48 protein-coding genes (2 of these 48 cut by a window edge) are annotated in these 57671 nt (G+C 45.7%); 32 read left to right on the top strand and 16 right to left on the bottom strand.

Annotation, left to right across the window (positions count from 1 at the left end; genetic code table 11):
- Positions 1-120 carry the 3' end of a pitrilysin family protein gene (locus VNM22_03705; protein ID HWP46246.1) on the top strand. Its footprint begins 1338 nt before the window's first position, so 120 of the gene's 1458 nt are visible here — the last part of the coding sequence; the start codon falls outside the window, past its left edge; it ends in the stop codon at positions 118-120.
- 2 nt (positions 121-122) lie between these two features.
- Here the strand turns inward: VNM22_03705 and VNM22_03700 are convergent, their stop codons facing one another.
- Positions 123-1790: an N-6 DNA methylase gene (locus VNM22_03700; protein HWP46245.1), complete on the bottom strand. Its 1668-nt coding sequence runs from the start codon at positions 1788-1790 to the stop codon at positions 123-125.
- Between the two features lie 373 nt (positions 1791-2163).
- Complete coding sequence (locus VNM22_03695; GenBank protein HWP46244.1) at positions 2164-2532, bottom strand: BON domain-containing protein; 369 nt, start codon at positions 2530-2532, stop codon at positions 2164-2166.
- A 479-nt stretch (positions 2533-3011) separates the two neighbouring features.
- Here VNM22_03695 and VNM22_03690 point away from each other — a divergent pair, with 479 nt between their 5' ends.
- The 5 genes from VNM22_03690 to VNM22_03670 all read left to right on the top strand — a co-directional run bounded on the left by VNM22_03690 (position 3012) and on the right by VNM22_03670 (position 8667).
- Positions 3012-3779: an SDR family oxidoreductase gene (locus tag VNM22_03690; protein ID HWP46243.1), complete on the top strand. Its 768-nt coding sequence runs from the start codon at positions 3012-3014 to the stop codon at positions 3777-3779.
- Positions 3780-3977: 198 nt separating this feature from the next.
- Positions 3978-4511, top strand: coding sequence for a methanogen output domain 1-containing protein (locus tag VNM22_03685; protein HWP46242.1), 534 nt, complete (start codon positions 3978-3980; stop codon positions 4509-4511).
- An 8-nt stretch (positions 4512-4519) separates the two neighbouring features.
- Complete coding sequence (locus tag VNM22_03680) at positions 4520-7249, top strand: PAS domain S-box protein (GenBank protein HWP46241.1); 2730 nt, start codon at positions 4520-4522, stop codon at positions 7247-7249.
- A gap of 17 nt (positions 7250-7266) precedes the next feature.
- On the top strand, positions 7267-7518 hold the full coding sequence (locus VNM22_03675) for a hypothetical protein (GenBank protein HWP46240.1): 252 nt from the start codon (positions 7267-7269) through the stop codon (positions 7516-7518).
- Between the two features lie 48 nt (positions 7519-7566).
- Positions 7567-8667 (top strand): enolase C-terminal domain-like protein, encoded by a 1101-nt coding sequence (locus tag VNM22_03670; GenBank protein ID HWP46239.1) that lies wholly within the window; start codon positions 7567-7569, stop codon positions 8665-8667.
- A 15-nt stretch (positions 8668-8682) separates the two neighbouring features.
- On the opposite strand, the gene VNM22_03665 is transcribed toward VNM22_03670, so the two are convergent.
- The 3 genes from VNM22_03665 to VNM22_03655 form a co-directional block, all read right to left on the bottom strand.
- The gene (locus VNM22_03665; protein ID HWP46238.1) at positions 8683-12594 is read right to left on the bottom strand and encodes a tetratricopeptide repeat protein; all 3912 of its coding nucleotides are present in this window, start codon (positions 12592-12594) and stop codon (positions 8683-8685) included.
- 460 nt (positions 12595-13054) lie between these two features.
- Positions 13055-14830 carry an SLC13 family permease gene (locus tag VNM22_03660; protein ID HWP46237.1) on the bottom strand — a complete coding sequence of 592 codons (1776 nt, stop codon included), beginning with the start codon at positions 14828-14830 and terminating at the stop codon, positions 13055-13057.
- A 72-nt stretch (positions 14831-14902) separates the two neighbouring features.
- Complete coding sequence (locus VNM22_03655; GenBank protein ID HWP46236.1) at positions 14903-15964, bottom strand: AI-2E family transporter; 1062 nt, start codon at positions 15962-15964, stop codon at positions 14903-14905.
- 111 nt (positions 15965-16075) lie between these two features.
- On the opposite strand from VNM22_03655, the gene VNM22_03650 reads away from it, so the two are divergent.
- The 5 genes from VNM22_03650 (at position 16076) to VNM22_03630 (ending at position 20866) form a co-directional block, all read left to right on the top strand.
- A complete protein-coding gene (locus VNM22_03650) occupies positions 16076-16891 on the top strand; it encodes an aldo/keto reductase (GenBank protein HWP46235.1) in 816 nt (271 codons plus the stop codon).
- 135 nt (positions 16892-17026) lie between these two features.
- The gene (locus VNM22_03645; GenBank protein HWP46234.1) at positions 17027-17806 is read left to right on the top strand and encodes an enoyl-CoA hydratase-related protein; all 780 of its coding nucleotides are present in this window, start codon (positions 17027-17029) and stop codon (positions 17804-17806) included.
- A 13-nt stretch (positions 17807-17819) separates the two neighbouring features.
- On the top strand, positions 17820-18857 hold the full coding sequence (gene tdh, locus VNM22_03640) for an L-threonine 3-dehydrogenase (GenBank protein HWP46233.1): 1038 nt from the start codon (positions 17820-17822) through the stop codon (positions 18855-18857).
- 222 nt (positions 18858-19079) lie between these two features.
- Positions 19080-20264, top strand: a complete 1185-nt coding sequence (gene kbl, locus VNM22_03635; protein HWP46232.1) for a glycine C-acetyltransferase — start codon at positions 19080-19082, stop codon at positions 20262-20264.
- A 206-nt stretch (positions 20265-20470) separates the two neighbouring features.
- On the top strand, positions 20471-20866 hold the full coding sequence (locus VNM22_03630) for a DoxX family membrane protein (GenBank protein ID HWP46231.1): 396 nt from the start codon (positions 20471-20473) through the stop codon (positions 20864-20866).
- 115 nt (positions 20867-20981) lie between these two features.
- On the opposite strand, the gene VNM22_03625 is transcribed toward VNM22_03630, so the two are convergent.
- From VNM22_03625 to VNM22_03615, 3 genes are all read right to left on the bottom strand, one after another.
- Complete coding sequence (locus VNM22_03625) at positions 20982-22670, bottom strand: hypothetical protein (GenBank protein ID HWP46230.1); 1689 nt, start codon at positions 22668-22670, stop codon at positions 20982-20984.
- A 78-nt stretch (positions 22671-22748) separates the two neighbouring features.
- On the bottom strand, positions 22749-23648 hold the full coding sequence (locus VNM22_03620) for a metallophosphoesterase (GenBank protein HWP46229.1): 900 nt from the start codon (positions 23646-23648) through the stop codon (positions 22749-22751).
- Complete coding sequence (locus VNM22_03615; protein ID HWP46228.1) at positions 23645-24439, bottom strand: methyltransferase domain-containing protein; 795 nt, start codon at positions 24437-24439, stop codon at positions 23645-23647. Before VNM22_03615 ends, VNM22_03620 begins: the two co-directional genes overlap by 4 nt.
- Positions 24440-24778: 339 nt before the next feature.
- On the opposite strand from VNM22_03615, the gene VNM22_03610 reads away from it, so the two are divergent.
- The 4 genes from VNM22_03610 to VNM22_03595 all read left to right on the top strand — a co-directional run bounded on the left by VNM22_03610 (position 24779) and on the right by VNM22_03595 (position 27833).
- Entirely contained in the window at positions 24779-25537 is a 759-nt protein-coding gene (locus tag VNM22_03610) for a hypothetical protein (GenBank protein ID HWP46227.1), read from the top strand.
- Between the two features lie 223 nt (positions 25538-25760).
- The gene (locus VNM22_03605) at positions 25761-26180 is read left to right on the top strand and encodes a TIGR03668 family PPOX class F420-dependent oxidoreductase (GenBank protein HWP46226.1); all 420 of its coding nucleotides are present in this window, start codon (positions 25761-25763) and stop codon (positions 26178-26180) included.
- Positions 26181-26278: 98 nt separating this feature from the next.
- The gene (locus VNM22_03600) at positions 26279-27226 is read left to right on the top strand and encodes an LLM class F420-dependent oxidoreductase (protein HWP46225.1); all 948 of its coding nucleotides are present in this window, start codon (positions 26279-26281) and stop codon (positions 27224-27226) included.
- A 196-nt stretch (positions 27227-27422) separates the two neighbouring features.
- A complete protein-coding gene (locus VNM22_03595; GenBank protein HWP46224.1) occupies positions 27423-27833 on the top strand; it encodes a DUF983 domain-containing protein in 411 nt (136 codons plus the stop codon).
- A gap of 20 nt (positions 27834-27853) precedes the next feature.
- Here the strand turns inward: VNM22_03595 and VNM22_03590 are convergent, their stop codons facing one another.
- The 4 genes from VNM22_03590 to VNM22_03575 all read right to left on the bottom strand — a co-directional run bounded on the left by VNM22_03590 (position 27854) and on the right by VNM22_03575 (position 33334).
- The gene (locus VNM22_03590) at positions 27854-28732 is read right to left on the bottom strand and encodes a hypothetical protein (GenBank protein HWP46223.1); all 879 of its coding nucleotides are present in this window, start codon (positions 28730-28732) and stop codon (positions 27854-27856) included.
- A 120-nt stretch (positions 28733-28852) separates the two neighbouring features.
- Complete coding sequence (locus tag VNM22_03585; protein ID HWP46222.1) at positions 28853-30196, bottom strand: extracellular solute-binding protein; 1344 nt, start codon at positions 30194-30196, stop codon at positions 28853-28855.
- A 424-nt stretch (positions 30197-30620) separates the two neighbouring features.
- The gene (locus VNM22_03580; protein ID HWP46221.1) at positions 30621-32909 is read right to left on the bottom strand and encodes a TaqI-like C-terminal specificity domain-containing protein; all 2289 of its coding nucleotides are present in this window, start codon (positions 32907-32909) and stop codon (positions 30621-30623) included.
- Complete coding sequence (locus tag VNM22_03575; GenBank protein HWP46220.1) at positions 32906-33334, bottom strand: hypothetical protein; 429 nt, start codon at positions 33332-33334, stop codon at positions 32906-32908. The genes VNM22_03580 and VNM22_03575 overlap by 4 nt, the downstream gene beginning before the upstream one ends.
- A gap of 554 nt (positions 33335-33888) precedes the next feature.
- On the opposite strand from VNM22_03575, the gene VNM22_03570 reads away from it, so the two are divergent.
- The 3 genes from VNM22_03570 to VNM22_03560 all read left to right on the top strand — a co-directional run bounded on the left by VNM22_03570 (position 33889) and on the right by VNM22_03560 (position 36998).
- Complete coding sequence (locus VNM22_03570; GenBank protein HWP46219.1) at positions 33889-34863, top strand: tripartite tricarboxylate transporter substrate binding protein; 975 nt, start codon at positions 33889-33891, stop codon at positions 34861-34863.
- A gap of 43 nt (positions 34864-34906) precedes the next feature.
- On the top strand, positions 34907-35407 hold the full coding sequence (locus tag VNM22_03565; protein HWP46218.1) for a tripartite tricarboxylate transporter TctB family protein: 501 nt from the start codon (positions 34907-34909) through the stop codon (positions 35405-35407).
- Between the two features lie 97 nt (positions 35408-35504).
- Positions 35505-36998 (top strand): tripartite tricarboxylate transporter permease, encoded by a 1494-nt coding sequence (locus VNM22_03560; protein ID HWP46217.1) that lies wholly within the window; start codon positions 35505-35507, stop codon positions 36996-36998.
- 262 nt (positions 36999-37260) lie between these two features.
- Here VNM22_03560 and VNM22_03555 read toward each other — a convergent pair whose 3' ends face one another.
- The gene (locus VNM22_03555) at positions 37261-37470 is read right to left on the bottom strand and encodes a hypothetical protein (GenBank protein HWP46216.1); all 210 of its coding nucleotides are present in this window, start codon (positions 37468-37470) and stop codon (positions 37261-37263) included.
- A 317-nt stretch (positions 37471-37787) separates the two neighbouring features.
- Here VNM22_03555 and VNM22_03550 point away from each other — a divergent pair, with 317 nt between their 5' ends.
- Positions 37788-38675: an alpha/beta hydrolase gene (locus VNM22_03550; GenBank protein HWP46215.1), complete on the top strand. Its 888-nt coding sequence runs from the start codon at positions 37788-37790 to the stop codon at positions 38673-38675.
- 156 nt (positions 38676-38831) lie between these two features.
- On the opposite strand, the gene VNM22_03545 is transcribed toward VNM22_03550, so the two are convergent.
- Positions 38832-39701 (bottom strand): CoA ester lyase, encoded by an 870-nt coding sequence (locus VNM22_03545; GenBank protein ID HWP46214.1) that lies wholly within the window; start codon positions 39699-39701, stop codon positions 38832-38834.
- A gap of 384 nt (positions 39702-40085) precedes the next feature.
- Here VNM22_03545 and VNM22_03540 point away from each other — a divergent pair, with 384 nt between their 5' ends.
- From VNM22_03540 to VNM22_03525, 4 genes are all read left to right on the top strand, one after another.
- Positions 40086-41024 carry an amidohydrolase family protein gene (locus VNM22_03540; GenBank protein ID HWP46213.1) on the top strand — a complete coding sequence of 313 codons (939 nt, stop codon included), beginning with the start codon at positions 40086-40088 and terminating at the stop codon, positions 41022-41024.
- Between the two features lie 357 nt (positions 41025-41381).
- On the top strand, positions 41382-42140 hold the full coding sequence (locus VNM22_03535) for an alpha/beta fold hydrolase (GenBank protein HWP46212.1): 759 nt from the start codon (positions 41382-41384) through the stop codon (positions 42138-42140).
- Between the two features lie 70 nt (positions 42141-42210).
- Positions 42211-43041, top strand: coding sequence for an arylamine N-acetyltransferase (locus VNM22_03530; GenBank protein HWP46211.1), 831 nt, complete (start codon positions 42211-42213; stop codon positions 43039-43041).
- Between the two features lie 166 nt (positions 43042-43207).
- Positions 43208-43753, top strand: a complete 546-nt coding sequence (locus tag VNM22_03525) for a DUF4416 family protein (GenBank protein ID HWP46210.1) — start codon at positions 43208-43210, stop codon at positions 43751-43753.
- Positions 43754-43770: 17 nt separating this feature from the next.
- On the opposite strand, the gene VNM22_03520 is transcribed toward VNM22_03525, so the two are convergent.
- Positions 43771-44466, bottom strand: a complete 696-nt coding sequence (locus VNM22_03520) for a hypothetical protein (GenBank protein HWP46209.1) — start codon at positions 44464-44466, stop codon at positions 43771-43773.
- Positions 44467-44887: 421 nt separating this feature from the next.
- On the opposite strand from VNM22_03520, the gene VNM22_03515 reads away from it, so the two are divergent.
- From VNM22_03515 to metH, 9 genes are all read left to right on the top strand, one after another.
- On the top strand, positions 44888-45838 hold the full coding sequence (locus VNM22_03515) for a pyridoxal-phosphate dependent enzyme (GenBank protein ID HWP46208.1): 951 nt from the start codon (positions 44888-44890) through the stop codon (positions 45836-45838).
- Between the two features lie 217 nt (positions 45839-46055).
- Entirely contained in the window at positions 46056-46343 is a 288-nt protein-coding gene (locus tag VNM22_03510) for a DUF1330 domain-containing protein (GenBank protein ID HWP46207.1), read from the top strand.
- A gap of 363 nt (positions 46344-46706) precedes the next feature.
- Positions 46707-48170, top strand: a complete 1464-nt coding sequence (locus VNM22_03505) for an RNase adapter RapZ (protein ID HWP46206.1) — start codon at positions 46707-46709, stop codon at positions 48168-48170.
- On the top strand, positions 48167-48958 hold the full coding sequence (locus VNM22_03500) for an ABC transporter ATP-binding protein (protein ID HWP46205.1): 792 nt from the start codon (positions 48167-48169) through the stop codon (positions 48956-48958). The genes VNM22_03505 and VNM22_03500 overlap by 4 nt, the downstream gene beginning before the upstream one ends.
- Positions 48942-49706 (top strand): ABC transporter permease, encoded by a 765-nt coding sequence (locus VNM22_03495; GenBank protein HWP46204.1) that lies wholly within the window; start codon positions 48942-48944, stop codon positions 49704-49706. Before VNM22_03500 ends, VNM22_03495 begins: the two co-directional genes overlap by 17 nt.
- Positions 49707-50015: 309 nt before the next feature.
- Positions 50016-50936, top strand: a complete 921-nt coding sequence (locus VNM22_03490) for an ABC transporter substrate-binding protein (GenBank protein ID HWP46203.1) — start codon at positions 50016-50018, stop codon at positions 50934-50936.
- A gap of 75 nt (positions 50937-51011) precedes the next feature.
- The gene (locus VNM22_03485; GenBank protein ID HWP46202.1) at positions 51012-51491 is read left to right on the top strand and encodes a DUF3574 domain-containing protein; all 480 of its coding nucleotides are present in this window, start codon (positions 51012-51014) and stop codon (positions 51489-51491) included.
- Between the two features lie 96 nt (positions 51492-51587).
- Positions 51588-52700 (top strand): hypothetical protein, encoded by a 1113-nt coding sequence (locus VNM22_03480; protein HWP46201.1) that lies wholly within the window; start codon positions 51588-51590, stop codon positions 52698-52700.
- Positions 52701-52865: 165 nt separating this feature from the next.
- Positions 52866-56666, top strand: coding sequence for a methionine synthase (metH, locus tag VNM22_03475; protein ID HWP46200.1), 3801 nt, complete (start codon positions 52866-52868; stop codon positions 56664-56666).
- Between the two features lie 25 nt (positions 56667-56691).
- Here the strand turns inward: metH and VNM22_03470 are convergent, their stop codons facing one another.
- Positions 56692-57671: the 3' portion of an adenylate/guanylate cyclase domain-containing protein gene (locus VNM22_03470; protein HWP46199.1), read on the bottom strand. Its footprint extends 511 nt past the window's final position; only the last 980 of its 1491 coding nucleotides appear in the window; its start codon lies off the right edge, out of view; its stop codon occupies positions 56692-56694.

The raw sequence follows: 57671 nt of genomic DNA, 5'->3' as shown, positions 1-57671 counted from the left end.
CTTGAAGAGGTCCATCGGGTTGCAATCCAATATATCCAGGAAACCCACTATAATCTTATCGTACTGAGACCTTTCGGTTTAATAGGAAAATTGGGATTTTTGTTGAAACAGATCTTTTAAACTCAGATCTGTTGAAACATTTCCTGAAAGAATTTATCTATCCAGCCCCGAATAACCTTTTCAGGGGTATCTACGATTTGGGTAGTTAATTCGGCCAGCTTAATTCGGCAGGCTTCAACCTGTTGATCTTTCGGAACAGGTACGGGAAGTTTCTTAACATAATTGGCGGAATTATTGGCTGAGGGGTTAATGACTTCCTTCATCCATTGAGTAGCTAAGGAAGTATTGAGATAAAGTAATAAAAACGGGATAAGATGTGCCTCATAAGGAAAAACTCCTACTACACCCTGATCGAATACACTATGTTCCATTAAGGAAGCAGATAATCGGCCCGACGTGACCATAGGAACGGCCAATCCTTTTTTAAAGTACCAGGAACTATTTTGAAATCGGGCTTTCTTATCTGTTTGATAGAATCGGAGAGCTTCTCGGGACCAGTCGATGGCCCAGCGGGTTTCTCCCACCGGGGGATAATGTCCCCCCTTGATTAAAGGGACGAAATGCCGATCCCCTTCGATTCCAAAGGTCTTTTCCTCGGTAGATAAAGTCCTGGGATCTTGGACCAGCCTCCAATCCAGGGGTTGACCCGATTTTTTCCTTGGAGGATGATCCCGATTCCAGTAGTGAAATCTCGAGTTATCCCCCGTGTAAATCCCTGTCTTGCAGGTGGCCAGCTCACCCAGAGGGACCCATCTCTGTAGCCCGTCAATCCTTCTCAATTCCAAACCTGGAGACCAGTTCATAACAAATCCCTCCGGCAGGAAGGGAGAAACTTCCGGTTTTTTCTTTAAGAAAGGGAAGTCTGAAGGGGATTTACTTTCTCTTGGGTTTTCTTTATCCTTTAACAGGACACTGAAATAGGAACGCAGGGGCATAGCCGTAAGGTAGCTTCGGACATAGTTTATATTCAAATCCTCCGAAAGCCATAAGTCTTTATAAAAAATGGGAAGGTGTTTCCTAGAAGGAAGGGAATCCAGCGAAACGAGGGATTCCGGACCATCTGAGGAATGGAGCTGGATCCACTCAATAACATCTTCCGGCTTTGGTTTCACGCGGGTAGCCCCCAGAATACAAAGTCTGGCATATCCAAAATCCACTCCCGGGAAGAAATGGGAAGGAAAGGTAATCAGATGGGTTACTTTCATTTCTTTAAATAAGTACCTTCTTAAAGGGAAATGCATACGAACGCTAAGAAACGTATCTGGAATGATATAAACCAGCCTCCCTCCCTCACGAAGTAAAGGGGCAGAAAGCTTGAGGAAGAGTCCATAGGTTTCCCGGGTATAAAAAGGGCCCAAAACCTTCTTGAATTGTCTTCTTCGTACCGGTTCCAGATACATACCGTAAGGTGGATTGGCGATGATTCCATCGAAGGCTACGTTTTGAAAAATCACAGGGTGGGAAGTCGAAGGAAGGGCCATTTCCAGAAAATCGCCTTGAAGAAGCGACAAACAATCTCCCCACCGGCGATGGAGAGAAAGGTAATGATCCCGGGAGAGCTCTACGGCAAAAACCCGATAAGCTTTTTTTAGAAGGGCCCGAATAAAGTGACCGGTACCTGCACACGGCTCGAGGATTAAACTTCCAGGAGGAAGTTGAAGCAATGAAACCATACAATTCACAATCCGAGAACTGGTGGTAAAATATTCTTGTAAAGATTTTTTCGGCATCCCTTTTCTCGTTATCCTCCAATCCGTCCTTCCTTATCCAGATCTATCACTTCATCGACAAGGCTCCCACCGACCAGACAGGATCTTTATCCGGTGATAAGGGATTAGTCCTCTTCTTTTGAAGGGAAAGCGTTAAAAGTTATGAAAATAAAAAACGTCCCTTGGAATGCATGGAAACGGTTGTGGGAAGTCCCTTACCTGTTGTTTCATTCCCACAGAGGGGGTATTATTTTATTTTGAAACTCACCCGAATGGACGGGGCAGGTTTAAAACCTGCCCCTATAGGGAAGTTTCTACCTAAGGAGTTGGAATCTCCTTCTGTTCAAGCTAACTCTGGAAGCTTAAACCCAGGGTTGACCGTTTCATAAATCCCCTATCGAGTCTTGGCAGCTTGCTGGGTAGAGGCTCCACCTCCACCACCTCTTTCCGGCTCAATTCGTATATTCTCGGTCACCTCTTTGACACCTTCAACGCTCTTGGCCAGTTCAAGAATTTTGTTCCGCGTGAATTGGTCTTCAACCACTCCCCTCAGGTGTACGACACCCAGATGAGTCGTTACAATTAAATAATCTTGAGGAGGAGGTCTCAAAGGAACTTCTGCCAGTTTTGCCTGAACCCTCTTTGTAATTAACTCATCTGCAGTAACCTGCTGAGAAGTACGTTGAGGTAGCCCACAACTTACACCCATCACCCAAACTACTAAAATAACCATCCAGAGCTTAAGTTTCTTCCCTAAATACATGATTAACACTCCTCACACTTAACATTTTAACGGTTTTTTATCTTATTACTTATCAATCGGCCAGAAATACCTCTTGAATACCTATTCATAATATGAACCCCAATTATAGAAGGTGCAAGCTGATAAGATTTTAATACTTTTATATTGGCGATGGATATAAGTTTTACAGATATTAAAATCTTAGGAGAGATCAAATCTTAATCGGCTATGAAATGGGAAGGATAGAACTATGAAGAACCTGTCAAGAGGAAGCGAAGAAGCAGTGGGGGGATTCAAATTCCGATCCAGATTCCGACAGGACCCATTCTTCTGGAAGGCAATCCGGATCCCCGTGGAAACCAATTGGTTCCCACATTCCTTCAAGCCCTCAGATCTTAGAAGGTGGTTTAATCTTGACAGACACCTGATCCTTAAATAAGATAATTCCCTCGTAAAGAGATGGCATCTTAAACCAACCAGATTTTCATAAGGGAGGCAGAATGAGACTAAAAGATAAAGTTGCCTTAATTACCGGAGGTGGCACCGGAATGGGAAGAGCTACTGCCGAATTGTTTGCCAGGGAAAGGGCTAAGGTAGCGGTGAGTGGACGACGTAAAGAAAAGTTAGAAGAAACCGTTGCTGCTATCACCTCTCAAGGTGGAGAGGCTCTGGCTATTCCAGGAGATGTGAGTCGGCATGAAGATGCCCGGCAGATGGTAATGGAAACCATAGCACGCTGGGGACGATTAGATATTCTGGTCAATAATGCAGGGGCCATAGATCGAACCAAACTGGTCGATTCTACGGAAGAGGATTGGGATCGGATTATGGCTGTTAATGTCAAGGCTATCTTTTTGACCTCTAAGTATGCTATTCCTCAGATGATCAAGCAGGGAGGCGGGTGTATTATCAATGTATCTTCCATATCGGCCCTGAGAGGACAATCCGATGCCCACTCCTATTCTGCAGCCAAGGCAGCCGTCTGTAATTTAACCAGGGCAATGGCCGTAGATTATGCACCTTATAATATTCGGGTCAATGCAGTTCTACCGGGACTGGTTGAAACGGAAATTTCACGAACCCGATTGAAACCGGGTCAGACGTGGCAGGAAATGGCCGAAAAATACTGGATCCCCCTCTACCCGTTGAAACGACTTGGAACTCCAGAGGATATTGCCAAAGGTATTCTCTATCTGGCATCAGATGATGCTTCCTGGGTAACGGGCATTGACTTAATCATCGATGGAGGATACACGGCCAGGCTCTAGAAACCCCGAAATGTTTAAATTCTCATTTTCGGTGTTACAGGTTGAAGAATATTTTTTTTCGTATAGTTGATAAACTTCATGATCTGATGCTTAAGGAACCGAGTAACTATTTGTATTTTCCAACCTGATCCTTCCACGGTCTTCGCTATGTTAGGGTTGTTACCATGAGTTAAAGGGAATAATCTTGAAGGAGTAACTATGGAGAACTCTTCTACCTCTGAAGATATTAAAAACTTACTGATACCTTTAGATCGGGACCTTTTCCTGCGTTCCCTCATTCGGGAACTGGCCGGAACATTGGAAGAGGTCGTAGGAGTCAAGGAGGCTTCTGGATTTATCAGTGTAGTCGGTCAGGCTATAGGTGAGCAGATTGATAAAGATTACAAGGAAGCCCTGTCGGTTTCTCAACTGACCCGGGAGCAAGTAGCTGACGTAATGGTCGATTTGAAGCGCCGCATTCAAGGTGATTTTTACATTATTGAGCAGGATGATGAGAAGATTGTTTTGGGGAATCGGGCTTGTCCGTTTGGAGATAAAGTACTAGGTCGTACTTCCATGTGCATGATGACTTCCAATGTATTTGGAGCCATTGCTGCCGAGAATTTAGGTTATGCCAAAGTGGAGTTAAAAGAAACCATTGCCAAAGGATATCCCCATTGTCGAGTGGTCATCTATTTAAGACAAACCCCACAAACCCAGACATGTGAAGGGAGAGAATACTTCAAAAGTTAAAAATTATTATGGACTCCGAAGATTTTCTGCAGATTACCCGACCTTTACCAGAGCCTATGTTCCTTGTTTCCGGAAATGGGGTCATCCTGGTAGCCAATCCGGCAGCCGCCGATCTTCTGAAACTAAACTATCAAGATCTTCGGGGTGTACGGCTTGATGAGCTTGTCTCCGACCCCGCCGATAAAGTTGCCCGCTACCTCAAAGTCTGTTCCAGAAGCCGGGAGTTGATACCCGGTTCGCTAACCTGGCGTACCTGCGATGGTCAACTTCTCCCTTATCGCTGCGAAGGTGCCGTTCTTCAACCGAGATCCGGTGATACGGCCGCGTGTATTCTCTTACGCTGTCGTCCCAAAGAAGAGGCCATCCATCGATTTACCCTATTGGATCAGAAGATAACCGATTTGACCAGGGAAATTACCGAACGCAAGCGAATAGAAGCTATGTTATACGAGCAACGTGAATCGCTGCGGGTTACACTTGCCAGTATCGGTGACGCCGTAATTAGTACGGATCGAGAAGGTCAGGTGACTTTTATGAACCCTGTGGCCGAGGAATTAACCGGATGGAGGCAAGAAGAGGCTTTAAGGAGGCCCTTGAAGGATATTTTCAAAATCATAAACGAGGAAACACGGAAACCGATTGAAGACCCGGTAGCTAAAGTACTCCAAGAGGGTGTTATCATAGGATTGGCCAACCATACGGTGCTCATTGCAAGGGATGGAACAGAGCGACCGATCGATGACAGTGCTGCCCCCATTCAAGATAACCATGGAAATATTTTGGGGGTGATTTTGATTTTTCGCGATGTAACCGAGCGTAGACAGGCAGAAGAAGCAAATCTCCGTTTGGCGGCTATTGTTGAATCTTCAGACGATGCGATCATCGGTAAGACCCTGGATGGAATTATCATGAGTTGGAACGCAGGTGCAGAAAGGATTTTTGGCTATTCTGCGGAAGAGGTGATAGGTCGGCATATCTCTATCCTGGCACCGCCCGAGCGTGTTGACGAAATACCTAAAATTCTGGAAAGGATCAGATCCGGAGAACGGGTCGACCATTATGAGACCGTACGTCGAAGAAAAGATGGTCAGAGAATCATGATTTCACTCACGGTTTCTCCAATTCGTGATGCTACCGGCCAAATTATCGGGGCTTCTAAGATTGCCAGAGACATCACCGAACGTAAGCGAGCTGAGGAGGAGCTTCGCAGGAGTGAGGAGCAGTTGAGAGCCATCTTCAACCAAACGACGGTGGGAATTGCCCAAACTGATCTGACGGGTCGATTTTTACTTGTAAACCAACGGTATTGTGAGATTGTAGGTCGCCCGATGGTGGAAGTGTTAAACTTGAGGATGCGGGATTTAACCCATCCTGATGATCTTCCCAATACACTTGCTTTGTTTGAACGTATGGTAGCCGGAGGACCGACTTTCGTTACAGAGAAACGATATGTTCGCCCCGATGGTTCCTACGTGTGGGTGAGCAGTAGTATGTCGGTGATAAAGGATCCGCAGGGTCATCCTCAATCGGCTATAGGCATCATTCAAGATATCACCGATCGTAAGAAGGCAGAAGAAGCCCTAAAGGAAGCAAACCGCCGTAAGGATGAATTCCTGGCCATGCTGGCCCACGAACTCCGTAACCCCCTTGCTCCTATCAGTAATACCTTAAAACTCATGCAGCTTCGAGGCACCCAGGATCCAGTCTTAAAACGGTCCCTGGATATAATGGCTCGACAAGTTCAGCACATAACCCGATTAGTGGATGATTTGCTGGATATATCCCGAATCACCCGGGGTAAAATCACCCTTCGAAAGGAGCTTGTAGAACTCGGAACCCTCCTGACCCATGCCGTTGAAACAAGCCGTTCACTGGTTGAAATCCACAGACATGAACTTTTAGTCTCCCTGCCCGAAAGACCTGTTTATGTGGAAGCCGATCCCATTCGGTTAGAACAAGTGGTTGTTAACCTTCTCACTAATGCAGCAAAGTATACAGATCCGGGGGGGCGCATCTGGGTGACCTGTGAACCGGAAGGAGAAGAGGTAGTCATTCGTGTACGGGACACCGGCATAGGTATCCCACCGGAAATGTTAGATCAAATCTTTGATCTATTCACCCAAATAGATCAATCCCTTGCTCGATCCCGAGGGGGACTTGGAATTGGATTAACCCTGGTACGCAGTCTGGTGGAGATGCATGGGGGAAAGGTATCGGCCTATAGTGCAGGCCTGGGTCAGGGAAGTGAGTTTACGGTGCGTCTTCCCACCCCCTCCCTCTCTCCCTCCCCGTCCATGGGGAGGGAAGGGGTGGGGGGTGGGGGGCACACAGACGCAGAGACCCAGGAAAGAGAAAATCACCGTACCACCCGGCCCTCCTCTCGCCGCATCCTGATTGTGGATGATAATGTGGATGCTGCAACGACACTCAGTGAATTGTTAAAGATGTGGGGGTACGACGTCAGAGTGGTATACGATGGCCTGGCAGCCTTAGAGACTGTTCCCATCTACCAACCAAATGTTATCTTACTGGACATTGGTTTACCGGGGATGAACGGATATGAAGTAGCCCGAAAACTTCGACAAGAAGCCGGCTTATCCCAAACCATCCTTATAGCCCTCACAGGATACGGACAGAGAGAAGATCCAGATCAATTTCGGGAGGTAGGATTTGATTACCACTTTACCAAACCCCTAGATCCCGCCGCTTTACGCGGCATACTGGATATCCTGAACTAACGGAGAAAGGTCTGATCATGAAGCGAACCTACCAGGTATTGATTTTATCTACAATGGGAATAAGCATTCTGGTTGTTTCGGCTGTTTGTTGGCACTCGGTTGAAGAGATCCACTACTTAAAGTCATTTTATCCCCACCAGTTTAGTGTAGAGGAAGCTTTTTACGCCAGTGCCGTGGAATTAATTAAAGTGATTATCATCAGTTTCCCGTTTTTTTTCATAGTCGGTATTGGAATTGGCCTGCTTTATTATCTACGGGGAGAATCTTAACGGAGGGAGACCTTAAACCTCGCCCTCTCACCAAGCAAGGAGGCAACTATGAAAATTACCAATCTAACCGCAACCTTATTCAAATGGCTTATTGAACCGTGGAAAGCCGGGAAAATGCGATTTGGGGGAAATATTCAGCTCGGGGTGGTAACCGTTCAGACCGATGAAGGGCTGGAAGGACATTCCTTTTTGGGCTCTTCGGGCCAAGGAGCCGATGCTTATGTCGGTCCGTTGATGACCTTGATAAAACCCATGCTGATAGGTCGGAACCCATTGGATATCGGTGCCCTATGGCAACAGATGTGGGGGATACACCGATGGGTATCTTTAAGGGCGATAGGGGCAGTAGATGTGGCCCTTTGGGATTTAGCAGGCAAAGCTGCGGGTTTGCCCATCCATCGGTTACTCGGTTCCTGTAAAAGCCAGGTTCCGGCTTATGCCAGTTCTGCCTGGCTTCCGACACCAGAAGCGTATGGCCAAGAGGCCCTACATTTTAAGTCCTTGGGCTGGACTGCCTACAAGATCCATCCCCATGGCATACCCCAAAAAGATATAGAGATCTGCCAGGCTGTTCGTGAAGCGGTAGGCGAGGATATGGTCCTGATGTTGGATGCCATGTGGGCTTACGGTTATGAAGATGCGGTTCGGGTGGGGAGGGCCATCGAAGAATTAAATTACTTTTGGTATGAAGATCCTCTCTCTGAAGAAGACCTCTACAACTACGTTAAACTCCGCCAAAAGTTGGATATCCCCCTCTTATGCACGGAATATGCCCCGGGTGGATTCTACGGTATGGCCCAGTGGGTACAGCAACAAGCCACCGATATGTTAAGGGGTGATGTGGCGGTGGTGGGGGGTATCACTCCCCTGGTAAGGATAGCTCATCTGGCCGATGCGTTTCATATGAAGTGTGAGATCCATCACGGAGGTAATTCCCTCAATAACGTGGCCAATCTCCATGTCACCATGGCTATTCCCAACTGTGATTATTACGAGTTTTTTCCAGCCACAGGCGCCAATAAATACGGTTTAGTGAAGGATATCGAAGTAGATGATAAAGGAATGGTCCATGCGCCGGAAGGTCCTGGACTGGGGTATGAAATCGACTGGGATCTGATCCAGCGAAACACAATCCAGGTACTTAGATAGATCTGTAACCGAACCTTAATGAAAAGGTCGTTCTGGCCGGTATCCCCCCGGGTATCGAATAGGTCCCCGGAAGTCCTGGAAACGAAAAGGTCGTTCCGGCCGGCGAAAACCCCTTCCCTCAAACGGGTATAATTCATAATGGTAGAGGTTTTCTAAGGGATTGTAGCGGATAAAAGTCTGGGGGTTTTGATTCCGATAACGTAATAAATACGTCCGATAGGCCCTGAGTTGAGAATAATCAGGTCCACGGGACGGGATATCTATTTCTGAATAAGGGTTGGAATCCAATGGGAGTGAAATCCTGTCAGAAGTCTGGGGTTCCGAGTTCATCGAAATCCATTGGGAATCAGATTGGGGAGATTCGGGGGATTGAACAGGAGGCTTAACTCTTTTTCTCTCCCCGTAAGATTCGGATCTGTAGGTCTCTTTTTTTAGATTCTTTTCCCTTTTTCGAGGAAGTAAATTAACCTCCGGCTTATTCTCAATTTGAGCGGTTTTTAGCTCTGGACCCGGTGAATGGGATTCAACAGGCTGTTTATCGAGGTTTACCCCATCATCGAATTCGGATGTGGCAGGTAAATTCTGGGATTTGTTCAAAGTTCTAGAGGGAGATCCTTTCTTAGTTAGGGGGGCAGATGAGGTTTTAGGCTTACTGGAGTCTGTCCCGGGTTCGATTGCAGGGGATGAAGAAGGAATCAGCCCCGAAGGTTCGGCAACCGCGCTTTCCGATTGAAGGACAATGGGATCCAAATTATCCAGACGGAGGGATAATTCTTCATTGTAGGATATATGTCTGAGAAGGAAAAGAACTGTTAAGAGAATAATTACACCCACAGATAAGAAGCGAATTCCTCTCAACCATTTGGTGGAACGATTTTTACCGGAAGTTAGAGTGGAGCTGAGCCCTTGTTTTAAGAGGGTTTTGAGGCTTTGAGGATTGAGAACTTCCTTAAGCCAGGTCTCTGTTTGAAGATTCTTATCTTCCAGGGAAGAGATTCTCTCCTTGAAATCTCTTTCCAGCCTTTCTATCCCGGCCAGGACCTGGGTCAGTCCCTTCTTTAGTTGAAGATTCTTCTCTTCTTCCAGAATTCGTGCTTCCTTTAAAAGGGCTTCCATTTTTCTGTCGGCTTCTTGAATCTCTTCCAGTTTTTTCTCCAGGCGCTGAACGATCCCATCGGTTATCATAGCAGGACTCGACGTCCTGAGTTTCTTGAGTTCTTCAATCTCCTTTTGCCTGGAAGCCAGTTCTTTTTTATAATTACTTTCCAGGACTTGAATTTCTTCCTGCAACTGCTGATTTTTAATTCGGGATTCTTCCAGGTCTGTTTGCAAAGCAGAGATTTGTTTTTCATAGAGGGCCAGTTTTTTTCTAGTTTCCTCCGAGAGGGACTTATCTGCAGCGGCTTTGGCTTTAACGAGCTGTTTCAACTTTCCGATGAGAAGTTTCTCTTTTTTAGTCCTTTCTTCCAGCTCTGCTTTGATCTGGGCCAACTGCTGAGCGCTTAGAGCCTTGGTTTGATCCATCTCGGCCTGTAGCTGTTGAACCCTCTCCATAAGCTGAGCCTTTTCTTCCAGCATCTGGGCTTCGGTTTGCTTATATTGGACTTGAATAGAATTCAACTTCTGATTTAATTCCTCTTCTTTTCTAAGATGCTCGTTAAGTTGATTTCTTAACGCATCAACTTCTCGGCCTTTGACGAGCAGCTCAGCAAGTTGAGTTTCCAGCTCGGCCTCTTTTTTCTGATGTTCTTCAAGCTGTTTGCTTAAATTCGCCCCCCGGGTTTGAAATCTGGTCAATTCTTCTTTCAGCGCCTTTTCGGACTCTAATTTTTCCCAGATGGTCTTTTGAAGTTGCTGCTCGGCCTGTTTTACCTGTTCAAGCTCCCGGGCAATTCGCCTCTTCTGGGCCTCCTCGTCGGCAAGCTGTTGGGCTAATTTCTTTCTTTCCTGATCCAAACGTACCAAAGCTTTTCCACGTTGGATATGTTTCCGGGCGAGTTCCGCAAATTTGAGATGATCTTTCTTTTTAGTCTGCTGGAGACTATTCAGCTCATTCTTTAAGGTTGCAAATTCCCTTTCAATGTGTTCCTTAGCATCGATAATGGCCTGAAGCCGATTCTGAAGCTGAGTTTTTTCTTCGGTTAATCGGGCTATTTCCGTTACAAGTTCCTCCTGGCTTCGTCCTCCTTTTTTATCCGGCTTACTGAACCTCAGCTCCAGTTGCCGTTTAAGCTCATTGACCTGATCTAGCTTTTCTTTTAATAATTTAGCTGCAACCTTAAGCTTATCTCCTTGCAACTTTAACTTCTGGTTGGCTATAATTTTCTCTTTAAGTAAAGTGTCGAGTTGATCTTGAAGCTCCTGCTGATTGGCTTGGAGTTTTGCAATAGCTTCTTTAAACTGTTCCTCGCTGACGCGTTTAGCCTCCTGAAGTTCTTGGTAGGTCACCGTAAGAGCTTCCAGTTTTTCCTCAAGTTCCTTTTTTTCCCGGGAGATTTGAGACAATTCGGCTTTGAGGGATTTTTCTTTCAGTTTCAATTCCTCAATTTGCCTGGAGAATTTTTGCTGAATTTCTGTTTTTTCATATCCGGCCTGAGAGAGCTTTTCTTGTAAAATCCGTATTTTATCTTGAAGAGACTTTAAATCATTAATCGAATAGGCTTCAGATTCGGCGACTCGCCTGGATTTACCGACCAGATTATTTCTTTCTTCTTCCAATTGGGAGAGCTGTTCTTGAAATTCCTGTTGAAGTCGTCTTTTGCTCTCCAGGATCTTTTCCATTTTTTCTTTCAGAAGTTCCTGATTTCTCAGATGTTCTCTAACTTCAGCTTCGAGGAGTGCTTTTTCCTGAATAAGGGCCTGGACTTTACTGGACTCTTCCAGGGGGTTGTCTTCAGATCTGGAAGAAATATTTCTGGTAGATTTAGCCTCTTTTTCTTCCACCAGAGGGAATGTTAAGGGTGCATACAGGTCCAGGCTCTCTTCCATTTCAGGGGCCTGATTTGAATTTGGAGAAAAGGTTTCGGCCTGAGGAGAAAGGTCATCCTCTCCCTGGGAACCCGATATGTTTTTCGAAGATCCAGTGGGTTGGGGTTCTGAGGATTTTTCCCCTTCCCATGTCGGGGTATATAACTCAATGGCTTTCTTTTTTCCTTCCAAGGCTTGAGGATGATCGGGGTAGATGGCCAGACACCGTTGATAATAGGTTAAAGCCTTGGCCGCCTCTTCTTTTTCCAAACAGATTTTTGCCAGGTTTAAGTATTCATTCAGTGCCTCTTCCCTTTTACCTAGCTGTTGATAGGTTTCGGCCATTTTAGCCCTTATATCGAGGTTAGAAGGAAGTAGATTTAGAGCTTTCTGGTAATACTCCAGGGCCTCTGCCGGCTTCTGCCGTTTTGAGCTTAACTCTCCTAACGTGAAATATTCAAAGGCACTTTTTTCCAACTGCCCCAGATGCTGATAAATTTCAGCGCATCGGGTATGAGCAATAGCACTGTTATAGACCAGAATGAGAGCAGATTGATAAAGCCTGAGGGCTTTCTCATAAAAGCCCTGTTGGTATAGTTTTTCTGCTACGGAAAGATAAAGTTCATAAGCTTTGGTATGTTTTCCGATGCGATTATATTCTGCACCCAGATTTTCACAGGCCTGATCATCTGGAGCAAGAGATAAAATCTTTTTGTAGATCTCAATGAGATGGGTACTGACTTTAGAAGGATTATGCTGTTGGGTAAGAAGGTTAGCCGCCCGGTGGTAATGTTCTATAGCTGCTTGAGGCTGATCTAGTTTTACTAAAAGATCCCCCAGCTCAACATGAAGGGTTGGGTTATAAGGATCCTTGTTCAACTGATCCTTATACTGAGCTATCTTTTTCACCAGCTTCTTTTTACCTCCCCCTGAGAAAAGTCCGCCTAAATCCAAGTTCATAAAGGAACCATTCTCCTAAATCTAAGAAGGTTAAAATTCTATCTAATACTTCCGTCCCTACCTCGTTTCCAGGCCCTGTCCCCCTGCCATTGACTTAAAAACGAGCAAAAAAGTCTAATCTCTTTTTAGCTCCACCGGGAGCAATCTATTTATGGCAAAAACTAACGCCTAAAAACCTCTTAGTTCCAGGAGAAGCAGCCTGTTCCAACAGGTTACTCCTGCTGGAGCTGAGAGATTTTCAGATTCTCTAATGGCTATCATCAGGATGCCCCATGGGGTCTACTTAAACTTTAAGTCAACGACCTTAAAGCCCGGTTTTACCGTAGAAGAGACAGAACCCAGGGTAAACTATAAAGAATATCTGTCAATTTTTAGACATATAGAGCCATAAAAAGGTTTAGCAAAAGTAAAACGTAAAACATAAAAATCCGGCAGGGGAGTAACTGACGTTTTATAAATTTTATTTTAAAGGCCAAAAATACGGAAGAAATAGAGTGGCCAAAATCCAGAATAGAACATTTAAAGGCGTTCCCACCTTCACATAGTCGATGAACTTATATCCTCCAGGTCCGTAGACCATGGTGTTGGTTTGATATCCGATAGGAGTGGAGAAATCGGCGGAGGCTCCGAACATAACGGCCAGAATGAAGGGTTTAGGATTTACTCCCAGGGAGGTAGCGGTGGAAATCGCAATAGGAATCAGAAGTACCGCTGTAGCGTTATTGGACATCACGGCGGTAAGGAAACTGGTTAGAAGATAAAAAGCAGACAGGACCGCTGTAGGGCCTAGAAATCCGACCATAGAGATCAGGTGATGGGCAATTAATTCCGCTGCATGGGTTTTTTCCATAGCCGTTCCAAGGGCAATAGTTCCTGCAATTAAGATCATTACCGACATATCTACGGAGCGATAAGCAGCCTTGAGGGGGATACATCGGGTTAAAATCATCAGCATGACCCCTAGGAGGGATAAAACCAGGATAGACATAAAATCCAAAGCAGCCAGAACAATAACCATCAACATGATTCCAATGGCAATAGGGGCCTTATCTTTATAGATGACGGTCTCTTCAATACCTTCTAATAAGAGGAAATCCTCACAATCCCGAAGTTTTACAATGGAATCCACATCTCCCAAAACGAGGAGGGTATCTCCGAGTCGAAGCCGGATCTGTGAGATTTTCTCCCGAATGTGAATTCCGTGACGCTGGATAGCTACCACGGTCACGCCATATCGGTTTCTAAATCCGACTCCCCGTGTGGTGCGGCCAATAAGAGAGGAATTAGGGGTAATAACCAGTTCGGCCAGAGTACTGTTTTGTTCTTTAAATTTAATCTCTCCGGGAGATAAATCTGGAAGTAATTCTACATCATCTTTGTTATAAAGGGAGACAATATCTGTAACACTGCCCCGAACCAAGAGAACATCCCCTTCTTTTAATACCAGGGAAGGAAGGGGGGTCCAGAGGATTTCTTCTCCTCGAATGAGTTGAAGGATTTTAATGTCGGGGTATTTTTTTAGGATGGCTTCGGACAGTGTCTTTCCGGCCAGTGAAGACCCCTTAATGATTTCCATCTCGGTCAGGTATTCCTTGATATAGTTACCGGAGATATAACCCGTTACACTGGCCCGTCGGGGTAGCAGATGATAACCGATAAAAAAGATATAGAGAATACCGGCTACGGCGAAAATGATTCCCAATTGGGTAAATTCAAACATCTTCAACTCAGGGAATCCATATTTTTTAATCAAAAAGCTGACCAGGACATTGGTGGAAGTTCCGATCAGGGTGCAGGTTCCTCCAATAATCGTTGCATAGGAAGTTGGGATGAGAAGCTTCGAGGGACTTATCTCGGTCTGATAAGAAATACCTAAAATGATGGGAAGAAATACCATCATAACCGGAGTGTTGTTAATGAAGGCCGAGATAAAGGTAACGACCAGCAGGATGGATAAGAGAAGCTTTTTTTCATCCTTTCCGGAGATCTGTATAATCTTCTTCCCAATAAATCCCACGGCTCCGGTTCGGAGGAGACCGGCACTTAAAACAAACATGGCTGCTACGGTAATGAGGGCCGGATTACTGAACCCGGCGATCGCTTCCTCGGGGGTTAGAATACCGGTGAGGATCAAACCGATCATAATCCCCAAAGCAACGAGATCGGCGGGCACCAGTTCTGTTACAAATAACACCACCGAAGCAAGCAAAATAGCCAAGACGATAAGGATTTGCATAGAAATGGTTGCAAAATCGGAGGTGCCATGGTAAAGCGAATCACCATATTTATACCTCGACGGCGGTTCGTATTACCTATAGGTGAGAGAATTTTTTTCCACCTCCCATGTTGCTATCACCTGGGTTAAAACACTTTTGATAAAGATAGTCAGGGGCACTGAAAATACAACTCCCCAGAATCCCCACAGGTAATTACAGATTAAGATGGATAAGATAATAATGGCTGGATGAATATGCGTTGTTTTACCTGTAATAAAAGGGGTTAAAATGTTTCCTTCAATGGTTTGAAAGCCGATGTAAATCAGGCCGATTTTAACAAATCCCCACCAGGTTCCGAATTGCAAAAATGCTACCAGGAAAATGGGTATACTCACGATAATGGGACCGAAATAAGGGACCAGGGTAGAAAGTCCGGTTAAAAACCCCCAGAAAAGAGAATAGTTAAGACCGCTCAGAGAAAAAGCCACGGTGGTAAATCCCCAAAGTATCATAATCACGGCGAGCTTACCTCTAACAAAATTACCCATTTGCCGGTCGATATCATATAAAATATTGAGAACTAGCTCTTGATTCCCCGGTAAATGTCGTGTGAGCCAGGTCCAGAAGAGATCCTTGTCCTTCAAAAAGAAAAAAACCAGAAACATAATGACCAGTTGATCAACCACATTGGTAATAGCTCCGGTAATAGCCGCCAGAACCAGCGAGATAAAATTAGCTATAACCTTTTCGGTTTCAGCCGATATGCGATCTAAAACTTGCTGGCCATAGGTGGTATTAATAACCTCTTGATGTCTTGCCTGGAAATCAAGGATATACTGTCGGACCTCCCGGGTATAAAAGGGGATATCCTGGAGGAGATTGGTCAGTTGCTCGATAAATAGGGGGAGGAGCCAGAATAGGACAATGATCAAAAACCCTATAATAAGGATAAAAACCAGGGTAATGGCTAAGATCCTGGGGATCCCCAGAAGCTCCAAACGCGTTACCGGTTCATTGAGCAGATAAGCCACCACCATAGCGGCTAAAAAGGGGCGGAGGGGGGAAGAGAAGAAATAAAAAAGGACTCCTCCCATAAAGATAAAAAAAAGAGTTACCAGCGTAGGAGATAGTTTAAGTTTAGATACTGGAATCATAAAAACGGTTCCTTCCTCATTAATCCAAAATCTAGAGACTGATTTTAATTTGTTTTAACTTGCATTATGAGGGAAAGTCAATCATTTTATTTTTAGGAACGGGATAAAAATATGGAAAAGCGAATTTTTGGTAAGACCGGCTTAAGGGTTCCCACCATCGGAATGGGAACCTGGCGAACCTTTGATGTGCGGGGAGGGGAAGAAGAACGACGGCGCTACCAGATTGTTGACGAGGCCTTAAGGGTCGGAGCAAATTTTTTTGATTCTTCCCCCATGTATGGGGAGGCGGAACGGGTTCTGGGAGAAGCCCTTCGAGAGTCTCGAGACCGGGCTTTGGTGGCCACCAAGGTATGGGCCAATTCCCTTCGGGAAGGAAAAAATCAAATTCAGCGTGCGCTTCGGTTTTTTCAAGGACGTGTGGAGGTTTACCAGATCCATAACTTGCTTGCCTGGCAGGAACATCTACCGGTATTGGAAGAGTTAAAAGCTGAGAAAAAAATTCAGGTAATCGGGGCTACCCATTACAGTCCTTCGGCCTTTGGAGCACTTCGGCAAGTTATGGAGACCGGAAGGATTGAGGCCATTCAGATTCCCTACCATGCCCTGGAACGTACAGTCGAACGAGAAATCCTGCCCCTGGCCGAATCCCTAAAACTTGGGGTCATTGTGATGCGCCCTTTAGGAGAAGGGATGCTGGTCAGGCGTCAACCCGGGGTTACGGAGCTGGAGCCCTTTAAGAAATACGGAGTCGAGACCTGGCCCCAAATTTTATTAAAGTGGATTCTCAGTGATCCTCGGGTCCATGTAGCCATCCCGGCTACTTCAAAAATCGGACGAATGACCGAAAATGCCCAGGCCGGAAATCCACCCTGGTTCAGCGAAGAAGACCGGGAACGGGTCTGTTATCTGGCCAGAAAGGTTATTTAGAACTTTATCGGAACTGCTCAAGATTAATCACCAGAATCCAGAAGTCAGAATGAAGGGGTCGTTCTAAACTTTATCTATCCACCCTTTGTATAAAGATCCTCTCTCGCTGTTCTGACTTCTGACTTCTGATTTCCCATGGCTTATAACACAATTTTATATTCTGAAGACGGTCCCGTCGGCACTTTAACTTTAAATCGTCCCCACGATGGGAACATGTTCAATCCCGAAATGTGCCATGAAATAAGGGATTGCATTAACCAGATTCGTCGAGAAACCAGAACCCGGGTTCTGGTTATCACAGGAGCCGGAGATAAATTTTTCTGTCTTGGAGGAAGGAAAGAAGAGTTAGAGGATTCCCTTTTATATGCCGGAGTCTTACCTACTTTGGAAGTATACGAAAGCATCGAAAAGTTGCAAAAGCCTGTGATTGCTTCGGTTAATGGTTATGCCGTTGGGGGTGGTAACGTCTTACAAATGGTCTGTGATCTCACCATTGCCAAAGAAAGTGCCATCTTTCGCCAGGTAGGTCCAGCCATGGGAAGCTTCGATGCCGGGTATGGAACCTGGTATTTGGAAGACCTGGTGGGGAAAAAACGGGCCAAGGAAATCTGGTTTCGAAATGCCAAAATAACGGCTCGGGAAGCTCTTGAAATGGGCCTGATTAATAAAGTGGTCCCGGATGATCAACTTGTCGCAGAAACCAGGAAAATGGCTCTGGAAATTGCAGAGCGAGGATCCTTTGCCCTGGCTTCCATCAAGGCGGCCTTCAATGCTCGACATGGGGGAGTATCCGGTTTAGCCCGGCTATCCCATGATCTGCTACTCCGACTTTACCTGGATACGGCCGAGTCCAAAGAGCTGGGGGCTTCGTTCCAGGAAAAGCGGAAACCGGATCCTGAAAAATTCGGGCATTAAGGTAATGATTCCTATGAAAAAAATGAAAGCCCTGGTTAAGAAACGTGCCGAACCCGGCCTGTGGTTGGAAGAAGTGCCGGTTCCGGAAGTTGGCATTAATGACGTCCTGATAAGGGTTCATAAAACTTCTATTTGTGGTACAGATGTTCATATCTACAATTGGGATGAATGGGCCCAAAAGACCATCTCGATTCCCTTGATCATAGGTCATGAGTTTGTGGGAACCGTGGAAGAAGTGGGAAGTAATGTCCACGATTTTAACAAAGGGGATCTGGTAAGCGGTGAAGGGCATATTGTTTGTGGGCGCTGCCGAAACTGCCTGGCCGGACGCCGACACCTGTGTAGGAAGACCCGGGGGGTGGGAGTGGATCGAGATGGAGCCTTTGCAGAGTATATCTGTATTCCTGTAACCAATGTATGGTATTGCGATCCCAGCATCCCGACCGATATCCTTGCCTTCTTCGATCCCCTGGGCAACGCTACCCATACGGCCTTATCTTTTGATCTGCTGGGTGAGGACGTGCTGATAACCGGAGCTGGTCCTATCGGCATCATGGCCGCAGCTATCGCCAAACATGCCGGTGCCCGCTATGTAGTGATAACCGATGTTAATCCCTATAGACTGGAGCTGGCTAAAAAAGTGAAGCCTACCCGGGTGGTCAACGTCACCAAAGAGCATATCGAAGATGTGGTAAAAGAGCTGGGAATGAAAGAAGGCTTCGACGTGGGGCTTGAAATGTCTGGAAATGAGGAAGCTTTCAAAAGTATGCTGGCCAATATGTGCCATGGTGGTAAAATCGCCATGCTGGGAATCCATAAAAACAACTTCGCCATTGATTGGAACCAGATCATTTTTAACGGATTAACAATTAAAGGTATCTATGGACGGGAAATGTACGAAACCTGGTATAAAATGACTAGTATGATCCAGACAGGCCTGGATGTCTCTCCGGTCATCACCCACCGGTTTCGATATCAATTTTTTCAAGAAGGCTTTGAAGTCATGCGCTCCGGTAAATCCGGAAAGGTTATTCTTAATTGGATCGACTAGGAGAGGGAGGACTTCTGGAATATGGCTTTGGGATATTGAAATACGGCTCTCTGACACGGTTCTGGGACAGGAGGAAATGGGGATACGGAGACGTGAGAATTCCCCCCGTCTCCATGTCCCCGCGTCCCAGTGTCTCAGGAGTCCTCGTATCTTACTGGTGCTTTTATATCCTTGGGATTAATCCCTGTTGGTCAGTAACTCCTAAAAAGGAGGAAAATACCCATGTTTGAGACCATGAAACCTTACCTGAGGCAACAACTCCAGCAAATTGAGGAAAGTGGACTCTATAAAGTCGAACGGATCCTCATCAGCCCCCAACAGGCCAACATCCGTGTGAAGACAGGCCAGAGTGTTCTAAATATGTGTGCCAATAACTATTTGGGCCTGGCCGATCATCCTGAGATTATCGAAGCGGCTAAAGCAGGACTGGACAAATGGGGTTACGGACTCTCATCGGTCCGTTTCATCTGTGGAACTCAAGAGATTCACAAAATTTTAGAGCAAAAAATCTCCGAATTTTTAGGTACAGAAGATACCATCCTCTATACTTCCTGTTTTGATGCCAATGGAGGACTTTTTGAAACTCTGCTCTCCGAAGAAGATGCAGTCATCAGCGATGAACTTAACCATGCCAGCATTATCGATGGTATAAGGCTCTGTAAAGCCAGAAGATTTCGTTTCAGGAACTGCGATATGGAGGACCTCGAGGCTAAACTCAAGGAAGCCGCCGACTGCCGTTTCCGCCTCATAGCCACCGATGGGGTATTTTCCATGGACGGAACCATCGCCAGATTACCGGAGATCTGCGATCTGGCAGATAAATACAAAGCATTGGTCATGATCGATGATTCCCATGCCGTAGGAGTCCTCGGCAAGGGAGGAAGGGGTACCCATGAATACTGGGGAGTCATGGATCGGGTAGATATCATTACAGGTACTCTCGGAAAGGCTCTGGGTGGAGCCAGTGGTGGTTATACCAGTGGAAGAAAGGAGATCGTGGAACTGTTGCGCCAGCGCTCACGACCCTACCTTTTCTCCAATACCCTTGCACCCGCCATCGTGTGCGCATCCCTCAAAGCCCTAGAGATGATCTCGACTTCAACCACTTTACGGGATCAGCTCGAGGAAAATACACGCTACTTTCGAGAAAAAATATCCAAAATTGGACTCAACATTAAGCCCGGTATCCACCCCATTGTACCGATCATGCTGGGTGATGCGGTGTTGGCCCAAAATATGGCCGCCAGATTACTAGAAAAAGGAATCTATGTTATCGGCTTCTTTTATCCCGTGGTGCCTAAAGGAATGGCCAGAATTCGGGTTCAGATCTCGGCAGCCCACTCCCGGAAAGATTTGGATTTTGCCGTAGAAATGTTTGCCGAAGTCAAAAAAGAATTTGGAATATAAAACACCTGACCGTAAATCAGGGAAATTCTCACAGAGGTGATCCACTCGACTTAGCATCACAGACCTGTCTGCGGGACAGGGGCAATCTTGATCCCGCTAGACGGTAGACGGTAGGGAATACGTTATCTGCAGGGACCAACCAGGTGTTGCAAATAGAGTAGTCACCTCTGAAAGCCTGCTCGCTTTTGGAGAAAGGAGGAGCAACCATGAACCTTTTGTTTCTCCTAGGAAGAATTATTTTCGGGGGATATTTCATTTTAAGTGGTTTAAACCATTTTAAAAATCTTCCCATGTTATCGGGCTATGCTCAATCGAAGGGCACTCCAGCTCCCTCAGCAGCAGTGATAGTTTCAGGTATTATGATCCTGCTGGGCGGGTTGAGCATACTTCTTGGGACATATCCTGTTGTGGGTATTATCTTGATCATAGCTTTTTTGGTTCCTGTCTCCTTCATAATGCATAATTTTTGGGCAGTTGAAGATCAACAAATGAAGATGGCAGACATGATTAATTTCACAAAGAACATGGCCCTGGTGGGAGCCGCCTTGATGTTTCTGGCCATTCCAAGGCCTTGGCCGCTGAGTATTGCGCTGGGAGAATAGGATGGGCCTGGTAGCATTTTTGAAGTTGAGGGCATCGGTTTTGGTTTCTTAAATAGGGGATGGGGAAGCAAATTTTATCGAACTCATGAAAACCTCAAGGATTATACCGATAAAATTACCCGGACTCGGAATCAGAACGCGCCACCGGAAAGCCGTGAATCTTTTTCTCAATCACCCCTTTCACATAGGGAAGCATGACCTTGTTTTCCAACATCCACTTAAGTTCATCCGGCTCGAAACCTTCCAACAACTTTAAAATAAGATGGGGGGGGGTTCGAGGGTTGTTAAGAAGCGCAAAGCGAATTTGGGGATGGTTCTGCCATTGAGGATTTTCTCCGATTTTATTTAGAATGTGGCTGGGAGTTTCCAACCACCTGGAAAGATTTAGAATCATATCGGCATCGTCAAAGAACCGCTTCAGAATAAAATCTAAGAAGGTAAGGCTCTCCGGAGGTAACTGATCCAGCATCCTGAGAATATCCCCGGAAGAAGCCTCCATGACTGCTATCTGATCGGATAGTGAGAGATGGATAAAAATCTCTCGGGCTATTTTCTTAGCTTCCAGACGAACCTCTGCGGCTATTTTCTTTCTATGGAAAACGACGGCGAGATCCTTCAATCGCAGGGAAGGCAAAATTTTCTTTAAGGAGGTGGGATCCATTTGGGGGTTGCAAACGATAGCCAGCAGAATCTCATGGCGATGGGACCATCGAGAGTGATGGGCGATGAGGTTGAGTATTTCTGAAACCTTGCTGGTCTGAGCGATAATCAATACGTCTTCTTCCGTTAAATGGGGATTAACCAAAAGGGCTTCAATGATTTTTGGGTCGTTATCATGGAGAAATTTCGGAATCTCTGCTTTTGTGGCATTCCGGGCCATGGTGATACGCTCACCCAGGGAGATCCCCTCCTTGGCCAGGACTTTGCTGGTACCCAGAATAGCTTTCTCCTGAACCTCCAGTCTTCTCTGTTCAAAACTTTTCTTCTCCTTTTCTATGAGATGATTCACCAAAAGGTTCAGATAAGCTTCCTGCACGAAGGGATAAAAGATGTTTTCAACTCGAATTTGCTCCACAAGCTTTTCAATAGCGGCGTAAGGAACGCCATCAAATTGGTTCTTTAATTCCTCAATGGTTTTATAGAGTTCCAGATACCTGGAAATCAGGAGATTTTCTCGATGTTCCATTTCGAATCTCTCCAAAAGACTGATGGCATTCTGGCTTTCTCCGCTATTATAATAAATCAGGCTCAGGTTAATATAACCCTCCAGAAATTGAGGATAGACCTCGATGAGACCCCGATAGATCTCCTTAGCTTTACGGATCTCCCCTTTCTTCCAGTGCTGATCTGCAATCCAGCAATAATCTTTAATAGCTCTACGTATCAATTCGGAGAGTTCACTATCCATGGATTCCAATGAAGAATGAGCCATAACCTGTTTCCAGTAGGCAAAAGAAAGGGGATAATTACCCTGACACTGATGAAGGATTCCTAAGTAAAGATATTGCTGGAGAGGGATCCACTCTGGCTTCTCAGAGAGTCCTTCAAGGTTCGGCGCAAACTTAGCCAGTTGATTCCTGATCTTTTCAGCCTCTGCATGATTCTGACGGTTCAAAAGGTCTTGAATAACTCGGTTATATTCTCGAACGATCTGAGGCTTTAAGGAAAGGCCTGGAGGAGTATATTTAACGGCATGGTCCCAATAGATCAGTGCCAGATTATAATCTCCTTTAGATTGATGAGCTAAAGCCAGAGATACGTAGTGATAAAAGGGATCTCGTTCTTGTTTAATGTGTTCAAACACCTTGACTATTGGTTATCCGCTGCCTGTTGCCTATTGTTTGCTAACCCTGAGTCAGGACAACTAACAAGAGACAGTGGATTAAATCTCTAATTGAACAACTTCTTCCAGAACCGGACTCAGGCTCATATTGATCCCTTGAATATGCTGAATAGTGAAATTCCGATCTATCCAGTTGTGGCTGTGTCCCCAAAGGGCCACTTTGACCTTAGGATAATTTAAAAGCAACTCACCCATCCGATGACTTCCCATGTAAGCATTACTAAAGGCGAGTCCGGGATCCGGTCGTTCTTTGATTCCTTCTTTAAAGGGAACATGGTGGGTAATACAGATAATTTTTTCAACAGTCGGATTCTGCTGACACCAGTTTAATTGGGCCTTTAGATGTTCCAGCATGAGATTGCAGAAGGTATCATCGGAGTACCTCCAGGAAATACCCACTACATCGTTCCAGGTCACCACACCTAGTTTTTTATCCCTGATATAGAGAAGAACCTTTCGGGCATAGTCTTCGTCATTCAGTTGAGACCATGGTTTGTAGATCCGCTTTCCTTTTTCTTTATCCAGGTAACCGACGAAAACTTCATCTGAAAAAGGAATTTTAGTTTGCCGAAAGGAGTAATCGTACCATCCTATATTGCCTACAAAGGCGATGTTTTTGTAGATAAAAGGGGTAATCTGCTGATCCAGATAATGAAAGCCATAATCTTTAAAAAGCTCAGGGAACCACTGCTTATACCGCTGATAAGAGTCTCCTCCCTTCAAGACCCAGAGATCATGGTTCCCTACGGTCGCTATTTTAAGCCCTCTAAACTTCTCAAAAAGTCCCAAACACCGGTGGTAACGCTCTTCCTGAATCTCTGAGATATCCCCACCTAGAATTAAAACCTCTGCCTCGGAGTCACATATCCTTTTGACAATCTTTTCCAGATGGTCCTTATGTCTGGGGTAATGAAGATCGGAAAGTGCAATGATTTTCATGGATTTTTCCCCTTTTTCCTCGCCTTAACAATATGATGACTTTTTACCGTCAAAAAGCGCCCTCCTTGTTGAACATACTGGACCCACCGATCCCACCGTCCGTCTTTCATCCACTTTACTTTTAAGGGACTATTCTTAAAATATAAGTCGATCATTTCCTCCGGGCTTTCAAATTTTATAACTTCCTTTTCAATTTGGAAGAATTCTAGGGTAAAGCCGGTCTTTTCCAAAACCTCTTTTAAACGCTCCTCTGTATAGGCAAATCGAGAAGGAATACCTAATTCAAGCCACTGATCATGATGAAAGCATGCAAAAATCAGGCAAGATCCCTCTTCCAAAGCTTCAAAGGACTTGTGAATAATTTCATTTGACAGACAGAGGTTAGCCACGACCAGATCCGGTCTTCTTCCCTGGAGAAATTCCTGATAAGGAGTTTTCTCGGCATCTCCCTGGACAAACTTTACATGGGCCAAGGCCTTCTGATCTGCCAGTCCCCTTGCTCGATGGATTTCCTCCTGGGAAATATCCACGCCTACAATATATTGGGCATAGGGAGCCAGCTCAAAGGTTAAACCACCACTTCCGCAGCCTATATCTAAAAGCCATTTATTTTGAATATTTTCCTCCAGGATTAAGCCAATCAAAGTCGGGCTCGGCTTGTGAGAATGTATACGCCCCTGTTGTTGGGCGTATGAGGTAATTGAAATAGTAACCCGGGGTAACATATCCTTGCCGAACATTTTCGTCCATACCTCGTTTTCAGGTTCCAGCCTCAACACCGTTGTAAGCACTTTATCACTCCTAACATCCCTCATTCCCATACGCACCAGGATAAGGAGTGAGGTCCATGGGGAGGGCCCCCTTCCCCCGCTTTGCAGGGGAAGGAACTTTGAAGCGAAGTTCCATCCCCTGCCTCCCCCCCTACTCCTCCCGTGGACGGGGGGACCACAGGGAGGCAGAGTGGAGGGCGCCTTAACCTGGCGCCTAGGCCCTCATTCCCCCTTTGAAGAGGCTTTTAATGAAGCTATGGACCGAAATGTTATGCTTAAGTAATATCTTGATACACCTTTCAACCTATACCTTTCCCTTGACAGAGTCATAGGAACTAAGATTATACTTAAAAAATAGCTATGGTCACTTCCCTTCAGAAAAAACCCTTGCGGGTTTCCGTAATCGGTATTGACGGTTCCGGGAAAAGTTCTACGACCCTTCGAGCCATTCTCCAGTTGGGCTCCGACTTTTCCATCTGTAAACCGGGTCGGGATCCTTTTGCCCTCCAGGGTGGTCAGATTACCTATTGCTTGCCCAGGATTTCCCGGTTCTTCGAGTCCTTCTTTAAATCTGTGGATGCCACCAAAAAAAGATCCTGGATCGGCATGAGTCGTATCCTCTTCGTACTTTATCAGGGATGGTTAGAACCCTATATGATCCGTAAGTATCAGCCGGACCTGGTTATAAATACTCGATGCATGATTATCGACCCGGCTATTTATAGCCACCTTTATTACCCCCGGTTAGGTAACCGCTTAAGCCTCAAACAGAAACTCCGGATCGCACGATCCCTTTCCCGACTTCCCTTTCGGGATCTGTATATTTTTTTAAATACTCCCGCTCAGATAGCCATGGAACGCATCTACAAGCGTATTGCCAGGGAACCTGGTTATGAGTCACAGTCCCGAGAATACTGGTTGCACCTCCATGAACAAGAAACCATCCTAAACCATTTGAGTGAGAGATTCCGGGAAACCCTGATGGTTGCCCAAAAAATGGCGCCCTTCAAGGTAATCGAAATCGATACTTCTCAGTATCCTGAAGAGGAAGTTGCCGAATGGATTAATCAACAGGTGCGTCTTTTCCATCAAAATTTACTGACCTGTTTTAACTATTGACTTTTAGTTTAAAGTAAGGCATTAAACTCTTGGCGGCACTTTATAAATTTTCGTTCCCGTTTCAGTCTATTCCAGAGGTCACCTTAACGGGGTTGACTTAGGACCATAGAGGGAAATACCATCTTGTCCGGGACGAATAGCGGATTCGTCCTGCCTGTTATACCGATAACCGATTCATGAAGGTGATTTATTAAATTGGAACGGTATTGAAAAATTATCTCCTATGCTAACGGAAAGGGAAGAAAATTTTATTCGTTCCCATCGGATTGCCCACATGGCAACGGCAGACCAAACCGGCAAACCCCATGTGGTTCCCATCTGTTATGCTTACGAAGGGGGATTTTTATATTCGGTTATTGATGAAAAACCCAAAAAAGTAGCTCCCTATAAGCTCAGACGGGTCCGTAACATTGAAATTAATCCTCAAGTAGCTCTGGTTATCGATGACTATAATGAGGATTGGAGTCGGTTAGGATTTGTATTGATTCAGGGAAATGCGCAGATTTTATCCATGGGAACCGAACAACAAAGGGCCATTAAACTTTTGCGGGAAAAATACCCGCAATACCAAACTATGGCCCTGGAAGATAAGCCTGTCATCAAGATTACGCCGATCAGTGTAAAAAGTTGGGGAGCCGTATAAATTACAACCTTTCATCCTGAACCCTGAGCCATGAATTTGGTTTTTGATTTATCGGCTATCAGGAATAGTTCAGGGTTCATTATTTATAAGGAGGTTTCATGAAATTCGGTACTTCTATTGTAAATCGAGGTCCTTTAGCGACACGAGACAACATGGTTCGATTGGCCCAAAAAGCAGAGGAGTTGAATTTTGATTCTGTCTGGATTTCAGACCATATTGTGGTCCCTACGGAGATTTACTCCAAATATCCTTACAGTGTTGGGGGAGAATTTCCTGCCAAACCTACAGAGCCTTATGTGGAACCCCTGACTTTGATGACTTATCTGGCAGCCTGTACCCAACGGATAAGTTTGGGAAGTTCGGTACTTATCATTCCTTATCGAAATCCGGTTTTTGCGGCCAAGATTATTGCTACCCTGGATTACCTTTCCAATGGAAGGGTTATTGTTGGAGCGGGAATAGGTTGGATGGAGGAAGAGTTCAAGGCCTTAGGGCTTAATACCTATCAGGAAAGGGGCGCGGTAACCGATGAGTACATTCAACTCTTTCGAGAGCTTTGGACTAAAGAGAATCCCAGTTTTAAGGGTAAATACTATCAGGTCTCCAATATTGGATTCTCTCCTAAACCCGTTCAAAAACCCTGTCCTCCTATCTGGATCGGTGGTCATACCAAACCGGCCATCCGTCGGGCGGCTACTTTGGGCGACGGCTGGCATCCCATCGGATTAAGACCACCGGCCGATTTATCCCCCGATGATTTCGCGAACCGTGTCAAATACCTTCGGGATTGTGCCCTTGAAGCCGGTCGTAATCCGGATATGATCACCATCTCTTTCCGGGTGCCTCTCCAATTTACCGATAATCCAGGTTCTCCCAGGAAACCTTTCACGGGTAAGCCTGAAGATATTGTTGCGGACATTGTACACTATCGAAACTTAGGAGTTCGTCACCTGATTGTGGACTTTATGCTGGGGAGTATGGAAGCCATCCTGGAAGGGGTAGAGCGGTTTGCCAGGGAAGTTATGCCCCTGGTTCCCAAAGGATAAAAAATACAGGGTAGATCCGGGTTTGCCCTTTCTCAGAGGAGGCTTTTACTCTCTCAATCTGAATAATTCAGAGATCCTAAACAGAACTCCTTGTGAAGACCTGGGCAGGAGTTATTTTTATTAACAGGAGCTATTTTTATTAAATAGAGGGAAAGTAAGGGTAAAGCTTATGACTTTACCCTTAATTTTTAGAGGTATGAATAAAACTCAATTTATAAAAACAGTTCTCTGGAGGGGGCTTCGCAAGTATTGTCCTCGTTGTGGGCAGGGACAGATATTTCACTCTCTATTTAAAATGAATATCGTCTGCCCCATCTGCAAGCAGGAATTTTCCCGCGAAGGGGGAGCTATGATAGGCGGTATGTATGTCAGTGCAGCCATTACCCAGGCCTTTGCCATTCTGCTTATTGTTTCGGTCTGGGTGTTTACCGATTGGTCGCCGACTTTTTCCATCGCTATCTGTGCTCCCCTGGCCGCACTTTTTAGTTTCTGGTTTCTTCCTTATTCAAAAGCCATCTGGGTATCTGTGGATTATTTGATAGATGTCTTTTCCGGGGAGTCTACTTTACCCCCCTCTACGAATTCTGGAGATCGATGGAATCTCTAATACCCCCTGTTTCTCTATCCTCAAGAATCCTTACGATCCTCCGAAAGAGGATTCTCTTTATAATAAAGGCGCAGATAATCCACCCAGGCCTCTGCACTGGCTCCTTGACCGGAGGTTTTTGTAACCAAACTCACTACCACGCCATCTACCTTATCAGGGTCTAAAACCAAATAATCTAAAGCTTCCTGGTAAAGGTTAAGATGAATCCGTTGCCACTGATCTTCGATGGAGATTACCCGTATCTGCTTTTGATTTTGGACTGTTCGAGGAATTCCTCTTAGAGGGAGTTGCTCCAGGACAGAAGGTTGCCGGTTCGTAATCCAAAATCGGCCCAGCAGGGTGTTACCATGGAACAACTCTATATCCACAGCGACCTCAGCCATACTGAAGACACTTCCTAATCCATCTGGACGCTTACCCTTTAACTTGACCCTACCATCAAAATAAAGATTTCTCAGGGTATTTACAGAAACAGACTGAGAGAGCGCACAAAATTTACACTGAAAAGTAACAGATAAAATCCCATCCTTAACTCCGGCTTGAATGACAGCTTCTGGATCAAATTGGGTTTCCTTACGCCATCCCTTAGACCAATGATTTTTAAACTCACCGTTTTCCAGAAGATTTCTGGCTATTTCCCTGGCGGCCCGGGGATCCATCTCCTCCTTATCGGGGGATCGACCCAATTCTGGAATTTTCTTCCAGAACTCCCACCATCGTGGACCACTCACCGAAGAAGGAACTTCTCGGGAAAAGATCCCCAGGCTAGAAGGAAATAAATATCCTGCCAGGTACTTAATTCCCACAAAAAGAACTGCCAGAAGCACCAGGGTCACGATTATATTCTTAATGAGACCCAGGATAAAGAAAACCAACTCTCTAAACAACCACCTTATCACGAAATGGTCCTTTATTCTTTATCCCTTGTCCTTTGTTGGTCACAGAGTATTTTAAAGTCTCCCCCAAGACGGTCATAAAGTTTCTTACCAACAACAATGGACGATGGACAACGGATAAAGCTAAGTTTCATAAATCCGCCGTAATTCTTCCGTGGCCCACTTGATGGAATCCTGGGGAGACTTTAAACCCTGGATAGCAAAGGCAAACATATCGGTAATAATGTATTTGGAGAGGACTTCAGAAGCCTTCCGGCTGGGAGGACCGGCATACCCGGGAGATCGACCATACTGGGCTAAATCTCTATAAGGAAGGACTATCGGATCCCGTTCCCACATGGGGTCATTTTCATACGCCCGGGTTGCTGCGGTATAGAAACCCCCACCGATGGATAACCATTTATAAAAGTTCTCTCGTTCCATGAACCAGCGAATCAAGTCCAAAGCTGCATCGACCTGTTTGGAATACTTCATGATGGCGTATTCAAAGGTATTGTGGAAGTGGAACCTGCCGGCAGGACCCCGGGGATTTGCTGCATGGCGAATTTTGGAAGCTAATTCCGGATTATCTTTTTTAGCCGCTACATAAATACTGGCGGCATTGAGCGTACAGGAAATTTGCTCGGCCAGAAAAGCCCGATTGTTACTGGTATCATCCCAAGACAAGCCGGTTTCATCATAACAATCTTTCCATAATTGAATGACCATTTCTACGGCTTGAAGCGTCTCAGGACTATCCAGAGCTACGGTTTTCCCATCAGCTTCTACCTCTTTAGCACCAAAACTCCACAAATAGGGATAGTGAATGGAGTAGCCATCTACATAAGTATGACCAAAGGTTTGTCCGAAGGGCCGACCCTTTGCTTTTAAGATTTTTCCAACTTTATGATATTCTTCCCAGGTATCTGGAAATTCTTTAACACCTATTTCTTCAAACCAATCCACCCGATAAGTTTGGGCATTGTTAATAAAAACGTTGGGAATTGCTTTCCATCGCCCTTCTACCTTACAGTGACCTACAATTTGATCGTAAAATCCCCCAAATTTCTGACCCAGCTCTTCACAAATGTCATCGACATCCACGCAACCACTGGCATAGAGATGAGGCCAGTTATGGAGTACTTCAATTATATCCGGGCCTGTATTATTCTGGATAGAAGCCGCCGTTTTGGCCTGGAGATCATTTCCATTAATCATTTCAATGGTAATCTCATATCTGTTCTGCTTTCCCCATTCCTCAGCCTGTTTTTTCAATTCTTCATCGGTTCCCACAGCAAAACTAGGAGTTTTTAAGATATAAAGTTTCCCTCCCTTGAGGGCAGCCGGAGCTTTCTTAGAGGAAAGAATCTCGGCCAGCGTCACACTGAGAGCTGCCGTACCGGTTATTTTAATAAAGTCTCTTCGGCTGACCTCAGAGGCCGGAGGGACTTTTTCCTGATTTAGATGATCATTCTGTAACACCTTCATGGTAATGGAATCTTCTTATCCCGGACATTACAGGGGACGAAAGAAACAACCTCATCTGCCGGATTTTATTTCTCTCAAACAGATAACTTTGTCACTTCCGCTCCTCGTAATGATATTCCTCTATTAAATTAGATAAGTTATACGAACTTCATATTTCGTTCCTATGCAAGGATACCTCCTTTTCATGACGAATGGATATGCTTTAGATTCTTCGATTTTATTAAAAAATCCCAGTTTCTGGCAAGGAAATTTTAATAAAATTTTCATCCTTAAGCCAAAGGGCGGCTTATTATATAAAGGATGGGCAGTCGTATGGGAAAAAAACACTTACTGGCAGATATATTCCTGATCTTCGTGGCTTTCGTGTGGGGGATTAACAACAGTATTGCTAAATCGGCCATAGCTGAATTCTTCCCTTTTAGCTTTATTGCCCTTCGCTATGGGATATCTTCCCTGCTGCTTCTATGCGCTGAATTTCACTTTCTTCTAATTCATAAAGTTCATAAACTTTCCGATCCAACAACAGGTCAATCTGGTGGATTTCTTCTCTACTCCTCTGATTAATCGGAACCTGATGGGCAGACATAAGGGCGTCTACCAGCGTTACGAATTCCTTCTGAACCTGGAGTTCTACCTTTTTGATAGGTAACTTTCTGAGATGAACCAGCTTAACCTGGGAAAAAAGCTGGCCGGTTTCTGGAATCAATTTTCGATAGTAGAAAGAAAGAAGTTTGGAGTTCAACAGGGCCAGGATGTATTTCAGATCAACTCCCTGAACCCCTTCTCGAAGAATGGTGGTGTGAATGGTATTTGTAACATAATAGATCCCTTCATCGAAAGTTCCGATGATTCGATCGGCTGTTTGCCGGGTAAGAATTTTTGCAGACTTTAAAGCCCTCTCAGATCCCCATCGCATATTATCTCCAGGTTCCAGAATACGCCGATCATACCAAATGTACAGGCCGCTCCACCGAAGCCCATATCGCCAGATATCCTTTCCATTTAAAACCTTTTTATGATGTTCGGTTAGTTTCCGGGTAGAAATCAACTTTCGTTTTACATTTCCCGGATTGATCCCATCATGGCTTTCGCAGATTTCTCCCAGAGCCCAGCATCCGGCTTCGATTTTATCCATGAGTTGAATCTCCGCACCTTTAAGATAGATGTTGAACAGGGCACCGGGAGTCCTATAGAATTGACTCTGCCGAATCGTGTGGGTCTGGTAACAGGAAAAAACAGGGTTTCCAGGACCTTGGAGGATTCGTAAATTCTCAGCAGGAGGGACTTTGATCTGGACTTCCTGATTTTTCCTCTGTTCTTCTTGAGATTCTCGCTCCAGGGAAATAATACAATTCTCTACAAAGGCATTTTGAAAAAGACCTTTGGTATCCATGATTTCTAGAATTCGGGTCTTCTCCAGAAGATATTTTCTCAACGCTTCAAAGTAAACCTGGGTGAATAGGGTATTTGGGACCACATAGCTGAGGAGCCCCTTGGGAGCTAAAAGTTCGATTCCCCGTTCGAGGAAGAGGGCAAAGGTGTTGATCTTGAAAGTTGCAGACCGATACCGTTTATATCTGGCAACCACCTCCGGTGGAGTTTTGAGCTGATTGATAACCACATAGGGAGGATTTCCAACAATACACTCATAACGCTGCCGGAAAAAAGCATGTGGGTCACTATCCGTGGTCTGTAGTCCGTTGCCCCGGATCTGCGGTAGAAGCCCCCCTTCCCCCCGTCCACGGGAGGGCTCCCCCGCGAGCAGGGGAGGGGGGGAGAAACAAAGGGTAGAAAAGGAAAAGTCCTGGCAAAGTTGATGGATATAACTTCCAATCTGATAGGCGATTTCAGGGATTCTTCCCCTCCGACTCTCTTCTCCCAGTAAAGTATCCGCACAAAGGATAGGGAGGGTCTCCATGGAAAACCCAGGATCTTTTTCTTTAGCTTTGAGGTAAAGGTTCAGGGTTGCCAATTGACAGGCCAGTGGATCTATGTCGATTCCATAGAGATTGTACTTTAAAATATATCGAGGTATCTCCCCTTCAGAAATTTCCCCTTCCTCTTGATACATTTGATAAAATACCTCAAAAGCTTGAATTAACAAACTTCCACAACCACAAGCAGGATCTAAAAGTTTGATTTCCTTAACCCGCTTCAAATCCCGTTGCCCCGCTTTGATTTCTTCCCAAAAAGTTTTCAAAGTTTTTTCGACCAGATAACTCCCTATCCAGGGATAGGTATAAAACTGGCCTTTTTGGATCTGTTCCTCAGTCTCCTCCATGAAGAATTGATAAATCCAGCCCAATATATCCGGAAGATGCCAATCGGCAGATGAGATTCCTTCTCTCAGACAGGTCTGAACCTTTTTTAAGGTAGACTCAGAAGGAGTAATTGAAGAAGGCAAAACGGTAGAAATACAGGAACCCGGAGATAGAGAAATCTGTTCCCAAACATGGGAGATAACCTGCTGAAGGAAAAAACTCAGGGCAAGTTCCTTCACATAGGTCTTAACAGCCGGGTCGACCGCCCGGCAGGAATCTTCCGGAGCCAAAGGAAGAATTAGTCCCTTTGCATGGTTCCATGTCTCCGGGTCCCTGCGTCTCTGCATCTGCTGGTCTCTATCTTTCCATGTTCCTACCAACTGACGGCTCAAATCTTCTTCCAGGTACCCTTTACAAGTCTGAACCAGGGATCGCAGGGATTTAAGATTCATAAAATTTTATAAAAGCTCGTGAGCGCGCAACGGAAAACCCAAATTTTACCACCCTTACGTAATTCCAAAAAGAGACAGAGGGGATCGAACTGAAGGAGTTTCCCTGAGATGACCGTTCCATCCAGGGTTGTTAATCCAATGGGGTAACCCTTTATAATAGCATCTTGAAGAAAGCCGTCGGGAACTTTGAGGCTACCGGGTTTGAAATCAACCCCTTCCAGGTTCTTCATATGGCGAAGGGCTCTCTGGACGAGTTCTTGCTCTTGAACAAGATAGCCATACTGAATATCCAGGAAAGGAATAGCCCGGATCTGTCCCTGATCCCGAATATAAAGACTATTTTCATCCAGTTTTAAAAAGAGACCGCTCAAGGTCTCTCGGTTAGTTAACTTTATGATGATTGGGGTTTGTGATGTAAGTAACATAATCCAAGGTACCTCAACGTTTTTTAAGAGAAACTAAAAATAAATTTTAAAAGGGGAGGGTCCTCTCTGTCAATAGATAAAGAGCAATGAGTACCAGAGGCTATCCCCAGGTTACCCCGCTGGAGCCAACCTTCTTATTCTGGCACCTATGCCCCTAACCCCAACTTGGGAGAGAGGTTAGGGGGGGGGAGGGATTGTTCTTACTGAAGTCTCCCACTCAAGGACCTACGCGCCAGGATAAGAAGGTTAGCCCTAGCGGGGTGACCTGTTTGAGCTTGAAAAAATTCTGAATGACTGAAACCTCCGACTTGTGTTGGGGGCTACCGACAGTTCGCCCCTGACCGGACTCTTCAGTTTAACCCGGTGCGTATGAGGGCCAGGGGGGGAATATCCTCTTCCCCATACTAAATGGATACAGATCAGATACCGGATTCTTATAGCCTTGACAGTTTGGAGGGATGTTGCTATTAGATAGCTTAAGTCTCAGAACCAAAACCGCGGTAAGGAGATTCAAAAAAGGGAAGAAAAAATACTAAGACTGAGGAGAGATGCTTATGACAAAAATCAAACAAATTTGGTTTTTCTGGATTATTTTTCTCATAAGTTTTATACTTACTGTTCCATTCACGTTTGCGGCATATCCCGAGAGACCTATCACGTTAATTTGCCCGTGGGCTGCCGGAGGAGGAACCGACCGAGTTGCCAGGATGATCGCCGTTCTTCTGGAAAAGGAATTAGGTCAGCCTGTCACGGTGGTCAATCGAACGGGAGGAGGAGGTGCCGTAGGGCACACAGCAGGGGCTACGGCTCGGCCTGATGGCTACACCCTCACCATGGTAACTTCAGAGCTTACCATGATGCATTGGATGGGCCTCGCCCAGGTTACCTATAAAGACTTTAAAGCCGTTGCCTTGCTGAATATCGATCCGGCGGCGATCAACGTACGGGCTGATGCTCCCTGGAAAAGTGTCCAGGAGTTGGGAGAATACATCAAAAATAATCCGGGCAAGTTGAAAGCTTCCGGGACCGGTAAAGGTGGGATATGGGATTTGGCCAGGGCCGGGTGGCAAAAAGCCATGGGGCTGCCAGTGGATGCTGTCCAGTGGGTTCCCAGTACCGGTGCTGCTACAGGTTTACAAGAGTTGGTCGCCGGAGGCGTGGATGTCGTTCCCTGTAGCCTCCCAGAGGCCGCCTCGTTGATTGATGCTGGAAAAGTTAAAGCCCTTGCGGTTATGGCTGAAACGCGTAATCCCACGTTTCCCGATGTGCCAACGTTGAAGGAACAAGGGATTGATTGGTCCATCGGTGCCTGGAGAGGAATTATGGTCCCAAAGGATACTCCCGATGAGATCGTGGCTGTACTGGAAAAGTCCCTGGAGAAAATTGTACAGGATAAAGAATTTATCGATTTCATGAACAAGAACGGTTTTGGTATTCTCTTTAAACCTGCCCGTGAGTTTGGTCCTTTCCTTGTCGAACAGGACAAAACTATGGGCCAGCTTATGAAAGACGTAGGGATTATAAAGTAAAGAGGCCATGTCCCTATCATACTTCTTTTATGGGTGCTGAGGTATGGGTGCTAACAATAATATCTTGATTGGGATAGGAACCATACTTTGGGGAGGTGTTGTTTTCTTCCTTATTCGAGACTTTCCCAGATTGGATGACGGACACCCGGGTCCGGCTCTGTTTCCCGGCATCTTAGCCGGATTATTTATTGCTTTTGGAGCTTTTCTCTTGATCCAAAGCTTGAGAGCCCGAAGCCGTTCGGGGACAGACCCTCTTGCCTCATCTCAAGATAAAGGCAAAGACCTGCCGTTGCAGAGAACTTATTCTCCTCAAGGTTTCCTCAATGCCCTTTGTGTGGTTGCAGCCATTGCGTTTTACATTTTTTTCGTTGAGATCCTGGGATTTCTCATTACAGGATTCCTTCTTCTAACTTTATTGATGATAAAGTTAAAAGTTCCGATCTGGAAAAGCAGCATTGTTTCCCTTTTATCGACAGTTGGGGTTTACATACTATTTGCCAAGATCCTCAGAGTTCCTCTCCCATGGGGCCTTTTAGGCTGGTAGGACACAACCGAAAATTGCAAATTGTATATTGAAGATCTATTGTTGGTGGGTAACCCCTCATTTACGATTTGCAATTTACCATTAAATGATGTGAATTATGCTTGACCATATTCTTCAAGCGCTTTTGTTATTATCAAGTCCTTATGTTCTCATGGTCATGATACTTTCGGCTGTTTACGGTCTGTTCATCGGAGCGATGCCGGGTCTTACGGCCACTATGGCTACTGCGCTTCTGATTCCCTTCACCTTCTTCATGGATCCAGTTCCTGCCCTGGGAGCGATTGTCACTATGGAAGCGATGGCTATTTTTGCCGGGGATATTCCGGCGGCACTGGTTCGTATGCCGGGAACCCCTTCTTCAGCGGCTTATACAGACGACTCCTATGAGCTTACTAAACAGGGGAAAGCGGAGCAGGTTCTCGGGGCAGATGTCGTATTTTCCGTCATTGGGGGATTAATAGGGGCTTTCATCCTCATGATCGCTGCCCCGCTCCTGGCCGAATTTGCCCTTAACTTCACCTCCTATGAGTACTTCTGGTTAGGTGTTCTGGGACTGAGCGCCAGCGTCATGGTTTCCCGAGGATCTCAGTTAAAGGGGGCCATAGCTCTCCTTCTCGGCCTTTTTCTCTCCACCGTCGGAGTAGATATCACGTTAGGTTATCCCCGTTTTACCTTCGGTAATGTGGAACTCCTCAACGGAGTCAACTTCATTCCGGCCATGATCGGCCTCTTTGGAGTTTCCGAAGTCATTCGAAATGTCCTTCAGGGGGAAATAGACTATCCCATTGTAAGAGTTAAAGTGAAAGGTATTTTCAAAGGGATGGGGACGCTTTTAAAGAAATATAAAATAAACACGATCCGTTCTGGATTGATCGGTACTTTTATCGGGATTCTCCCTGGAGCCGGGGCGGATATTGCAGCCTGGATTGCCTATGCGGTCAGCCAAAAGTTCTCCAAAGAGCCGGAGAAGTTCGGGAAAGGACATATTGAACCGATCATCGATGCGGGAACCGCTAATAATTCCTGCCTGGCAGGAGCCTGGGTCCCTGCCCTCGTCTTTGGAATTCCAGGGGATTCTATCACCGCCATCGTCATCGGCGTTCTCTTCATGAAGGGTTTTCGCCCGGGTCCCACGATCTTTGAAAGGCAACCGGAGATCATCTACGCAGTTTATATTACTTTCATCCTGGCCAACCTCCTCATGATCCCCTTTGGATACCTGGCCATAAAATTCAGCAGCCAGATGCTCCGGGCTTCCCGAAATATTTTGATGCCCCTGATCTTGTTGTTCTCTATTGTAGGTTCTTTTGCCATTAATAATAGCCTGTTTGATGTGGGAGTTATGTTGGTTATGGGACTTGTGGGATATTTCCTGGAGGCTAATGGAATCCCCGTAGCACCGGTGGTTCTCGGTTTGGTCCTGGGCCCGATAGTCGAACAAAACTTTATGATCAGCATGATTAAAACCGGATGGGACTTAACCCTCTTCTTCTCCCGCCCCATCAGTGCCATCCTGGGAGTTCTCACCATCCTCGTTTGGCTGTTCCCCCTGTTTATATCCTTACTCCAGAGAAAACCTTCGGAAGGCTAAAATCTTCCCTCCATACCCCTTCGCTATCTCATACCCATGAGCCATCCCAGAGTTTCCATGTGAGGGCAGGTTTGAAACCTGCCCCCATTTCATGAAAGGTAAATGGGTATCAGAAACTGGCTTAAAACTTGCTCTTTTCCCTTATAGGAATTATGCCGTAAGGCCATAGCCCAGGTGCCTGCCGGTCATCCAGATACTTTTCCTTTCGGATGACGTTCCGCTCCCATGCAGATCGAAAACCTTCAAGACCTCAGAAGTGCGATTAGGGCGAAGCAAAGTCATCTTCCTCATTTTCTGGTAATAAGTTCTTAACAGCTTCGTAAAATGCACCTTGTTTATTTACAATATGCCTGAAGCAAATCATCGCCATCGTGTTCCAGATCATATCCTGTTCTTCCTCTGTAATGTTACGCTCTTCACACCACTCCTGATATAGTTTTATTTGGTTTTCAAATTCTTCATTACTAAACATATGAGTCCTTTCTATCTAGTATTTGGTTGAGTATCCTTACTACCTTCTTCCATTTTTGTTATTCTGTAAAATACTTCTGAACCTTAGCCATGTCATTATAAAAAATCACTATATTTGAAGTATTTCATAACCCTAAGCCGGTATGGAGAAGAGAAATATTAAGGGGTCAAATAGCTCCACCCATCCCAAGAAAAACCTCCTTTTCCCTGAATTTTCCCTTGACCCTCTTTGGTCTATCCTTCATCCTTGAAGAAAGGAGTGGGTAAAGAGGATGATATTTACAGTAAAAAACAATAAATAAAAAAAGGAGATTAACCATGAGAGAATCCGCCTGGAACCACCATTATATTCAGGCAAACGGCATTAAAATTCACTATGTTCGCCACGGTTCAGGGATCTCCCTTGTGCTTCTGCATGGCTGGCCAGAATTCTGGTTAACCTGGCGGAAGAACATCTTACCCCTGGCAGAGCATTTTGATGTAATCGTTCCAGATTTACGGGGATTTGGAGATACCGAGAAACCGGATGTGCGAAACCTCAATCTTTATGGACTGGAAGTTTTAGTTGAAGACCTGCAGGGGTTGGCGGATGCCCTGGGTTTAGATAAATTCGGAATTGTCAGCCACGACGTGGGCGCTTATGTGGCTCAGGCTTTTGCCCGGAAATATTCGAACCGTCTCCTGGGGCTATTCTTTTTCAACTGCCCTTATCCGGGAATCGGCCAGCGTTGGGCGGATCCAGATCATCTCAAAGAAATCTGGTATCAATCCTTCCATCAACAACCCTGGGCAGCTTCTTTAGTCGGTTTCAGCAGACAAACCTGCGAAATCTACTTTCGCCACTTCCTGGATCATTGGGCCCATAAAGCTGGTTCCTTTGATGAAGACTTCGATGCCTGGATCGATAACTTTATGAGACCGGGTAACCTCCAGGGTGGATTCAACTGGTATATCAGTGCCCATAAAGCCAGAACAGAGATTATCCGCCATGGCCCACCCAAACTACCGAAAATCGAGACTCCAACCCGGGTACTTTGGGGGGTCAGTGATAAAGTGCTTAAAGTGGAATGGGCCGATCGTCTTGGAGATTACTTTATGAATTATCGCTTTGACCCTGCTGAAGAGGCCGGGCATTTCGTACACTACGAACAACCCGAACTGGCAAATCGAGAGATTATTTCTTTTTTCTCGGGCCTGCGGACATGACCCCCAAGTAGGGCGAAGCGATGTCTCGCCCTACTAAGAAAATAAGTATCGGGGTGGCCTTCCAGGGCTCTTTCTTATACAAGAGTAGCTCTTTATTCTAACCCTTTCCTCCTGTTCCGGGAAAACCCTATCCTCAAACAGAGCTCTTGGGGCCGATCAGGTTGATTTCCTGGAAATCCGCTCTGCAATGGCAAGTATCCGATACATGGATCGGATAACAGGTAGCTCGATCAGTTCACCCTCTACAACCAGAAGACCCTCGGGGTTTTTGTTAAAAGCTTCAATGATTTTTCGAGCCCGGGCTATCAGGGCTTCACTTGGAGAAAACGCCTCGTGGATAATAGCCAGTTGTTTGGGGTGAATGGCAGCTTTACCGGTAAAACCGAGACTGGCACTGGCGGTAGCTTCCTGACGTAGACCGGCTTCATCTTCGAGGTTTAAATAAGGTACATCCAGAAGATCAATGCCGGCACTTGCGGCAGCATGGACCATACGGGAGCGGGTATAAAGCAGAGCTTCCCAGGTTTTTGAGCAACGTAAATCTGCCGACATGTCCACCGCACCGAGAATTAAGGAGTCAACCCGAGGGGATGCCTGGGCAATTTCATGGACCCTCTTTAAGCCTTGATTGGTTTCGATGATCACGTGGAATCGGATATGCTTACAGGGACCACTCAACAGCTCTTCCAGAAGTTGAATTTCTTCTGCAGATTTAACTTTAGGAATCATAAGAGCAGGAGGGGGAGTGTCACTCTCCGTAATGGCCTGAATATCTTTCAGCCCATTGATAGTACTGAGGCTGTTGATCCGAACCAGTTGCTCCACATGGCTATGGGTTGGGTTCCGAAATAAAGGTAGGGTAAGAGCCCGGGCTTCTGCTTTTCGATCTAAAGCAACTGCATCTTCTAAATCCACGCAAACCATATCTGCACCAGAATCCAGAGCCTTGGGAAAACGATCAGGTCGGAGACCCGGAACAAATAATAAACTGCGCCGGGGTCGGACAGGATGTTCATTGATATTCACGTAACACCTCCTGAAATTATACTTTCAATGGGTTCAAATAAGGGAACTCCATAAAGTTTTCCAATGGAACATGGTTATAAGTCATTTCCCATGAACACAGTATCAAGGTAATTTCTTCCTTCCTAAACCCACCCAATACCACTTCGGTGGTTGTAAAGCTATAGGAACACGGCGGTATCTTATCCGTAGTGTGGAATATTGGTCTCATGAGAAAATAACACCACCATTTTCTTCCAGGTAAGGGGCACGGTACACCGGGCCTGCACTTAAACCTTCTGTGGATTTTGAGAAACCTGTGAATACTCCTTCAAGTTATAAGATAAAAAGACCTGAGTCAATATAATTTCCTTGATTGATAACTCTCTTTCGTTTATTCTGTGAAATATGTTCACAAGTCTTCTAGAAATTCCCATCATCGATTTTCATACCCATCTGGGGAATATTTTTCCTATGAAAACCCGAGTTGACCTGGAGGCCGAAACCGGCTCTCCTCCTTCTTTAATGATAACTTCACCGGATATGATTAATCCCAGAGAACTGTTTTATCGAAATCGCCTCCAGCCTTTTTCGTTCAACTATCTGAAGCACGGTCTTCGGGTCCTTTATTGGAAAAGAAAAATGATTCAGGGCGCCACAATTCCCAATTTACAAAAGAGTATGAAGAAATATGGGATTTATCAAAGTGTCGCTCTTCCCATTGAATATACCTCTGAAAAAGAGGAGACTTCGGTTCTGGAGTTGATCCGGGTATGCGGGAAATATCGAGAAATAATCCCCTTCTGTTCGGTGGATCCCCGAGATCCAAAGGCGAAAGATCGTCTCAAATACTATCTGATACAAGGAGCCCGGGGACTTAAACTGCATCCGAATTTACAACGTTTCAAGCCCTCCGATCCAATTTGTTTGGAGATTTGTGAAGAAGCTTCCCGGTATTCTCTACCTATTATTTTTCATACCGGAACGAAGGGTACCGAGTCTCATCCTGAGCAGATTCCTTCTAACCTGGAAAACTTTGAAAGTATCTTCCCTATGTTTCCCCAAACCACCTTTATTTTAGGCCATATGGGAATTTCCCAGTACAGGCAGGCTATCCGATTGGCTCAGCGGTATCAAAATATTTATCTGGAAACCAGTGGACAGCCCACCGCCCATATCCGACAGGCTATTGAATCGGTAGGTGGTGATAAAATTTTATTCGGGAGCGACTGGCCCCTGTGGGATCCTATCCATCCTTTGAAGGCTGTTTGGGATGCAACGGGAAAGGATCTTGCGCTCAGAAAAAGGATTCTTTATGAAAATGCACGGGAAATCTTAAAAATTTAAAATTTTTTGTTGTCAGGTCATCGCTCCTACTGCTTTGTTACTTTAATTTTGCTTAATGTTTAAGTGACCATCACCCCCGGCCCTTCTCCCGTAGCGACGGGAGAGGGGAGCTGGGGAGTGAAAGTAGCCCTATGAGGTCAAAATTAAGTAAACAGTGTACTACTCCATACTTGGGGTCATTTAGCCTCAAAACCCTTCAGGCCCTAAAAATAGAAAAAAATAAAAGCGTACCAACTCCGGGAACTTTCCTATTCCCCGGGAATGTCTTATTCAAAGCTTGTCCTCCCTTCTCATTCCTCCTTAGTAATATGAAGAAAGGGTTAGAGGGAAGGGTGAGGGATATGAGAATGAGTCTTTATGAGAAAAATTTTAGTTTTATTCTTTAGTCTGTTCTGGATTTTGTCGTTCTCCGGTGCCTGGGCAGATCTTCCAGGAAGTATTGAGGTCTGGTTTACAACCGATGATGAGGTGAAAATTTCGGCTTCTTGGACCGTCCCTGCCGGGGAAAAGAAAGGGAAAAAAATACCCCTTATTTTAGTCCACCATTTCGGTGGAAGCCGCGTCCAATGGGATGCTTTTACACCGGCCTTTTTGGAAAAAGGATATGCCGTTCTGGCCATTGATTTGCGAGGTCATGGAAAGAGTATTTCAAAGGGAAAAACAGTTCTGAACGCAAAGGCCCCTGATTTTCTACAACAGGAAGCCGGAAACATGGTATGGGATATCAAGGCAGCCATTAAATGGTTGAAAACGCAGCCTCAGATCGAAGGTAAGAAAATAGGAATCATCGGCGGGGATTTGGGAGCCAATGTGGCCTTTGTGAGCGCAGGTACTTTTAAGGAGATCCGTGCAGCAGTTGCTTTATCCCCTGGGATTGACAGGCTCATCGGCGTCGAAGTTAAAAAATTTAACCCTAAATCCATTCTGTTTATGGCCACACTGGGGGATGGTCAAGGAGCCAGCTCTGTCGCTGCCGAAGGCCTCGCCAATATGACAGAAGATCCTAAGGAGACCAAAATCTATCGGGGAAAAGCCCATGGAATTGCTATTTTGTACGGGAATCCAGAGGCTCAAGAGGATATTTTTGCCTGGCTGGAGCAAAGACTTGGGCCGTAGAATCGGTCGAAGCTTGCCTTCCCTTGACAGGGTAGCCTTATCTTTTTAAGATTAAATAGAGGAGAATGTGATGTCTTACCAGTCTGTAACTCAACGGTTCTTAACCCATTTTGATCTGAGATCAAGACGACCGGATCTTGAGTATTTGTCCCAATTGGTCTATGCATTTGCTCAGCTTCCCTATGAAAATCTGACAAAGATCCTTAAAAACTATCGCACAGGAGATCCTACAAGTAAACTCCGGATGCCCGATGAGGTTATTGAAGATCATATCCGATATGGAACGGGAGGTACTTGTTTTTCTCTGACCTTTACCCTCTGGCAAATCCTCGAAGGATGTGGGTTTGATTGCTATCCGGTTATGGCAGATCGAAGTTACGGACCAGATACCCACTGTGCCTTAATCGTTCTCCTCCAAAGGCAAAAATTTCTTGTAGATCCAGGTTTTCTACTTTCCAGACCTCTTCCTCTGACCCATGAACCTGTAGCTGTACATAAATTTCCTATGAACTTTATCCAGCTCGAGAGACTCGAAGCTGGGAACTTGATAGGTACCGTCTCCGGTTATCGGGTTTATACGTTGAATAAATCGGTGAAAAAGTGGCGTTATACTCTCAAAGATCGACCGGTAAGTGTAGAAGAGTTTCGAGAACACTGGCTCAAGTCCTTTTCCTGGAATATGATGAATTCACTGCTTGTGACCCGGGTAACCCATGAAACTCAACTTTACCTGCGAGATAATTATTTACAAGTCACCTCAGAGGGCCAGCGTAATCAGCGGAAGATTCGATCGGATTATGCTCGGGCTATCTCTGAAATTTTTGGAATTCCTGAGGAGATTATTCTAGAAGCTCAACAGATCGTGAAACAGCAAAGATTATCCGTTGTTCGTAGTCCGTAATTTATTAGGGCTCCTAAAAACTTAGGTTCCAGCCCTTAATCCCTCTTCACCTCTTACCTTCTCTTTTTTCCCACAGTCTGGAAGAGGGATCGAAGTAGGGGTGAGCCATATAGGGTTTTTAAACCTATCTTCACCCTAACGGACATGGACGACTTCATTAAAAATCATGGCAACCGTACAACCCCCCCATCCGGTCAAGCTTTTTATCGCCATCCTCACCGGGCAGCCTGCGCTGGTTCAGCCAGTCTCTTCGATTCTTCAAACTCAATACGGTCCCCTTGACTTTTCCAGTCCTGGTGTGCCTTTTACTATAACAGATTACTACGAAGCCGAAATGGGAACCGGTCTTCAGCGCTTTTTCCTTTCTTTCTCCAGGCTTATTTCTCCCGATTGCATCGTAGAGGTTAAACATTTTACCACCCAGGTTGAAGACCAATTTCGACAGGAGGGGAAACGATTAATTAACCTCGATCCGGGTTATCTGGATTATCATAAGGTGGTTCTGGCTTCATGGAAATTCGGTGGTCAGAAAATTTACTTGTCCCAAGGGGTTTATGCGGATATCACCCTCTACTATTACAAAGGGCAATTTCTTTCCTTTGAATGGAGCTTTCCGGATTTTAAACTCGGGCTTTATGATCATTTTCTCATCAAAATGAGAGACCTTTACAAGCGCGAGCGACTGGCTGTGGAAAGGTTTTCCGAACTTTGATGGCAAGCCCAGTGGTCTTACCTTTTAGATTTCATAACCCCAGTCAGAATTTCCTTCCAGACCTCTTCACTCAGATCAATTCCACTCAGAATCATAACGGTATCTTCGGTTGAAATCCGAACAATAGAATTCGTATAGGTGGTCTTTCCATCTTCTGAGAAGACATCTTCATATTGGAGAAATTGTTCGTACAAGAGACTTTCTCCTAATGATTCTTGTTTGATCCGCTTAGGAACCTGATCAAAGCGGAAGGCCATAAGCTCAATATATTTATCACTTAAGTGTTGGATCACCTCTTTGCCAGAGGGGGAGAAGCGGATGCGTAAGGCATAGAGTTGGGGGAACAGCTTGGGAGTCTTCCGCCCGAGAAATAAATCTCCTTCCTTGAAGCCTATCGTCATTTCCTGGCCGTAGCGCTTTCCTTGAATTTCCAGAATATATCCCAGATATTCCTCAGCTTTCATCCCCCCAAACATTTCCAGATAAAGTTCTAGACACTTAAACTCTTCGGGGTTTTCAACGGTTGCATATAAAACCTCTTCCCGCCGGATGGCTGTATCACAACGGACTTTCCGTATCGACTCGCTTAATCCATCCAGGATTTTGGGCAGGGAAGTTATCAGATCCTCCGAAAAGACTTCCGGGTAGGTGAAAAATGGATTGAGAAAAACCAGACTTCCCACAAGGAACAGAAGAATCCACGATTTAAACATAAGGTTAGTCGGTTTAGAGAATCTTTCAAAATGCATAAACCCGCTGAGGTTTTGAAAATCTCAACATCTAGGGGGTTTAAAAGGGTTCCCCGATCTATAAGAAGTTTACTAAACTTCCTATCTGTGTCAAGGAAGATTGTTCCTTGAATTTCCTCCATAAGTTGGAGACACCGTTTCAGATCTTTTAGACCCGGCGGGGTAGCTATAAATCCTTCCACCATCCTATTCCAAAACCGGAAGAAACTCTGGGAACTCAAAAGATGAAAGGATCGCTTGAGGGTAAATCCGGGAGAAAAGGGGATTTTTCTTGACGTAAACGCCTATCTTATAGTAAACCTACCGGTAGTTTTACGGATTGATATTTTATTTTTTACCGATGGTTTGATTTTGTTCTGGATCTGAACCCTTAATTCGTGATAAAATGACTTATCCAACTTTAATCGAAATTCAGCAGGCCGCCGAACGTATTAAGCCTTACATACACCGAACTCCGGTGTTTACTTCTTCTAGCCTGAATCATATGGTCCAGGCAGATCTGTTTTTCAAATGTGAAAATTTTCAAAAGGCAGGAGCTTTTAAGTTTCGAGGTGCCTGTAATGCGGTTTTATCTTTATCTGAAAGCGAAGCACGGCGAGGAGTTGCTACCCACTCTTCGGGGAACCATGCGGCTGCACTTGCACTGGCTGCTCAAAGGCGTGGAATCCCCGCCTTTATTGTGATGCCGAGGACCGCTCCTGAAGTTAAAAAAGCTGCCGTGGCAGGTTATGGAGGAAAAATTGTCTTCTGTGAACCAACTCTGGCTGCCCGGGAAGCTACCCTGACTAAGATCGTTGAAGAAACAGGTGCGACCTTTATACATCCATATAACGATCCCCGGGTTATAGCCGGTCAAGGAACAGCCGCACTGGAGCTATTGGCTGAAGTCCCAAAATTGGATGTTATCATGACTCCCGTAGGAGGTGGAGGACTTTTAAGCGGAACGGCCATTGTCGTATCGGAGCTTTCTCCAACCACTCAAGTGATAGGTGCCGAGCCGGAAGGTGCAGACGACGCTTACCGATCCCTCCAGGAAGGCCGAATCGTTCCCTCGGTCCAACCCCACACCATAGCCGATGGTTTACTTACCTCCCTGGGTGATCTGACTTTCGCTATCCTTCAGAAATACGTCCAAAAAATTGTAACGGTCAGTGAAAAGGCTATTATCATGGGTATGCGGCATGTCTGGGAACGTATGAAAATCATCATTGAACCTTCTGCGGCAGTCCCTGTAGGAGCCCTGTTTGAAAGAAAAATAGACCTTACCGGCAAACGTATCGGTATTATTCTATCGGGGGGAAACGTGGATCTGGATCGATTACCCTGGAGGTCCTGACAAAACATGGGGCCAATAATAAAACCAGGGAGGCTTCTCCCACGCTGTGGGAGAGGGGAGTTGGAGGATCTCCGGGTTAACTTCCCAAGTCCCCCCCTGTCCACGGGGGGATGGAAGGGGGGAGGGTGAGGGCCGTTAAAAGTCAAGCAAAACCAAGTAAACAGTGTACTAAAGGTATAACCTTGTTTTTTTGTAACCGAACAGCAAGGAGGTTAAAATGGCAGCCTATGTAATTGCACAAATCCATATTACCGATCCCACATTGTACGAAGAATACCGAAAACTTGTTCCGCCAACCCTTGAAAAATATGGAGGCAGATTTATCATACGCGGAGGTAAAGTCGAAACCCTGGAGGGGAATTGGCAACCTCAGCGTCTGGTTGTGCTAGAATTTGAAAGTGTGGAGCGGGCTAAACAGTGGTATAACTCACCCGAGTATACCAAAGCCAGAGAGATCCGCCAAAAGGCCTCAACAGGTAATGTGATTATGGTTGAAGGGGTTTAAAACCCCTGTTGAGGGGAGAATCTTCTACTTAAAGATAGGGCGGGGTAAACTTAAAACCATTCTGCGTAACTGTAACCCTTTAGTAGGTGTCACTTTTTCTGTCTGAACATCCCCCTGGCCCCCCTCCAGGGGGGATTCAGCAGCAGCAACTCCCTGTCAGTCCCCCCTGGAGGGGGGCCAGGGGGATGTTTCTTTTTCCGCCTACTAAATCGATACAGATACCCATTCTGCTTTTTCCTTGCTTTTGAAGATAATTTCTTTTATCATGATTCTATAAAGCAGGTAAAGGATATGGAGGTCAAATGATAAAAATCTTTAACTCTCTGGTTGGTTCTTTAGACGGGTAAGTTATTTGAAAAGTAAGTGGAAAAGAAACTGATCGAACTATTTCAGTCTTATTTCAAAGAGATGGTCAGGATCGTTACCCCGCTCAAGGCCCACGGCTCGGATCGAAAAATTTACCGATTAGCCGGTGTGACCCGTTCTGCTATCGGAGTTGCTAACGCCGATCGGGCCGAGAATATCGCTTTTCTGGAATTCTCCCGGCATTTTAAGAAAATAGGCTTACCGGTTCCTGAAATCTATACAGAAGATCTTGACCATGGGATTTATCTAGAAGAAGACCTGGGCGATTTAACGCTCTTCGATGCATTGGCCAGGGCCCGAAGGGGACCGGACGATTTTCCCGTTGAAATTGAAGCAATTTATAAAAAAGTTGTTCGAATTCTACCTAAATTTCAAATCGAAGGAGGAAAAGATCTTAATTACGAAGTCTGTTACCCTCGATCTACCTATGATCGCCAGTCCATGATCTGGGATCTTAACTACTTCAAGTACCATTTCCTGAAACTGGCAGGGATCCCCTTTAACGAACAAAAGCTTGAAGATGACTTCCAAAAACTGGCCGATTTCCTTGTGGAAGCCGGGGGTCCCTATTTTTTATACCGGGATTTTCAATCTAGAAATATCCTGCTAAGAGCTGGAACACCGGACCCAAAAGATCATTCAGGCACCCCCTACGAGCCGTTTTTCATCGATTACCAGGGAGGACGTCGGGGAGCCTTGCAATACGATATTGCCTCGCTCCTGAATCAGGCCAGAGCTCAAATCCCTGAAGAAGTACGTCAACGACTACTCACGGAATATCTAAGTGCCCTGGAAAGCTATATCCCCGTGGATCGGAACGCCTTCATCCGATACTATCACGGTTTTGTTTTAATCAGAATGATGCAAACCCTGGGGGCTTATGGGTTTCGAGGACTCTACCAGCGAAAATCCGGGTTTCTCCTGAGTATCCCGGAGGCTGTACAAAATCTTAAACATTTCCTTTACACCCATCAACTCCCCGTTGATTTGCCAGAACTAACAACAGTCCTTCATTCTATCGTTTCTACCCTGGACAAAGACAAAAAGAATCCTTCGGAAAACAGGCTGACCGTTCGAATTTTTAGCTTCTCGTACCTATCTTCCGGTATTCCTTTGGATGAAACGGGGACCGGTGGGGGATTTGTTTTTGATTGTCGATATCTTCCAAATCCCGGGCGTGAAGCAGCTTATCAACAAAAGACCGGTCGAGATGCCGAAGTTATCGCCTATTTGAAAAATATTCCGGCAGTAGAGGAGTTTCTGAAACACTGTTTTGCTCTGGTAGACGCCGCCGTAGAGACCTTTATCTCTCGAAATTTCACCAGTTTGACGGTCTGCTTCGGATGTACCGGGGGACAGCATCGTTCTGTATACTCGGCCGAATGCCTGGCTAAACACCTGAGGGAAAAATACGATATAAATGTAGAGCTACGGCATCGAGAGTTGGAAAAAATCGGATGATCAGTCTTAACAAATCTGCTGTTCAGCTCGAAGGAATCACCGTCCGTTTTGGAGGCTATACGGCTGTAGAAAATATAAGCTTTGAGGTAGGAGAGGGCGAGTTTGTAGCCATTGTTGGACCTACGGGCTGTGGTAAAAGCACGCTTTTAAGCGTGGTTGCAGGTCTCCTCCTGCCTACTTCAGGTGAGATCCGAACCTTCAAAGAGCCGACGAAAGGATTAAACCGATGGGTTGGATATCTCTTTCAGCAAGATGCCCTTCTGCCCTGGAAAACCGCTTTGGACAACGTCGCCCTTGGGTTGATCTTTCGACAGGTTCCTGTTCAAGAAGCCCGCCAACGGGCCAGGGAATGGCTGGCAAAGGTAGGGCTTAAAGGATTTGAGAACTATTACCCCCATCAATTATCAGGTGGCATGAAGAAGCGGGTTGGACTGGCCCAGATTTTGATTCTCAATCCCAAAATTTTATTAATGGATGAACCTTTCTCGGCTTTGGATGTTCAGACTCGGAACCTGATGGAGAACGAGTTGCTTCGACTGTGGCAAGAAGACCGGAAATCGGTTCTTTTCGTTACCCACGACCTGGAAGAAGCTGTAGCCCTGGCAGATCGCGTGATCGTACTATCCGCCGGACCGGCATCAAAGCTTATGGGTGAGTTTACCATCCCCTTATCCCGTCCTCGGGATGTAGCCGAAATTCGATTGACGGATAAATTCCTGGAAATTCACCGTGAAATATGGCATATTTTGCGAGGCGAGGTACTTAAAAGTTATGCCCAAAATCTCTAAACTCCATCTTTATCAAATCGGCCTCTTTGTTGGAAGCCTCTTTGTCTGGGAAGGGCTGGTGCAGGCTAAGATCGCAGACGCATTTTTCTTCTCCACCCCTTCATCTATCTTTCTGCGCCTGGCGGAATGGCTGTTAAAAGGGGATATCTATCGCCATCTCTCCATAACCTTCATTGAAACCCTTTTTGCCTTTGTTATAGGTACCGGGTTGGGGATAGGGATTGGACTCTGGTTAGCACTGGCACCCAAGGCTCTCAGAGTACTGGAACCTTATATTAAAGCTTTCAATGCCATTCCGCGTGTAGTCCTTGCTCCGATCTTTACCTTGTGGTTTGGATTGGGAATGATTTCTAAAGTGGCCCTGGGGGTGACCCTGGTTTTCTTCCTGGCCTTTTTTAATACCTATCAAGGTATCCGTGAAGTTAACCCCGTCATACTGGCCAATGCACGCATGTTGGGAGCCTCACGATCCCAACTCCTCCGACATGTTTATCTCCCTTCAACGGCAGGCTGGATTATTTCAAGCCTCCGATCTTCCATCGGTTTTGCCGTGGTGGGAGCGGTGGTAGGCGAATACCTGGGATCCTCGGCAGGCCTGGGTTACCTCATCGCCCAGGCTGAAGGTGTGTTTGACACAACGGGAGTCTTTGCAGGAATGACCCTGCTGGTTGGGTTTGTTTTAATCCTGGACTCGGTTGTAAATCAAGTGGAACGACGTATATTAGCCTGGCGACCCTCCGAAACTTAAGAAAGGGAAGGTAAGAAATAAAGAACAAAAAGCCAAAGTTAAATAAAATGAATAAAAAACCCGGGAGTCAAAACCATGAAACGACAAAAAATAAACAGAAAGGTAAGAGATAAAGAACAAAACCTAAAAAGGCTCAAAGAATCGAAGACCCAGGCAATCCGGGAACAAAGGACAAAAATATCAAAAATTTTTGCCTTTTTTCTTCCGCCCTCCTCCTTTCTCCTTTTTCCTTTGGTTCTTTGCCTTTTATCTTTCCCCCTTTGCCTGTTGATTCCATCGGTTTCCCTCGGCTTAGAAAAGGACAGGGTTGTGCTGGCGGTGGGGGGCAAGATAGGGATTCTTTACCTGCCCCTTACCGTGGTAGAACAAAAAGGTTTTTTCAAAGAAGAAGGACTTCAAGTAGAAATCCAGGATGTCCAGGGAGGTGGTAAAGCTCTCCAGGCCCTTATAGGCGGCTCGGCAGATGTAGTCGTGGGAGGTTACGATCACACGATCCAAATGCAGGCCAGAGAGAAGGAAGTAACGGCAGTTGTTTTGCTTGGACGATATCCTGGACTTGTACTGGGCGTACGAAGCGACTTGGCCGACCGTGTAAAACAAGTGAGTGACCTCAAAGGAATGAAAGTTGGGGTTACGGCCCCTGGGTCTTCTACGCACTTTTTCATCAACTATCTTTTGAGTAAACAAGGATTAAAACCTACAGACATTTCGGTTATCGGCATAGGCCAGGGTAACACCGTCATAGCAGCGGTAGAACATAAACAGGTCGACGCTCTGGCCAATGTGGATCCCACGATAACTGTTCTGGAGAATCGCGGTCTGATTAAAATCATGGTCGATACCCGAACGGAACAAGGTACCCGGGATATTTACGGGGGCGAGTATCCCTTTGCTACGCTCTATACCAGGCGGGACTTCATAGAGCGTTACCCTGAAACTACCCAGCGGCTGGTAAATGCCTTTGTTCAAGGTCTCCGTTGGATGCAGGGCAAAAGTCCAGAGGAGATCGCACAAGTACTTCCAGAATCCTACTTTGCCGGAGATAAGGATCTCTACCTGAAAGCTCTGGCCAACTCACTGTCCATGTTTTCACCAGATGGCCATTTTCCAAAAACCGCCTCGCAAACAGTCCTTACCGTTCTCTCTCTGTTTGATGAGCAGGTTGCACAGGCTCGTATTGATCTTTCGAAAACCTATACCAATTACTTTGTAGATCGGGTACCAAAATAGAGTCGGCTGAGTCTCCAACTCTCAGCTTCTCTAATAACAAGTAAGTCAATCGTCCTCGATTGATAAAGGAATTCTATGAAAACCTATCCAATCAACCTAACTTACAAAAGTTTTCATTTTATTCTTTTCGTACTCATTCTGTTTAATATTACCGCCTGTGCAACTGCGAAAACCGGTCGTCCTGCTCCTCGACAATCGGATCAATTCCCCGAAACGAATATTCCGCTTTACGGAAAGCTCCTTGTCAAAACGGAGCTTATCTTCGGTCTTTCCAAGCCCGATGGGGGAGTTATTTCCGAAACCGAATGGCAGAAGTTTTTGGACGAGTATATAACTCCTAAATTCAAAGAAGGGTTAACCGTCCTAAATGCAGATGGGCAATATCAGACCTCATCCGGGGAAGTTGCCAAAGAGAAATCAAAGGTAGTTATTTTGCTCTATGAAAACAGTAAAGAAATGGATGCTTCCATTGAAGCGATTCGATCCAGCTACAAACAACTCTTTCAACAAGAATCCGTTCTCCGTGTAACGACTCCTGTCGGAGTATCGTTTTAGATTAAACACGGAAAGTAACTTAAATCAAGAAGATATAAACCGTTGTCCGGTGGATGAAGGTAAGACTACGACTTCATTTAACCATTTTAGAGAACTATGATCCTTATCCTGACACCTAACATAACTCCTGAAAGGGAAGAATATAAACAATTAATGAGTGCTCTGGCGAATCTTCAAAATATACAGATCCGGGTTCATACCGTACAGGGAACCGAACAGTTATTGACCGAGGTTTATCTGATCGGTAACACCAAATCGCTTTCCACGGATTACATGAAAAGTCTTCCCGGTGTAGAGAAAGTAGTGCGGGTTTCTGAAGAATACCGGATTTTGGGTCGACACAAGGATGACGACCGTCCAACCCATTTTTATTATAATGGGGTACGCTTCGGACAGGATAATTTGAATATTTTTGCAGGCTTATGTGCGGTGGATACCCCTGAGCATGTTGAGATGATGATGAAAGCGCTCCATGAGAACGGGCTGGTTTGTACGCGTATGGGGGCTTACAAGCCGCGTACAAGCCCTTATTCGTTCCAGGGACATGGTCGAAAGTGCCTTCCTTACGTGTTTGAGTTGGCCGGTAAATATGGAATTAAGGTTATCGCCATGGAGGTTACCCATGAGTCCCATGTCATGGAGATTCGTGAAGCTCTTTATCGGACAGGTAATCCGACCGGTGTGATGCTACAGATCGGAACGCGCAATATTCAGAACTTCGAGCTATTAAAAATAGTTGGCCGCCAGCAGGAGTTTCCGGTATTGATCAAGCGTGGATTCGGAATTACCCTGGATGAATCCCTGAATGCAGCAGAATATTTGGCCAGTGAAGGGAATCGCAAGGTTGTTTTCTGCCTGCGGGGTATGAAAACCAATCTGGGGGATCCCCATCGCAACTTTGTTGATTTCGCCCATGTTCCTGTTGTGAAACACCTGACCCGCATGCCTGTCTGTATTGACCCTTCCCATTCTGTGGGTTTACGAAGCAGTGACCCCAACGGGATTCTGGATATCATGCATGTAACGGCCCAAGGTGTAATTGCCGGTGCCAACATGATCCTGGTAGATTTCCATCCAGAACCCAGTAAAGCGTTGGTAGACGGCCCTCAGGCCCTCCTGCTTAAAGAACTTCCGCATTTCCTTGAAGATGTACAAATTGCCCGGGAAGCCTATGAGAAACGGTTGGCATTGGCCCAACGTTATCGGTAAAACAGTCGGGTTGACGAATCAGGTCTGGGACCCTACATTATTTACTACCTGTCCAAAGAACATGGTTTAAAAAATACGAATAAAATTATCCGAAAAGTCATTCTCGGACAGTATGGTCGAGTATCGGTCTATTCGGAAGAGGTCGTACCAGGGAGTTCAATTTGTATGACAGTTTTAAATCTGCAGGAGCTACTCCATCAACTCCTTTCTGAGCGTATCCTGATTTTGGACGGTGCTATGGGCACCATGATCCAGCGTTATCGACTTGGAGAAGCCGATTATCGTGGAGAACGCTTTAAGGACCATCCCCGGGATCTGAAGGGAGATAATGATTTGCTGGTATTAACCCGGCCTGATATTATCGAAGGTATTCATCAGGCCTATCTGGAAGCCGGAAGTGATCTCATCGAGACAAATACTTTCAATGCAAATGCTGTTTCTCAGGCGGACTATGGTCTGGAGTCGCTGGTTTATGAAATAAACGTTCAAGCTGCCAGGCTGGCCAAAAAAGCCGCTGCAGAATGGAGTACGCGAACTCCGAATAAACCCCGTTTTGTCGCAGGTTCTATAGGCCCCACCAACCGTACCCTGTCTATCTCCCCGGATGTGAATAATCCAGCTTTTCGTGCTTTGACCTTTGATAAACTTCGAGAAGCTTACGCCGAACAGGTTCGAGGGCTCATGGATGGGGGAGTAGATCTTCTGCTTATCGAAACCATTTTCGATACCCTCAATGCCAAAGCAGCCATTGTCGCCATCCAGGAAGTATTCGAGGAAAAAGGTGTGAAGCTTCCCATCATGATCTCTGTAACCATTACCGATCGAAGTGGAAGAACCCTGTCGGGACAGACGATAGATGCTTTTTGGATCTCCATAGCCCATGCAGAACCTTTTAGCGTTGGAATCAACTGTGCTTTGGGAGCTCGGGATATGCGGCCTTATGTGGCCGAACTTTCGGCTATCAGTCCGGTTTACATTAGTTGCTATCCCAATGCGGGTCTGCCCAATGCCTTTGGCGAATATGAGGAACAACCCGAGACCACCGCTCAATTTCTTCAAGAATTTGCTTCCAGTGGTTTTGTCAATATCCTGGGTGGTTGTTGTGGCACTACGCCGGATCATATCCGGGCCATCGCCCGAGCCGTGGAAGGTATCAAACCCCGGAAAGTTCCGGTGTTTAAAGAACGTTATACCCAATTCAGTGGATTAGAGGCACTGACCATCCGTCCGGATAGTAATTTTATCATGATTGGGGAGCGAACCAATGTAACAGGCTCACGTCGATTCGCCAGCCTGATCAAGGCCGGTGATTTTACCACGGCTCTGGAAGTAGCCCTGGATCAGGTACGGGGTGGAGCAAACATCCTCGATGTCAATATGGACGAAGGGATGCTGGATTCCGAGCAGGCCATGACGACTTTCCTTAACCTCATTGCAACCGAGCCTGAAATTGCACGTCTCCCTATCATGATCGATAGCTCTAAATGGTCGGTTATCGAGGCCGGATTGAAGTGCGTCCAGGGGAAAGCCATTGTCAATTCCATCAGTCTTAAGGAAGGAGAAGAGGAGTTCATCAAAAAAGCCCGTCTTATCAAGCGTTATGGAGCTGGCGTTGTAGTGATGGCCTTTGATGAAACAGGACAGGCCGAGACGGTTGAACGTAAGGTGGAGATCTGCCAGCGGGCCTATAAACTTCTCACCCAAGACGTCGGTTTCCATCCGGAGGATATTATTTTCGATCCCAACATCCTGGCTATTGCCACCGGTATGGAGGAACATAATAACTTTGCCGTCAACTTCATCGAAGCTACCAAAATCATCAAACAAACATGTCCTGGCGCCAAGGTAAGTGGGGGAGTAAGCAATCTCTCTTTCTCCTTTCGTGGTAACAACCTGGTCCGTGAAGCAATTCATACGGTCTTTCTTTATCATGCTATTCGCGCAGGCATGGACATGGGGATTGTCAACGCCGGTCAGATTGGAATCTACGAAGAAATCCCCAAGGATCTCCTTGAGCATGTGGAAGACATTATCTTCAACCGACGACCTGATGCCACCGAGCGCATGATTGCCTTTGCCGAGACGGTTAAGGGGCAAGGTCAAAAGAAAGAAATTGACCTCTCCTGGCGACAGGGAAGCGTCGAGGAGCGTCTCTCCCATGCCCTGGTAAACGGAATTATCGACTTCATCGAAGCAGACGTGGAAGAAGCCCGACAGAAGTACCCCAAACCCCTGGATATCATTGAAGGTCCCCTGATGAACGGCATGAAGATCGTCGGAGACCTCTTCGGTGCCGGAAAGATGTTTTTACCCCAGGTGGTTAAGAGTGCCAGGGTCATGAAAAAAGCGGTGGCCTATCTACAGCCTTTTATGGAAGCGGAGAAAGAAGGACACGGAGACGCGGAGACGAAGAGACGCGGAAACAAAATGGAAGGGGAGAAAGAAGGACACGGAGACGAAGAGGTAATTGTAGTATCCCCGTGTCCCCGTATCCCCGCGTCCCCGCGTCCCTCTTCTCAAGGTAAGATCGTCCTGGCAACGGTCAAAGGGGATGTCCATGATATCGGTAAGAATATCGTGGGGGTTGTGTTGGGTTGTAATAACTATAAAGTTATTGACCTGGGGGTCATGGTCCCCTGTGACAAAATCCTCCAGACGGCTATCGATGAAAAAGCGGATATCATTGGCTTGAGTGGATTGATTACCCCTTCCCTGGACGAAATGGTCTTTGTGGCCAAGGAAATGGAGCGTCGGGGGTTCAAAATCCCTCTGTTAATCGGTGGAGCAACCACCAGCAATCAACATACGGCAGTAAAGATTGCACCGGAATATAGTGGAACTACTGTCCACGTTATAGACGCTTCACGGGCGGTAGGTATCGTGGCCAGCCTGCTGGATCCCAAACAGAAAGAAGCCTTTGAGCAAGATAATCGGGAAAGTCAAGAGCGCCTGCGTAGGGTCCATGGAAAAAAGAAAGAAACAACCCTGGTACCCTTCGAAACAGCCTATGCCAACCGACTGAAAATCCAGTGGCGTAAGGAAGATATCGCGATTCCCTCCTTTCTGGGTCGCCGTGTTCTGGAAGATGTCCCCCTGGACGAAATAGCCAGATACATTGACTGGACTTTCTTTTTTACAGCCTGGGAACTAAAAGGAAAATTTCCAAAAATCCTGGATCATCCGGAATACGGCCCGGTAGCCCGAGAACTCTACCATAACGCCCTACAACTTCTCCGTAAACTAAGCGACGAGCACCTATTAACCGCTCGGGCAGTTTACGGCTTCTGGCCGGCCAACAGCATAGAGAACGATATTATCCTGTATACCGATGAAACACGAACAAAGGAATTGATACGCTTCAACATGCTCCGTCAACAACAGGCTCAACCTCCAGGTAAACCCAATCTCTCCCTTGCAGATTATATCGCACCACTGGAAAGTGGACTTCCCGACTATCTGGGAGCTTTCGCTGTTACAGCTGGTTTAGGGGTTGACGAGTTGGTAAAACAGTATGAAAAGAACCAGGATGATTACCATGCCATCATGGTCAAAGCCCTGGCAGATCGCCTCGCAGAAGCTTATGCGGAGTATCTACACCAACGTGCACGCTGTGATTGGGGCTATGGATTGACCGAAAACCTTACTTACGAAGATCTCATCGAGGAAAAGTACCGGGGTATCCGTCCCGCCTTTGGCTATCCGGCTTGCCCGGATCACTCGGAGAAATTTAAACTCTTTGAATTGCTGGATGCTCCTTCGATAGGAATTCGTCTGACAGAACATGGGGCTATGCTCCCGGCTGCCAGCGTTAGTGGGTTGTATTTTGCCCATCCTCAAGCCCGTTATTTCACAGTTGGGAAAATCGATCGAGATCAGGTTACGTCCTATGCGAGGCGAAAAGGAATGCGTATAGAAGAAGTGGAGAAGTGGTTGTCTTCCAATCTGGGATATCCTGCAGAAGCTTAAATGAAGAACCTGTTCCGTTTACAGCTTACAGCGAAATACAATAGACTTCCTGTTCGGTTTCCTCTTTGGAAACCCGGATCTTTCCAACAAACTGCGTAACATAATGGGATTTGACAATCTCATGGGCTTGTTGTCCTATCCAGATACTTCGGGGTCCTGCTAACAATCCAAGGTGAGTTGCAAGGGTCGCAGCCTCTCCAAAAACAACATATTCCATCCGTTCCGTTGATCCTACATAACCGGTTATAACCTCTCCGGTGTTAATTCCAATTCCAAGGTCAAACCTCTTTTTAGGATCTCGCCGCTCGTTAAGTTTTTTCTGTTCTTCGTGTATCTCTACGGCGGCTAATACTGCTTTCTCTGCATTGTCAGGATAAACCTCAGGCACTCCAAACATGGCTGTAACCGTATTTCCAGTGCAGGTACCCAAGGTCCCCTCATATTTAAAAATAATCTCCCTGATCATCTTAAAATATTCATTTAAAAGCTCCATCAATTCGGCAGGCTCCGGTATTTTACAGAGAGAAGTGAATTCTTTAATAGCTGAAAATAAAACCGTTGCCAGGACCTTTTCTGCTTTTATCGCCAGCTTTCCGGTATCCAGACTAACTTTGGCTATCTCAGTTGCTAGCATTGGAGGTAAAAAACGCTCCAGGCTACTGCGAAGGGTAACTTCTTTCTTGATCCTCTCACTCAAGATAATCTTCTCTATGCTGGAAGCAATATGATTGCTGATGGCAGTTAACAAGATGACCTCACTTCGATTAAACTTTCCAGGTTGAGAATCTTCTAAGTAAATCACTCCAATGATCTCATCATACTTAAGGATCGGTGCACACATCATGGAAGGTGCTGAGTGATACTTCTGGGTTTTTATACCCATTTTGATAGAACTAAGATCTGAGAACCACAAGACAGCCCTCTTTTCGTACCTGACTTTCTCCACCATGGCTTTGTTATAAAAATTATTTTCTCCCCTGACTACATAACATCGAAACTCTCCCT

Source organism: Candidatus Limnocylindrales bacterium, assembly GCA_035559535.1.
In the GTDB taxonomy this organism is placed as follows: domain Bacteria; phylum Moduliflexota; class Moduliflexia; order Moduliflexales; family JAUQPW01; genus JAUQPW01.
Note: the sequence above shows the minus strand (reverse complement) of the source record. Positions and strands in the feature narration are given on the sequence as shown.

Excerpts from the sequence above, each read along its gene's own strand:
- VNM22_03700 (HWP46245.1), bottom strand. The coding sequence starts at position 1,790 with ATGCCGAAAAAATCTTTACAAGAATATTTTACCACCAGTTCTCGGATT.
- VNM22_03695 (HWP46244.1), bottom strand. The coding sequence starts at position 2,532 with ATGTATTTAGGGAAGAAACTTAAGCTCTGGATGGTTATTTTAGTAGTT.
- VNM22_03690 (HWP46243.1), top strand. The coding sequence starts at position 3,012 with ATGAGACTAAAAGATAAAGTTGCCTTAATTACCGGAGGTGGCACCGGA.
- VNM22_03685 (HWP46242.1), top strand. The coding sequence starts at position 3,978 with ATGGAGAACTCTTCTACCTCTGAAGATATTAAAAACTTACTGATACCT.
- VNM22_03680 (HWP46241.1), top strand. The coding sequence starts at position 4,520 with ATGGACTCCGAAGATTTTCTGCAGATTACCCGACCTTTACCAGAGCCT.
- VNM22_03675 (HWP46240.1), top strand. The coding sequence starts at position 7,267 with ATGAAGCGAACCTACCAGGTATTGATTTTATCTACAATGGGAATAAGC.
- VNM22_03670 (HWP46239.1), top strand. The coding sequence starts at position 7,567 with ATGAAAATTACCAATCTAACCGCAACCTTATTCAAATGGCTTATTGAA.
- VNM22_03665 (HWP46238.1), bottom strand. The coding sequence starts at position 12,594 with ATGAACTTGGATTTAGGCGGACTTTTCTCAGGGGGAGGTAAAAAGAAG.
- VNM22_03660 (HWP46237.1), bottom strand. The coding sequence starts at position 14,830 with ATGCAAATCCTTATCGTCTTGGCTATTTTGCTTGCTTCGGTGGTGTTA.
- VNM22_03655 (HWP46236.1), bottom strand. The coding sequence starts at position 15,964 with ATGATTCCAGTATCTAAACTTAAACTATCTCCTACGCTGGTAACTCTT.
- VNM22_03650 (HWP46235.1), top strand. The coding sequence starts at position 16,076 with ATGGAAAAGCGAATTTTTGGTAAGACCGGCTTAAGGGTTCCCACCATC.
- VNM22_03645 (HWP46234.1), top strand. The coding sequence starts at position 17,027 with ATGGCTTATAACACAATTTTATATTCTGAAGACGGTCCCGTCGGCACT.
- tdh (HWP46233.1), top strand. The coding sequence starts at position 17,820 with ATGAAAAAAATGAAAGCCCTGGTTAAGAAACGTGCCGAACCCGGCCTG.
- kbl (HWP46232.1), top strand. The coding sequence starts at position 19,080 with ATGTTTGAGACCATGAAACCTTACCTGAGGCAACAACTCCAGCAAATT.
- VNM22_03630 (HWP46231.1), top strand. The coding sequence starts at position 20,471 with ATGAACCTTTTGTTTCTCCTAGGAAGAATTATTTTCGGGGGATATTTC.
- VNM22_03620 (HWP46229.1), bottom strand. The coding sequence starts at position 23,648 with ATGAAAATCATTGCACTTTCCGATCTTCATTACCCCAGACATAAGGAC.
- VNM22_03610 (HWP46227.1), top strand. The coding sequence starts at position 24,779 with ATGGTCACTTCCCTTCAGAAAAAACCCTTGCGGGTTTCCGTAATCGGT.
- VNM22_03605 (HWP46226.1), top strand. The coding sequence starts at position 25,761 with ATGCTAACGGAAAGGGAAGAAAATTTTATTCGTTCCCATCGGATTGCC.
- VNM22_03600 (HWP46225.1), top strand. The coding sequence starts at position 26,279 with ATGAAATTCGGTACTTCTATTGTAAATCGAGGTCCTTTAGCGACACGA.
- VNM22_03595 (HWP46224.1), top strand. The coding sequence starts at position 27,423 with ATGAATAAAACTCAATTTATAAAAACAGTTCTCTGGAGGGGGCTTCGC.
- VNM22_03585 (HWP46222.1), bottom strand. The coding sequence starts at position 30,196 with ATGAAGGTGTTACAGAATGATCATCTAAATCAGGAAAAAGTCCCTCCG.
- VNM22_03580 (HWP46221.1), bottom strand. The coding sequence starts at position 32,909 with ATGAATCTTAAATCCCTGCGATCCCTGGTTCAGACTTGTAAAGGGTAC.
- VNM22_03575 (HWP46220.1), bottom strand. The coding sequence starts at position 33,334 with ATGTTACTTACATCACAAACCCCAATCATCATAAAGTTAACTAACCGA.
- VNM22_03570 (HWP46219.1), top strand. The coding sequence starts at position 33,889 with ATGACAAAAATCAAACAAATTTGGTTTTTCTGGATTATTTTTCTCATA.
- VNM22_03565 (HWP46218.1), top strand. The coding sequence starts at position 34,907 with ATGGGTGCTAACAATAATATCTTGATTGGGATAGGAACCATACTTTGG.
- VNM22_03560 (HWP46217.1), top strand. The coding sequence starts at position 35,505 with ATGCTTGACCATATTCTTCAAGCGCTTTTGTTATTATCAAGTCCTTAT.
- VNM22_03555 (HWP46216.1), bottom strand. The coding sequence starts at position 37,470 with ATGTTTAGTAATGAAGAATTTGAAAACCAAATAAAACTATATCAGGAG.
- VNM22_03550 (HWP46215.1), top strand. The coding sequence starts at position 37,788 with ATGAGAGAATCCGCCTGGAACCACCATTATATTCAGGCAAACGGCATT.
- VNM22_03540 (HWP46213.1), top strand. The coding sequence starts at position 40,086 with ATGTTCACAAGTCTTCTAGAAATTCCCATCATCGATTTTCATACCCAT.
- VNM22_03535 (HWP46212.1), top strand. The coding sequence starts at position 41,382 with ATGAGAAAAATTTTAGTTTTATTCTTTAGTCTGTTCTGGATTTTGTCG.
- VNM22_03530 (HWP46211.1), top strand. The coding sequence starts at position 42,211 with ATGTCTTACCAGTCTGTAACTCAACGGTTCTTAACCCATTTTGATCTG.
- VNM22_03525 (HWP46210.1), top strand. The coding sequence starts at position 43,208 with ATGGCAACCGTACAACCCCCCCATCCGGTCAAGCTTTTTATCGCCATC.
- VNM22_03520 (HWP46209.1), bottom strand. The coding sequence starts at position 44,466 with ATGTTTAAATCGTGGATTCTTCTGTTCCTTGTGGGAAGTCTGGTTTTT.
- VNM22_03515 (HWP46208.1), top strand. The coding sequence starts at position 44,888 with ATGACTTATCCAACTTTAATCGAAATTCAGCAGGCCGCCGAACGTATT.
- VNM22_03510 (HWP46207.1), top strand. The coding sequence starts at position 46,056 with ATGGCAGCCTATGTAATTGCACAAATCCATATTACCGATCCCACATTG.
- VNM22_03500 (HWP46205.1), top strand. The coding sequence starts at position 48,167 with ATGATCAGTCTTAACAAATCTGCTGTTCAGCTCGAAGGAATCACCGTC.
- VNM22_03495 (HWP46204.1), top strand. The coding sequence starts at position 48,942 with ATGCCCAAAATCTCTAAACTCCATCTTTATCAAATCGGCCTCTTTGTT.
- VNM22_03485 (HWP46202.1), top strand. The coding sequence starts at position 51,012 with ATGAAAACCTATCCAATCAACCTAACTTACAAAAGTTTTCATTTTATT.
- VNM22_03480 (HWP46201.1), top strand. The coding sequence starts at position 51,588 with ATGATCCTTATCCTGACACCTAACATAACTCCTGAAAGGGAAGAATAT.
- metH (HWP46200.1), top strand. The coding sequence starts at position 52,866 with ATGACAGTTTTAAATCTGCAGGAGCTACTCCATCAACTCCTTTCTGAG.